Here is a 47,981-nt window from a genome sequence, read left to right on the forward strand (position 1 = left end):
ATTGCCCGGGCCTTCTTATGGTGACCTTCGTATTGGGGGCTGACCTCCCCTGCTTATCCACCCGTTATTGCGGGCGCGCCACGCACTCTACATGGCGCGGTATGCTCTTCTTCGCATCGCCACCGATCAGCCGCTTCACCTGACCATCCGGGCATTGGCCGTCGTCCACATAGGCAAGCTTCCCATAAGGGAGCTTGCCCGGCGCGGGATCCTGACTCAGATAGCTGATGGGGGCCGGCGCTAAATGGGCACACCCCGACACCAGGCCCACCAGCAACACCCCCCCTGACAACAGCGCGCTCTTCCATATGACAGCCATAGGCCACTCCCCTGTGTGCGGCGGAATCTGCACCAAGTTGTGCATCTCCTCATACCAACCCAGGCAGTGTAGTCACCCTTCATGGCTGCCCGATAGCCTCCCCGGGCGGTGCACCGACGGATCCAGACACAACAAAAAGCCCAAGTGACAGGGTCACTCGGGCTTTGTACTCCATTACGTCATAAAGGCAGACAAGCAGGATGCTACCTGTCACATCCTGTCAGGATCTGTGGCTGACACCGTTATGGCACCGAGGCGGACAGCCCATATACCCAGGCTGTCCGCACGCCGGCTGCCGCCAGACTCGCTATCCCTCCTCGCTATGCCCCCTGCGCTTGAGGGTGAGCGTTGGTCACCAGCAAAAATTACTCTGCTGCCCGCCGGCACGACACAAAATGGGGATAAGCGTCGGGAACCGAAGAATGGTTGCCATACAGAGTGTTGAACACGTAGTGATTGCTGCCACTGCTATAATCGCCCGTCCAGTGGACGGAGCTAGTCGGCCAACCGGCAGCTATCGACAAGTTACCGAACTCCGCAAAGAGTCCCTGATACTCAGCCAGGGTTGGCAGGCGAAAACCTTGCCCCAGGTAAGTGCAATAGTCGTTTCCGTTAGACCATTGCATCGTGACGTAGGTCTTTCCATTGTGTTTAACTGTTTGGTCATATGGGATCCCCGAGGCATCCGCCTCGCTTTGCAGCGGCGGACAAGTCCATTCGGCACCAAAACTGTCGACCAATATGCCTATAACACAGCCAGCACCATAAGCTGGCAGGGGGTAATACACGGTAAGCTGCGTAGTGGCACTGACCCCTGAACTATCCTGCATCGTCGCAGCAATGGTGGTGGCACCACCAGCAACCCCCGTGGCCAGGCCGCCGCCATTGATGGTGGCAATGGCGGTGTTGCCGCTGCTCCAGGCGACGCTGGCACTCGCATCAACAACGCTCCCATCGGACAGAGTGGCCATGGCGGTGAACTGCTTGGTTTCCCCTATCAGAAACGAGTCATCTGCCGGCGTCACGACCAGAGAGACCGTTGTCGGAGGCAGCTTCACACAGGTCACATACAGGTCGTTGTGGTCATCGTAAGTACCACCATCGTGGCCATTCTTCAGATCGATGGCGTGGTGGCTACCCGCATACTGCGCCATGGTGGCCGACCAGTAATACAGGTAAGTCGGCCAGCCCGCATGGGTTTCCAGGTCACCAAACTCGGTGTACAGACCCAGCAGCTCATCCCGTCCCGGCAGATAATAGCCATCCCCCAGGCCAGTACAGTAGGCGCTCGCCTGCGGCCACTCCAGCAGGGCATAGACAATGCCGTTCTCGGTGCGCGTGGCGGCATAAGGGATGCCATCGGCATCGGCCTGGGACTGGGTCAGCGGACAGGTCCAGGTCTTGCCCGTCCCATCGGTCAGGGTATCCATGGAACAACCACCCGCGACCACCTCCAGCTCAGCCGTGTCGCTAAGCCCGGAGCCATCTTGCGTCATCGCCGTGATGGTGCTGTTGCCCACCGCCACCCCGGTCGCCAGGCCAGTGTTGCTGCCGATGGAGGCGATGGCGAGGTCGCCACTGCTCCAGCTGACCGAGCTGGTCATATTCTGGCTGCTGCCATCGGACAGGGTTGCCGTGGCGTCGAACTGCTGGCTCTGCCCCACCGCGACAGTGGCGCTCTCCGGGGTCACGGTCAGCTCTGTCATGACGGCACCGGTCACGGTCAGGGCCGCGCTGCCGGACTGACCGCTGGCGCTATCGGTGGCCGTGATATTGGCCCCCCCCACGCTCACCCCGGTCGCCAGCCCGCCGATGACGGTGGCTACCCCGGTGGCGTCGCTGCCCCAGCTGGCGGAACTGGTGATGTCCTGAGTGCTGTTGTCGGACAGCTGGGCGGTCGCGGTGAGCTGCATGCTGAGCCCAACCGGCACAGTGGCCGGATCCGGTGTAACAATCACCCCCATCACGGCGGCGTCGCCCACCGCCAGTGAGGCGCTGTCACTCAGAAACTGGCCATTGATGCTGCCCGCCGCGCTGATGTAGGCCGAGCCCTGCGCCACCCCGGTTGCCACCCCGGTGCTGCCATCGACGGTGGCGACGCCGCTGTCGTCGCTGCTCCAGCTGATATTGTCGTTGCCGGTCAGCTCCTGGCTGGAGCCATCCGACATCCAGGCGCGCACAGTGAACGGCTTGCTCAGGCCCGTCGACACCGTCTCGATGCCCGGGCTCACCTCCAGGCTGGTCACCTTGGCGCCGCTCACCGTCAGGGACGCGCTGTTGCTGACGGACACGCCATTGACGACGGCGGTGGCACTGATGTCTGTGGTGCCCACCCCCGTCCCGGTGGCATGGCTTCCATCGAGGGTGGCAACAAGGGGGTCGCTCACCCAACTGGCGCTGTCGGACATCGGCAAACTGGTGCCGTCCGACATCAGGGCCGTGGCTTCATAGCGCTGGCTAGTGCCAATAGATACCGAGCCCCTGGCCGGGGTCACCTGCAAGGCGGTGACTGTGGCGTCTGTCACTGTCAGTTGCGCGCTGCCGCTGAAGATCTGGCCGTTGACGCTGGTGCTGGCGCTGAGGGTGGCGCTACCGGCCCGGGCCCCCGTGGCCAGGCCGGCGGCACTGATGGTAGCCATGCCGGGATCGCTGCTGCTCCAGCTGGCATCCAGCACAGGCTGGCTGCTGCCATCGGACAGCATGGCGGTCGCGCTGTACTGCTGGGGCAAACCTATCGGCGCCCTCAGGCTGGGGGGGGTCAGCTGCAGTGCTGTCACTGTGGCGTCGCTCACCTTCAACTGCGCCGATCCAGCGATGGGCTGACCATTGAAGGTGCCAGCGGCCGTGATGGTCGTGGTGCCGGCACTCACCCCCTTCGCCTGCCCCCAGAGATCCTGCTCATTGCTGACGGTGGCGATGGCGCTGTCACCACTGCTCCAGCTCACTATGTCCGTCACCACCTGACTGGTGCCATCAGAGAGCACTGCGGTGGCGATCAGGGGCAGTGCCAGGCCGACCGCCGTCGTGCTCGCTGCCGGGGTCACCTGCAAGGCAGTGACTGTGGCGTCGCTCACCGTGAGCTGCGCTGCGCTACTGACGCTCTTGCCCTGGAAGAGGCCGCTCGCACTCAGGCTGGCCACGCCCGACCCTATCCCGGTCGCCAACCCTTGCGCGACTGTGGCGGTGCCCGCATCATCGCTGGCCCAGCTCACCTCAGGGGTCACATCCAGGGTGGTACCGTCGGAGAGCTGCAGGGTGGCGGTAAAGCGCTTGCTCAAGCCCGCCGCCACCAGGGTGGCAGGGGGCGCCACCTGCAACCCTATGGCCTGGGCATTGCTGACCTCCAGCTGCGCCCTCGCCTCGACAGGAGTGCCATTGGCCCCCACTCCTGACGCCGTGATGGTGACCTTGCCCGGCGCCACTCCGGTCGCCAGCCCTGTGCTCGTGATGGTCGCGATGGCGCTGTCGCTGCTGCGCCACTGAAGATCGCCGAGCGCCGTCACATCCTGCACCTTGCCATCGCTCATCAGCGCCTGCGCCACATATTGCAGCCCCAGCGCCACAGGTATGCGTCCCTGGGGCGGGGTTACCTGCAGCGAGACCATGGACGTCGCGCCGCTCCCGGACTCCGGCTGTGATGACGAGTCCTCATCTCCCCCGCCACAGGCGGTCAGCAACAAGGCCGCCATGGACGCGCATATCCACATGAATAGTTGTTTCATCGTATGTCCTAATAAGCTGTTCAACTTGTATACCTTGCCCCCCTGCCCTGTCGTTTTGCGGCTGGGCAAGCGCCCTATTGCGACCCAGCAGAGGCCAGCCAGAATCACCGGGATCAGGTCATCACAAGGGCACATGAAAACGAGAGAACCGGATTCACCGGGCTATCGAGCAGGGCGAGCTGTGGCTGCCAACGCGGGCATGGGGTCAGACAGAGACCATCAGAGGGCGCGCCATCGCCAGGATTCCTCTGGCCGGATCCGGGCAGCCACCGGGGTTATGGGTATTCCACATTCAAGACGGCCTGGGCGCTGAACACCCCGGGTTGTGGCAGGGCGCCTGTACCCACAGGGGCCGCATAGAAGAGCACTGTCCCCTCCCCATTGAGCAGAGGCACCGACAGTTTTCCGGTATTGGGCACTATCCAGTCACCGCTGTCGGCCACGTCACTCTGGGTCGAGAGAGCCACCCCCAGCCCCGCCTTGCCGGTCTCTATCAGCGCGGGGTTTTCCGCAGAGGCCGCCGCGTTGACACTCAGCGTCACTCCTGTGCCCATGTCCACACAGCTGATGGGCATAGAAACCGTCTGGATCAAACCAGGTTGAGAGGGGGGCGCCCCCAGTCTGATGCTGCTGGACGGGAAGGTGCCGAAGTCCACGATTTCGGCCGCATTGTTGTTGATGACGCAACCCGGCTGGATCAGGGTAGCGCGCACCTCAATAGTCACATCCGCCGCCCCGGCGAAGAAGACGGCGCCGCACAGGGCAAGACCGATGCTCGCGGCTATCTTGCTGTTCATCACGCTCGCCTCATTGATAGGATAAAGTGACACCCACTAGGGCCGTCGCCGTACCGGCCGTCATCTCTCCGGTCCGGATATAGCGAAAGCCGAGGGGGAAGTTGAATGTGCCACCCTGAGGACCACTCTGCCCCAGCCAGACTTGATTGATGCCGTGGTTGCTGGCGTCATCGGGCCCCAGCGAATAGGACTTGCCGCTCCCTGGATTGACCACTTGAACCCCCAACCCACGGGCGGTACTGTCGGCAGTCAGCTCTACGATGCTGGTTCTGTTGCTCGGGTTGGTCTGATCCGAGAGTGTGAAGTGGATCTCGACATTGGGATCGCACTGCAAGCTGATCATGGTGGGGATAGTGCTGGTGGTGCTGCCAACGGCAGAGAAATCACGGGAACTCAGCTCGCCGAAGTCGATGTAGGTATGCGCCGGAGAGGTCACGTCGCACCCCCGGGCGGCGACATTGACAGTAAAGGCCCGCTGCCCGACGCGATCCTGATATGTCCTCCCTTCATCATCTCGGCAATCAACACCCAAAAACGCCTCCATTTGCGGAATCACATAACTGCCTGCTGGCAGCTCACCGGGCATGGCATACAAGACATAACGAAATCTTGCATCAATGGCATCTGTGCCAGGTGCCCTCGTGGCGTTGGGAGTCGGATACCAGGGCGTCACCGCCCAGGCAAGGGGGACGGCATCACTGTCTGGGGCTGAGGTATCCCTGGTCGGGACTATGACCCCGAAATAGGGATTACCCGTTGACATGAGGGTATGTACTTTTCCATTAAATTCGACGGTATGGGCCGTGGCCGCGGTATAGCTGAAAAAACTCCCCTCTCTGTCTTTGACCGTGGGAGCACTTGGGTGGCAGACATTGGCGGCTGTCAATCCTGCATTCGCCACCAGATAAGCCTCGGAATTATTCTCTGGTGCCGTTATGGTTATTTGACCACTGGGCGGCCCCAGATATGTCTTGGCCGAGACGGCGGATACATGAAATACACTCGCCATCATGCTTCCCCATATTCCAGAAACCATGGCCACACGTATCAACCCGGTGACAGCACTCTTGCCACCCATATAGGCCCACTGGTCACCTGAAAAATAATGACACACCCTCATTACTCACACCTTTCATTTAAATAACAGGAATATTTATCAAGCATTCAGGAGAAATACTGACGATGCGTCTATTTATTCTGATGACACGCTATGGCTAACCGGGTGATGGGCGCCTGCTTCGCCGGTTCCGGCAGCAAATAATCAGCCTCGCAGCGCCGATCCTGCCCGGCACCCCATCGGATATCCAGGGATCCCGTGGGAGCCAGGCCAGCCAGGTACACCACCCCCTCCTCACTCACAATGCCCGATACACCCTCCTGCTCGCTGACAACACGCGCGCCAAAGGGGACGGGGTTGTCATCGAAAGTCAGCGCAAACAGCGCTCTGATCCCTTTCCTGGTCTCAAGCGTTGCACGCACTAGGGCACCATCGGTCGGCACCACCATGGCGACGGCTTCATCCACCTCCACGTCGTCCTGCAACGAATTCACATCCAGCGCGACGCGGTTCAGGCGATAGCTGGAGGCATAAGGGATGACGGCATAGCCATCGGTATCGGTGACAGTGCCTATGGTGTTCTCAATCTCGACCCCCTCGGCACCCGGTGCCGCCACCAGAATATTGGTGTTGCCAAGTGGCTGGCTGAAGGTCACGCCGCCCGCATGCACCACAACACCGCCAGTTCCGCCATAGGTCACCTGCTGCTTGTCCTCGCTGTAGTTATATCCGAGCTCAATATCGCCTCTGGCGCCTTGATACTGGATCTGTGCATTGCCACTGGATCCCACGTCCTGGTTGGTATATCCCTGCTGAACGCTGTAATTCAGGTTCTTATTTTCCAAAGCGGTCCCGCTCAGGCCAATCCGGTTCGTCGTCCGTCCATCCGCATCGTAGCTGACACCATAATCAGCGTAGGCAGAGGCGTAATCATCCGAGGTTGCCAGCCATCGCCCGACGGGGAGGGAAATATTCAGCGAGATGACCTTGTCTTCCTCAGGTTCAAAGGCGCTCTGGTTATAGCTGTATGCGAGTGAGTAAGTGATGTCTTTCCACACACCGGAATAACCGAGTTGCAGATATCTGTCCTCTTCATCGGTTTCCCAATAATTTTGCACTCGCGCACTCAAATAGACCGACTCGGCATCCCCTATCTGCTGGGATATGCTGCCCTCCAACCTGCCGCGCTTGGCATAATTGAGGTCATAGCGGCTGACTGGCTCATCATCATGGCCAGAATCGTCCGACTCATTATTACCGTCATCCAGATCACCAGACATGGATTTATAGGTGCTATCGGCGAAGGTGTAATATCCCTGCGTAGAATAATGGGCCCCCAGTAGCTGCACATCAGTGCCAAGGTCCACCAGTGATTTGGCATAAAGCAGGCTGAAGGATTGTCCTTGTGTCTCGCTTTCATCCGGCAGTACCGTATTTGCATAGGATAACTCGGCCGAGATGGCACCGAAGTCCCCCATGTTTTTGCCAATCCCCACCGCAAAGGAGTAATAATCCGACGATAATTGTGTTCCGCCAAAGAGCGTCACCGTTTCCTGAACCCCCATGGCGAGGGATCCCTGAATAAACTCAGGCTCTTCCTGCATATCGCTGCCAGAACGATATTTCCCTACCGTCACGTCATATTTCACCCGACCCTCACGGAGCAAGGTTGGAATGGATGCAAAAGGCACAACATAATGGCTGATGCTGCCATCATTCTCCTTCACTTCCACATCAAGGTCGCCGTTGGCCGAGGTCGCAAACAGATCCTCAATCAGAAATGGGCCCGGAGGAACATGGGTCTGGTAAATCACATAGCCATTCTGCTTGATGGTGACGCTGGCATTGCTCTTCGCAATGCCATGTACCGTGGGTGCATATCCCTGCAAGCTGCTGGGGTACATCTGTTCATCTGATGCCAGCTGCACGCCACGAAAACCCACGCTGTCAAATATGTCGGACAGGGTGCTGCTATCACCGATGACGAGTTCACTCTTCAATGGGATGATGGCCCGCGTAATATGATTGCTCACACTCTGCAATTCGCTCGATTCATCACCCTTGTTCCAGGTCGAGTAATTTCTAAACCGCCACGCCCCCATATTGATACCGGTGTTGAGTGCAACAAAGCTGTCATCACCTATATCTTCCTTGCCGACGCTGTTGCTGCCACTGAACATGTAGTTCAGCATCAGCGCGTTGATACCTTCATCCCACAGCTCTTCCGAGACTTCACCCAGCACGCGCCGACTCATGGCAGCCTGCGGAATACTCACATCGAGCCGCAAACGCTCAAAGTAGAAGACATAATCGGCACCGGGGATCAGCTCCCGAATATCGACAGGCCCGGCCATCTCCTCCCCCACGGCGGGCTGCCCCTCTGACAGCGCTTGCGCATCGACGCCGAAGGCAACCAGATCATCGACGGAGAGCACTGGCCGCAAACCATCGCCATCCTTTTTGGATGTGCTGACGGCGAACACCACATCTCTGGTATCCACAAACTGATCGTTCAGAAATATATCGACCCGGTAGGTTCCCGGTAGCTGTTCGTTTTGTTCAAATGCAGCCAGATCCGCCACCGAGGACGGATCACCTGACAAGAATGCAGGATTAAACTGGACATCGGCCTGAGCATCAGAGAGCAGGCCCCATCCCGCCAATAATACGGCCAGTGACTTCGAATACGACATGGCTTGCATCCATTACGATTTAGGGCAAATGGACGGCTTGGTTTGAGAACCGTAATCATTGATTGATTGAAATGTCACATCCCCCGTCAAGTTGTCGACGTCGACACGCTCAGTCGCCAATGGTGGGACCATCATGTTGGCGACTCTTGTCTTTCCTACCTGCAGATTGACCATGGTGACAAAATAGGGCGACGGGTTGCGAACCGTCAGCATGCTGCCCTCCAGATTGCAACGCAGCATGGCGGGCGCCTCTATCGGTGGCACGGCCAGCCCTTGAGGTCGATAAAACAACTTGATGACACTCTGGGTGGCAATTTGCAGGGTATTACTATTCTGAGCCGCCTCTGAAACAGCAGGGATGGCCTTGGCATTGAGATAATAAACACTTTCACGATCGGCGGGCAGCGGATTTGCCCCCACATAAATAATTCTTAAGGTGTTCTCTTTTTTCGGCATCAATTTAAACAATGGTGGCGTGACCACAAAGTCATTGCTTTTTTTCCCCTCACTATCCGTGAACCAGGACTGAATCAAAAAAAGCGCCTTCTCATCGGTGTTGGTCACGGCCAACGACACCTGTTTATTGCCTTGAGGATATATAACGCGAGTGGCACCCAGCACCACACCACCCGCATGAATGGCAGTGCTGATGAAATAGAGGGCAGCCCCTATAAAAAGTGAATGCATGCTTTTGTGCGCTATCATAAATACCTCTCAAGGATAGGCGACTAAAAAATATACTGGAACGCTGACCGGTGACTCACTGGACATGGGCACCAAAAATTTGAATTTGGAGTGGAACCGGAATACGGGACCATTTACGAAACGCAAGAGTGTTGGATCATGGGCAACCTGAATGACCACCCGACCATCGGACCAATTCCAGGCCCCCTCTTCAACCTCATTCGATCTCCCGACATCATCTGTGCCCTCATCCTCGACACCGCTAAAACGGACACTCACATTCTGACTGACCGCAGAGGTGCATTCGCTCAGCCGAATATCAAACAACTTGGCATCGGTCCACTCTGTGGACGTGATTCGCCCCTCTTGCCACGATATCAGCTGCGCTGTTTCGGGTGCGCCAATGGCACAGGTTGAATAAACGACGCGCCCCTCAAGGTTCACATCGCCGGCAGTTCGTACTCGCTTGCCCCCCTCTGCCGCGACACCCAATGGCGTCATGGCGACCAGAATGGACAGCGACATCCCTTGCAATGCTCTTAGCACCGACGGCCCCTTCGAAACGATCGATAACAAGGCGATGACCCAATAGATTGCAGAGCCCTACTCACCAAAAAGGTGCCTCGACTCCTGCACCCGGCTCCCCTGCTGCCGGCTCTCTCGACCCCAGACCGTCAACCGACTATGGGCATTCATCAATCAAGAAGGCTACCGGTGATACCAGTACCTCATTGCCTTCTCGGAAGACGGAAGTACCGCGGGTAAACAAAAAGAGGAGTGTCATTGCGTGACAGCAAGTGCCTGTACGACTGCCCCCCCGATACCGAGACACCCTGCAATCTAACGTTGGGACATAACGGAATGGGTGGCTCCGACAAGGAGCCACCCAGCCAATTCCCTTACTCGTAATGCACGTTGAAATTGGCCACGCTGCTGACGGGGCCCGGTGTGACCACAGTGCTGGTGGAGATATAGTCGACCGACAATGGTATGACTGTGGTGCCATCTACGAGGGTCACCTTGCTGGAGGGTACACCGGTATTGATCTCCAGCACCTCGCTGTCCGGCCCCATCAGCACCAAACCCACCCCTTGTGCAGCACCAGAACCCGCCGAGTTGGCCAGCACAGAGGTCTTGCCAGGGGCTGTGGTGCCCGTGAATGACACTGCGGCCGTGGCCTGTACACTCGTATCGCAGTCAACCAGTTTGATTTCGAAATTTTCCGGTTGATTTGCAGGCGCATCCGCCGCGCCGTTAAAGGCGGCAGTGCGTACCTGATCCAGATAAACAGTTTGATCCAGGGAGTCGGAGCTCACCGCGCAGGCCGCATTGACAACCTCACCGTTGAAATAAACGGTACCACCGGTCACGATTGTCGCCGGTTCGGCAGCGAATGCATTCAGGCTCATACCAGAGGAGAGCACAACGGCCATGGCCAACAGGGACTTTTTCATAAAAACCTCAAATGAATGTGTAAATTAATAAGCGCCAAAGTCTATCTCTCAGAAAAATACATCCTGAGCATTGATATACATCTGGCAAGTACCTAGCAGTAAATAAACGTCTATGTCACTGACAAAAGTCACCCTGAAAATATATCTCCCTGATATATCTTGTTTTATTAAACTGTAATCATTATTTTGCTCCATGGCGCCATTAATCAGCGCCACGGCAGTAGGTTATCAATACCAGCAAGAAGCCTCCCTCTCGGGGGGAGAATGAACATATAATGGAGAGTAGAGACATCATCACGGCATCCACATATTGGATGCTGTCATATATGGATCATGCTAGTGGCGTTAGAATGACAGGCTCTATATCAGGCAGTTCGTCCTTGCACAATCTAGGATACCAGCGCAGGGAGTTATTCACGTTTTGATATGAACAATAAACTGCCCCCTCATCTGCCAGTGCCAGCAAGTAGAGCCTCGCTGAATAGATGGTCTCATTGCACGCATCTGCAATTTTCCGCGTCTTGGGCCAGTCATCATAAGGCGGGATATTTCCTTCCACCGCAGGGCATAACGCCAGCAACGCACCATAAATCTTCTGTTTTTTGACGTCACTCTTTTTCACAATATGCTCGATTACCAGGTTCTTGATGGCTGATGTTCTGGGTATCAAATACAGACTCACCTAATCAGCTATATAACTTCAATTGTCAGGGGCAGCATCGACTCGCCTCGACAAATGCATAAAACAGTGCCGAACGTGTCACCCCATTTTTTTCCGCCATCACCCGCCTTATCTGCCTGCGTTGTGACTCCGTCAAGGCTGGTGCGCTTTGAGCCTGATGCTCAGGGCTCACGAGCTGCTTTATCGACTCGCCTGCCTCCATATTTACCGTCAGCACCAACTGCAGGACCTCATCGACCACAGCCTCGTGCAGAGGATTTATCACCCCGGCAAACCGCACAAGATGGCTCAAGCCAGGGCAAGCCGACACTTTCGATGTATGGTGTGTCTCAGGATCGAAGTGAATGAAGAGATAACCTGGAAATAACGGCTCCCAAACGGACCTTATTTGACCAGGGCGATCCAGCCTTGGCTGATGCATGCGAATCTGGGGTATCAGCACCTCAATATTCAGATGTGCCAGAAATGCTTTAACCCTGAGTGCATTATGTTTCCCTGTCTTGTGACAGGCCAGATACCATCGTTCCACAGTGATTCATTCCCATACCCATTATCGATGGATGCGCACCGAAAACCGGCAATAAGGGGGTAAGCTCCGCCAAAATCGCACCCAGGAGCACAATTTAAAAGACATGGATTCGGTGACAATATGAGAGTTCCAATTTATGCCCTCACCTCGATTGAAATAATTCCAATCGAGACTCACAAACAGCATTAAACTCTGACATCCACATAATATCCATCAAATAGATGAATTAAAAGACAAGAACACAGATCAAAAAACCACAACGGCATTAAAAACAGCATTAAAATCTAAATGCGGCATCGGTGGCGACAGATAATCCGCTCATGGGAACGATCCCTCGATACATTCGATCGAGATCAGCCGATAAAAAAACGTTTGCGATCATAAAAAAACTTTTTTTTATAAATAATAACTGAACTCTGACTTAATGAAATTTAAATTAAGATATTCAAAAGCTGGCTCATGGATATAATGATTGGTTTATTGTTGATTTACATTTAAATAACACTTTTCCAATAAAATATATCGCTCCAGAATGAGGGGACATTTGAGGCCTTAATTCGACAGACTCAATAACCTGCACCACCGCCCATTTTCCTTTCTCCATCGCTTGCAGCTGTTCTTGTCATCCATATCAGGGGCCGGCTGGCGAGTTTCTTCCTTGCATGACGCCATACAGCGGCTCGTACTAAAAACGGCTTCAGGCGACATCCACTGGGGGAGCGGTGAGGCGAGATTGGGCGATCAAACGAGGCTTGGGCGTGAGAGATCAGGACCCTCATCGCTCTGCATATATACGTCGGTTGCACCTGGGTGATGGGCGCCGACAAGAAAAAGGCCCTTTGCGGGTCTGTTTGAGCAGCAGACTAGGCGGCCTATGCGGGGAGCGGCGGACACAGCAAAGCCCGGGCAACCTCTGCCGGGTCAATGAGTGAAGCGGCGCCTGTACTAGCGCCATCCGACAAGACAAGAAGGCCGGATCCCGCGCCCGGTTGCGTGCAAACGGCCACCCGAAAATGGCCGGGCCCAGCCCCGCAGGGCGTCGCTGTCCGCCTCCACTCTTCACCTTCACTCTTCGCCTCCACTCTCCACCTTAACTGCCCGCCTTCATTACCTTTATTGATTGTCCATCCCCTGCTCATTGCCCGTAATAGCGTTCCAGCAGCGCGTCGGCGTCGGCCACGGAGATCAGCATCTGGGGCCAGCGCTCGCCCTTCTCCCTGATAGTCAGCAGGCTCTCCTTTTGGGGGCGAAGCTGGCTGCCAAGCCGCCGGTTCAGGGCCTCGTAGTGGGCGATGACAGCCTGCCGTCTGAAAAGGCCCGGGGCCAGATCCGGCCGGTAGCCCCGAAACAGCTGCTGCAACCCCTGATAGACCGCCAGGTGATAGACAGAGTGGTGGTCTTCTTCCTCGAAGTAGCGGCTGGTGATGTGCAGGTTGTGACCGGGGTGCGCCGCCACGCTTAGGGCAAACTGCCGCAACTGATCCCGGTGAAACTCGGATCGACCAGATCCCGGCGTGAAGGGGTTGTTGGCCACAGCCACAAACAGCGAGGCGGGGTGCTTGAGCGGGGCAAGCAAGGCCCGCTCGATGCGCTGGTAGTTGGCCGGATAATCGAACCACAGGCTGGCATCGATAGCGATCTAGCCCTGGAACTGGCCGCTGTCTCTGGCCACCGCATCCAGCGTCAGCAGGCCCCCGAGGGAGTGGCCCACCAGCAAGGCCGGCGAGGCGGTGCCATAGTCCCGTTCGATGAGCGCAGCATCTCCCTGCAGGAGGCCGCCGAGCACACGGGTTACAGCCATGTCGCGAACTTCATCACGGCGTTTCGCAAGCTGTTTGGCTATTCGCCCAGACAGGTCTCCCGGCACGGGCGGGCACACACTGAGTAGCCACCGCAGCCAACCGGCACCAAGGTCTGTACATCCACCCGCCCCTTGCCGCTCGCGCTGCCTCACCCTCTTGTTCATGCGCAATACATCTTTGCTCTGGAATAGTAGAGGCCGACACAGTTGGGGGGGCGCTTGAAATCAGCGCTCGTCATCCACACATTCAGTGCATACAATGCGTTAACGAAGCGGAATCTGCCGCCTCACCCCGGAAATCAAGAGGACACCAAGATGGATACCCGTTCTATCTACACTGGCACCCAGAGTGCCGCGCGTGACACCAACAAGGTGCTGCGCAACACCTATATGCTGCTCTCCCTCACTCTTGGCTTCTCTGCCGTGGTGGCCGGGGTTGCCACCGTCATGAACATGCCGCCCCTGCACTGGGCCATCTTCCTGGTCGGTGTCTATGGTCTGATGTTCCTGACCGAGAAGAACCGTGACAACGGCATGGGGCTGGTGTTCACCTTCGCCCTGACCGGCCTGATGGGCTACAGCCTGGGTCCCATCATCAACATGTACATGAACAATGGCGGCGGCGAGATAGTGATGACGGCCCTTGGCGGCACGGCGCTCACCTTCTTCGGTCTGTCGGCCTATGCCCTGACCACCAAGCGTGACCTCTCCTTCATCGGCGGCATGCTGTTCGTCGGTTTCTGGGTACTGCTGGTGGCCATGGTCGCCAACATCTTCCTGCAGATGAGCGCCCTGAGCCTGGCCCTGTCTGCCATGTTCATGCTGTTCTCCTCTGGCGCCATACTGCTGACCACCCAGCAGATAGTGCGCGGCGGCGAGACCAACTACATCTCCGCCACCGTGACTCTGTATGTCTCCATCTACAACATCTTCCTGAGTCTGCTGAGCCTGCTTGGCGGCAACCGAAACTGATGAAAAACCCCGCTTCGGCGGGGTTTTTATTGGCACCTGTTTCTGTCAGGATAAGTTGCAAATCAAGGATATGAAGCAAAGTGGCCCTGATCCAAATCAGGGCCACTTCGTTACCGACGAGTTATGCTGTCGCTTTCGTTTCGCTCAAGGGTTGCGTCTATCCCATGCCCATGGATTTCTCAGGTTTATTGCGCCGTCTGCTGACCGACAGCCACATCGTTTCCACTTCGCTCAAGGGTGAACCTGGCATGCCCATGAACTTCTCCAGCCTTTTATTGCGCCGCCGGTTGACCGACAGCCATATCCATTTCATTTCGCTCAAGGGTGGTGCCTAGCATGCCCATGGATTTCTCCAGTTTGTTGCGCCGTCTGCTGACCGACAGCCACATCTACTTCGCTCTCAAGGTGCTGCTGGCCATCCTGGGGCTGCTCGCCTTCGCCCTGGTCACAGGGGACATCCAGCTCACCGTGCTGCTCTCCCTCGGGGTAGTGGCAGGGGCCATCGCAGAGACAGATGACAGCCTGTGGGGCCGGGTCAAGAACCTCGCCATGACGCTGGTCTGTTTCCTGTTTGCCTCCCTGTGCGTGCAGTACCTCTTCCCCACCCCCTGGCTGTTTGCCCTTGGGCTGGCGGGTTCCACCTTCATCTTCGTGATGGTGGGGGCGCTGGGGCAGCGCTACGCCACCATCAGCTTCGGCTCCCTGCTTATCGCCATCTACACCATGCTGGGGGCCGCCAAGGCGCCGGATCTCTTCTACCAGCCGCTGGCGCTCGGTGCCGGCGCCCTCTGGTACGGCCTGGTGTCGCTGGTCTGGCTCTGGCTGCTGCCCTACAAGACACTGCACGAGCAGCTCGCCCAGAGCTATTTCGCCCTCGGCCGCTACCTGCTGGAAAAATCCCGCTTCTTCCCGGCGGACGAGCACGGCGCCCAGGCCATTCGCCACAACCTGGCCCAGCTCAACATCAACCTGGTCAATGCCCTCAACCTGACCAAGACGGCGCTCAACGCCCGCCTCAGTACCCGCCATCAGGCGGCGCCCGAGCTCGCCGGCCTGCTGCGGCTCTACCTGCTGGCACTGGAGATCCAGGAGCGGGCCACCTCCAGCCACTACCCCTACAGCAAGCTGGAGGCCGAGCTCAAGCAGGGCATAGTGCTGGACGGCTTCCAGGAGGTGTTCCTGCAGCTCTCAGAGGCGTGCCAGCGGCTCGGTTACGCCATCCTGGTGCACAAGCCCTATGCCCATCACAAGCGCATCCACTGGACCCTGGAGGCCCTTGGCGACCAGCTGGAGTTCACCCATCTCAAGCAGCACTATCCCAAGACTCTGCTGACGCCGATGAAGTTCCTGCGCCGCAATCTCTCCAGCATCAACGAGCTGCTGGCCAGCGCCGAGGAGCTGCAAAACCCCGCCTCCCCTCCCACCAGCCTGCCGCCCCTGGCGAGGCCTGCCTCCTTGCCGCTGCTGACCCTGCTAAAACAGCACCTGACCCCGAACTCCATGGTGTTTCGCCACGCCCTGCGGCTGTCGCTGGGCCTGGTGGTGGGTTACGGCATCTTGCAGGCCTTCAGCCTGGACAAGGGCTACTGGATACTGCTGACAGTGCTGTTCGTCTGTCAGCCGAGCTACAGCGCCACACGGCGCCGTCTGGTGCAGCGGATGCTCGGTACCTTCGCCGGCATATTGATAGGCGTACCCGTGCTCTGGCTCTTCCCCGAGCTGCACCTGCAACTGGGGATCATGGGGCTGGCCGCCTTCCTGTTCTTCACCCAGGTGCGCAGCAACTACAGCGCCGCCGTCTGCTTCATCACCCTCTATGTGCTGATGGCGTTCAACCTGCTGGACGGCATCGGCTTCGCCATCCTGGGACCACGCCTGCTCGATACCCTGCTCGGCTGTTTGCTCTCCTATGCGCTGGTGGCCTGGCTCTGGCCGGACTGGCAATACAAGAGGCTGCCGACCCTGATTGCCAACTCCCTCTCCGCCAACGCACGCTACCTGTCGGCTGTGCTCGCCAGCCTGCACCGCCAGCGCGACGAGTCCCTCGACTACCGGGTGGCCCGCAAGTGTGCCCACCTGGCCGACAGCGAGCTGGCCATGGCCTGGCAGAGCATGCTGGTGGAGCCGAGCAAGCGCCGCCGCTTCCTCGATCTCTGCTTCACCCTCACCTGGCGCAACCACGCCCTGCTCTCCTACATCTCGGCCCTCGGGGCCCATCGCGACAAACTCGAGCCCATCCCCGAGCTCGACGAGATCAGCCGACACATCAGCCATACCCTGGAGCGGGCCGCCGGCCATCTGGCGGGGGAGATGCCGGCCCAGCTCGAAGGATCATGTCCGGCCATAGCCCCGGACAGCAGCGAGGAGCAGCTGATGCTGACCCAGCAGCTCAATCTCATCAGCCAGCTGGCGGATGAACTGCTGATGCTGGCCAACGACGGCCAACTGCTCACCCGGCAAGGCAACGCCTGAGGGGTGAAGGAAGACAGCAGTCCAGATAGCGCTCACCAGGCGGGGCGACGGCCCCGCCTGGTGAATTCTGTGCCTTGGCGCGCCTTGGCCGGTTGCTCGCCGAAGATCAAGGCGCTACCATGCCCGCCCAATCCCGACAGCCCGAGGAGCCTCCATGTCCGAGCACCCGTCCGAACACCATCAGCTGCATTTCAACGGCCAACTCATCGAGACCGATGCCAAGGGCTATCTGCGCCACAGCGAAGAGTGGAGCGAGGCGCTGGCGCTGGTATTGGCCGAGCAGGAGGGCATAGTGCTGGAGGAGCCGCACTGGGAAGTGGTGCGCTTCGTGCGGGCCTTCTATCTGGAGTTCAACACCTCCCCCGCCATCCGCGCCCTGGTCAAGGCGATGGAGAAGCAGTACGGCCCCGAGAAGGGCAACAGCCGCTATCTCTACAAGCTGTTCCCCGAGGGGCCTGCCAAGCAGGCCACCAAGATTGCCGGCCTGCCCAAGCCGGTGAAGTGCATCTAAAAACCCGCCCGGCCTCTCGCCACGAGAGACCCTGAACGGGCGCCAAAAAAATACCGCGCCCATCTGTGAAATGAGGCGCGGTATTTTTCTGTTCGGCGTTCGTCAAACTCGCATCAGGGGTTGTAGGCCACCACTGAGCCGCTCAGCCCCGTCATCTGGCTTATCCGGCTCTGCATGCCCTGCAGCTTGGCCTTGGAGACATCCGGCCCGATAAAGACCCTGTTGATCTGCCCCTGCACCGGGGTTCTCGGCGAGGTCTGGGCCGAGTAGCCGGCCGCCCTCAGCTTGCCCACCAGGGCATTGACGCTGTCAGCATTCTTGAAGGCACCGAGCTGCAGGATCCAGCTGCCCTGGGCCGGGGCTGCCGCCGCGGGTGCCGGGGTCGCCGCCTGGGTCGTCATCTTGCTCGCGATGAGATCGTCCATGGACTTGATCTGACCCACCTGCGGCTTGCTCTCCACCGGCTTCTTCACCTCGACCGGCTTGGGGGGCACCGGCTTGGGCTTGGGTTGCTCCACCGGTTTCTTGGCCACCACCTCGGGCTTGGGCACGGGTTTGGGCTCAGGCTTGGCCGCAACCTGGGTCGCTGGCTGTGCCTGGGCGGCAGTAGTGGCCTGATTGGCGGCCAGGGTCACCGTATCCCCAATCTCTTCTACCTGCCACTGGGTGGCGGCAGAGGCCTGCTGCTGGCTCGCCAGGTGATCGGCCGGCAGGGTGCTGGCGGCAGAAACCTGCAAGGCGGGCTTGGCTGGCTCAAGCTCAGGGCGCAGCGGGATCTTGGCAAACGCCTCTTCCTTCTGCTCCAGCTTGTTGCCGTCCATCAGGTCCGGCAGAAAGATGACAACCAGGGCGACCAAGATGACGGTCCCCACTAATCTGTTTTGAAACTTCGAAGCCAAGTTAATTTCCACCCATGTTACTTAAACTCAACTGCAATCTTGCGGAGATCCACGATGCGAAGAGCAGGTCTGGCCGCTCAGGCGCTCGCCGCCAGCACGTCGGCGACAGTGTAAAACGAACCAAAGACGATGACCATATCATCAGGACTCGATGCGGCCAGGGCAGCAAGATAAGCCGCGCTCACGCCGTCAAAGGTCGCCGCCGGTCCCTGCCCGTCCCCGAGGGCCACGGCAAGCTGCTCTGCAGTCGCGGCGCGCGGGCCTGTGAGGCTTGCCAGGAACCACTGGTCGATGAGGCCATCGAGTTCGGCCAGCGACCCCGCCATGTCCTTGTCTTTCAGCATGCCGACCACGGCGCGGCGCTTGCCCTTGCCGGGGATCTGGCGTAGCTGGCTCGCCAGATAAGCCGCCGAATGGGGGTTGTGGGCCACATCGACGATGACGAGCGGCTCGTCTTGCAGACGCTGCATCCGCCCCGCCAGCCGGGCATTGGCCAGCCCTTCACGGATCGCGGACTCCGCCAATGGCAAACCGAGGGATTCCAGCGCCGCCAGCACGGTCACCGCGTTCATCAGCGGCAGGGCCGGTTTGGGCAGCCCCAGCCAGTGGTTCAGGCCGTGGTAATCCCAACCGGAATCCTGCTCATCGCCGTGGAAGTCGCGGCCGACCTGACGCAGACAGGCACCGAGGCGCTGCGCCTCTGAGGCTATGGTCGCTGGGGGATTGGGCTCGCCGCTGATGGCAGGTTTGCCTGCGCGGTAGACGCCGGCTTTTTCCACCGCCACCGCTTCTCGGGTATCCCCGAGCCAGTCGCAGTGATCCAGCGCAATGGAGGTAATCATGGCCACATCGGACTCCACCACATTGGTGGCGTCGAGCCGGCCGCCCAGCCCCACTTCCAGCAGCAGCACATCGGGGGCGGCGCGGCAGAAGAGCCACAGGCCCGCCAAGGTGGCGAACTCGAAGAAGGTGAGCGCTATCTCGCCGCGAGCGGCTTCCACCTCGGCAAAGGCGGCGCAGTGCTCGCTGTCAGAGAGCTCGGCCCCGTCGATACGCACCCGCTCGGTAAAGCGCAGCAGGTGCGGCGAGGAGTAGACCCCTACCTTGTAACCGGCGGCCATCAGTATGCTGGCGGCCATGGCACAGGAGGAGCCCTTGCCGTTGGTGCCCGCCACAGTGATCACCTTGAACGGCAACCGGGTGAGACCCATGCGCCGGGCGACGGCGCCGACCCGCTCCAGCCCCATGTCGATATTGACCGGGTGGATCTGTTCCAAATAAGAAAGCCAGTCGACCAGCGACCGGCTTTGAGATTGTTGCATGTGCGAACTCATGTTCAGTCTTCGATGACCTGAGTGTTCATCAGCTTGGCCAGCAGGCCGGCCAGACGGTTGCGCATTTCGCGCCTGTCGATGATGAGATCGATGGCGCCCTTCTCCAGCAGGAACTCGGAGCGCTGGAAGCCTTCCGGCAGCTTCTCGCGCACTGTCTGCTCGATGACGCGGGGACCGGCGAAGCCGATCAGCGCCTTGGGCTCGCCCACGTTGATGTCACCCAGCATGGCCAGACTGGCGGAGACGCCCCCCATGGTGGGGTCGGTCAGCACAGAGATGAAGGGCAGGCCCGCCTTGGTGAGGCGATCGAGCGCCGCACTGGTCTTGGCCATCTGCATCAGGGAGAAGAGCGCTTCCTGCATCCGCGCCCCACCAGAGGTGGAGAAGCAGACCAGGCCGCGGCCTTCCTTGATGCACTCCTCGACGGCGCGCACGAAGCGGGCACCGACCACGGAGGACATGGAGCCACCGATGAAGGAGAACTCGAATGAACAGGCGACGACCGGCACCCCCTTGAGGGTCCCCTTCATCACCACCAGCGCATCTTTTTCTCCCGTCTCTTTCTGAGCGGCAGACAAACGATCCTTGTAGCGCTTGGAATCCTTGAATTTCAAGATGTCCTGCGGCTCCAGCTCGGCACCGACTTCGGTGCGGCCCTGCTCGTCGAGGAAGCTCTCGAGGCGGGCGCGGGCGCTGATCCGCATATGATGATCACACTTGGGGCACACTTCGAGATTGCGCTCCAGTTCTGCCCGGTAGAGCACCTGTTCGCAAGCGGTACACTTGGTCCACACCCCTTCCGGAATGTTGTGACGACGCGGTGTAGTGATCTTGCTCTTGGGAAGGATCTTCTCAAGCCAGCTCATGGAATTCCTTAATGCTTTTGTGCCTGACAAAACGCATCGGGCCTTGATTGTTCAATGACTTACGGCTCGATGGCAATAAATGACGGATCATTAAACCACAAATTTTCGGGCCCAGTTACTAAAAACTGGTCGTACCCGGTGCCGAGTCCGGCAGCCACAGCGGGCCAAGCGGCAACTGCGGCAGGCCAAACTCGGCCGGGTAATCCACGTCCACCAGATAGAGCCCCCCCGCCTTGGCGGTCGGCCCCGCCAGATTGCGATCCTTTGCCGCCAGCACCTCGGCTATCCACTCCACCGGTTTGAGGCCCTGCCCCACCAGCAGCAGGGAGCCGGTGATGTTGCGCACCATGTGGTGTAGGAAGGCGTTGGCCTTGATGTCGAGCACTATGTAGGGGCCGGAGCGGCTGACGCACAGGTGGGTCACATTGCGCCAGGGGGTGTTGGACTGGCAGGCGATGGCGCGGAAGGTGCTGAAGTCGTGTTCCCCGAGCAGGCTCTGGCCCGCCTGGTGCATCAGGTCGGCGTCTATGGTCTCGTGGTAGTGGCTGACGCCGCTGCCGAGAATGGCCGGGCGGAAGTTATGGTTGTAGATCACATAACGGTAGCGACGGGCGGTGGCGCTGAAGCGGGCGTGGAAGCTCTCGTCCACCTCCTTGACCCAGCGCACGGCGATGTCAGGGGGCAGGTTGGAGTTGAGCCCCAGGGTCCAGGCGCCCTCGGCGCGGTTGGCCTCGGTATCGAAGTGGATCACCTGACCTGTGGCGTGCACCCCGGCATCGGTACGGCCGGCGCACTGGATGGAGACGGGGTGGTTGGCGATGCGGCTGAGGGCTTTTTCCAGTTCGGCCTGCACGCTGATCACTTCGCGCTGACGCTGCCAGCCGAAATACCGGCTGCCGTCGTATTCAATACCTAGGGCAATTCGCATGGATGAATCTTGTCTTGTGGGGAAAGGATGAAAGAAACGGGCCGGATTATACGCCCTTGGGCCCAAAAGTCCCAGTTCGGGCCGGCATCCCGTGCCGGTGGCCTGGATGAAAGAGGGCAGCCCGCGGGCTGCCCTCTGTGTTCATCAGCGGCAAAGGGGGATCACCCCAGGCGCCTGAGCAGCTTCTCGGCTTCGCTGCGCTGGTGCTCGCTGCCCTGGGCCGCCGCCTCTTGCAGCAGCTCGCGGGCGCTCTCCTTGTCGTCGATCTCGAGGTAGGCCCGGGCCAGATCCAGCTTGGCCCCCACGCCGCCGTCATCGGCATCCACATCGAACCCGGTAGACTCCGGCAACACCTCGGGGAAGCCATCCAGCCCCACGTCCAGGGAGAAGCCCTGGTAGGGCTCCTGCTCGGTGCTGCTGGCGTTGGCCTCGGCCAGGAGTTTGTCTATCTCCACGTAGTCATTCGCCTGTGCCTGTTCACGGGGTGTCAGAGCGCCCTGATGGGACTCCACCTCGGTGAAGGCATCCTCGAAGTCGGCCAGGGCCAGCTCGTTGGGATCCCAGGCCGGCGGTTGGGCAGCGCCCTTGGCCTGCGTCGGTTCGAGTCCGAGCTCGGCCAGCATGTCATCGATATCATCCTTGCCATAGGCGTCGTCGCCCCGGGCGTCGGTGGCAGGCTCGTGGAAGTCGGTCTCGAGATCGCTGAGATCAAAGTTGGCGAGCGCCCCATCGCGCTGGCTTCTGCCCTGCGCCTGCGCCTGGCTGAGATCGGCCTCGAGATCGGCATCCAGCTCGGCGAACAGGGCTGCTTGCAGCTCCTCCTCGCTCATGATCTCGTCGCTGGCCCGGGCCTTGGCCTCGGACTCGCCGGAGAGATCCAGCTCAGGGGCCTGGGGCAGACCGAAGTCCCCCTCGTGGGCCAGATCGAGCTCGGGCACCAGATCCGGATCCCGGTTGGCCGTCGTCACCGCAGGCTCCACATCGAAGGCGGACAGGGCCATCTCATCATCGCTGAAGATGACGTCAGTCGGGGCCTTGGCCCCCTCCTGGCTGCCATTGCCACCCGGCTCATTGAGATCCGGCATGGGGTGCATGGGCTCGTCATCGGCGATGCCGACCGTCATCAGCTGGTCAAACTCGCTGCTCTCCTCCCCCATTACCATGGAGGTGGACTCCGACAGGCTCTTCTCCTGCTCTTCCAGCTCGCGGCGGGCGCGGGCCCGCAGCCAGAGCGTCACCAGCGCCAGCACCAGCAGTACGGGCAGCAAAATGATCATGGCGAGGTTCAGCGGCGAGGCGAGCAGCTCCATCACCCAGTTCTGCTTGGGTTCGGGGGCCACCACGGGCGGCACCGGCTTGGCCTTGAGCTCCGCCACCTCTTTTTGCAGCGCGGTCTGATCCTGCAACTGGGCCTTGAGGGTCTCCACCTCTTCGGTCAGGGACTGCAGGCGCAGCTTGAGCCTGTGGTTCATCTCGGTGACCTGACCGAGCTGGGCGTTGGCATCTTCCAGCGCCAGCGCCATCTCGGTGGAGGGTTTGCCCACCACGGTCGCGGCACTGACCGGCAAGGGGGCCGGGGCAGCGGTTGGCGCGGCAGTACTTGCCGCCGGGGCCGGCTCGACCGCCTTGGCGATCGCCGTCACCTCGGTGGCCGCCTGTGGCGCGCTCACCTTGGGGGCGGCCGTCGGAAGGGGGGCCGCCTTGGCCACGGCCTTGACCGACGCGCTGGCCGCCGGCTTGGTCACCACCGGATGGGGCTGCTTCTCGGCCAGGTATTTGGGGCTCAGCCCCTTCCAGCTGGCGTTGTCGCTGTTGAAGCGGCGACGGGCCTCGGCGTCCGTGATGCGGCCCGCCTCGGCGGCGCTGGGCAGCAGAATGCGGGATCCCACCAGGATGTGGTTGATGTTGCCGTCGGCAAAACTACGGGGATTCTTGTCGTAGATCGCCACCATGGTCTGGTAGACGGTCACCCGGCTGGAGGGGCGATGCTTGCTCGCCAGACTCCAGAGGGTATCGGTAGAACGGACAGGGCCATAGCTGCCAGCCGCCGCGCTGGGCGCCTGACGCACCATGGGCTGAGCCCTGGGAGCCGGCTGGGCCGGTGCCACGGGCTGGGCCTGAGGTTGAACGACAGGAGGCGCGGCACCCTCCGGGCCCTTGAGCTCGACAAAGAAAGGCTCTCGCCCCGCCTCATCGGCCTGAGCCGTGCCCAGAAGACCCAATGCGAGTAGCGTTGCCAGCGTTATGCGGGAATGTCCCATATTCGTTCCTTCGTATGATGGCCCTATCACATTGAAAAATCTGGATAGTTACCCCAAAACAATCGGCTCAATATAAATCAGCCGCCGGTCTCAAGCCAGCGATCCGACATATTTCCCGTCCGGCGCCTATCAGGTGCGAGCCCGATCCAGGCCAGACATGAGTCCCAGATCTGAACCCGAGTGTAGAAAAAAACCTAGCTCACTGATATCACGCGACATTCTTAAAACCGGAGAGTGCGCCCCCGGTCACATCCCTAGCCTCTCAGTCACCTCCTAGGGCGGGGTTCCCTCCCCGCAACAGGGCCTCAGAGGTAATCGCGCACCAGCAGTTCGGCGATCTGCACGCTGTTGGTCGCCGCGCCCTTACGAACGTTATCGGCCACGATCCACATATTGATACCGCTCGGATGAGAAATATCCTGGCGTACCCGGCCGACCAGCACCTCGTCCTTGCCGGTGCCGTCGCGCACCGGGGTCGGGTAGTCTGCATCGTCTTCGAACAGGGTGACACCCGGGGCATTGCGCAGCAGCTCCTTGACCTGCTCGGCGTCCAGCGGCTGGTGCAGCTCGACGTGAACCGCCTCGGCGTGACCGTAGAAGACGGGCACCCGCACGCAGGTGGGGTTCACGGCTATGCTGGCATCCCCCAGGATCTTCTGGGTCTCCCACACCATCTTCATCTCTTCACGGGTGTAACCGTTGTCGGTGAAGCTGTCGATCTGCGGGATCAGGTTGAAGGCGATCTGCTGCGGGTAGAGGGTCGGCTCCACCGGACGGCCGTTGAGCAGATGGGCGGTCTGACCGGCCAGCTCGCTCACCCCTTCCTTGCCGGAGCCGGAGACGGACTGGTAGGTCGCCACGTTGATGCGGGCTATGCCCACCTCGTCCTGCAGGGGCTTGAGGGCCACCAGCATCTGTATGGTGGAGCAGTTGGGGTTGGCGATGATGTTGCGATTGCGAAAATCCGCCAGGGCATCCGGGTTCACTTCCGGAATGACCAGGGGGATGTCTTCGTCGTAACGGAAGCAGGAGGTGTTGTCGATGACGATGCAGCCCTGCTCGGCCGCGATGGGCGCCCACTTGGCAGAGACCTCGGCCCCGGCGGAGAAGAGGGCGATCTGCACCTGGCTCCAGTCAAACTCCTCGACATCCTTGATCTCGATATTCTTGCCGCCAAAGCGCACCGTATCACCGGCGCTGCGGCTGGAGGCCAGGGGATAGAGGGTGGCGACCGGGAAGGCACGCTCCTCCAGGATCTCGATCATGGCCTGACCCACGGCGCCGCTCGCGCCCAGTACAGCTACGTTGAATTGTTGACTCACTGATGTTCTCTCCTGTGATATTGCCCGCCGATGAGGCCGACCGGGTCGGCATCAGGGGTGGCAAGCGTGATCTGTCTGATGGTCGGCCGGCAGGGTGCCGGGCCGAAACGGATGGCCCCGATCTGGTGATCGGAGCCCCGCATGAATTCCGGTTTATTTTTGCGAGATGGCAAAGCCCAGCCGGGCCAGCCTGTCGCAGGCGAAGGGGCCGCTGACCTGCAAGGAGGAGAGCTCGCGCCGCTCCGGATAGTCCTTGCGCTGCCCATCGAAGCTGCCAGGCACCCCAATCCGGTTGCGAAAGCGGGCATCGTCCCGGCGCACGTCATAGATGAGATGGACCAGCTGCTTGATCAACCCCTGATCGGCGGGCTGACCCGGCGTCAGCTCACGCACCTCGGGGGCGGGCAGCAGGGATTGCAGATCCTGGCGCGGCATACGCCCCAGCTGCTGGCAGAGCGCCTGATAGAGCATCCAGGTGCCGCGGGCCTTGCCCTCCAGGCTGTAGCCCGCGATGTGCGGGGTGGCAAGCTCGGTATGGGGCACCAGGGCCTTGAGCGGCTCAGGCTCCCCTTCCCACACATCCATCACCAGCCGCAATGGCTCGTCACCCAACTGGCGGGCGAGCAGCGCCTGGTTGTCCCACACCTCGCCCCGGGAGGCATTGATAAGGAACTGGCCCTTGGGCAGCGCGGTTATCTCCTGCGCCCCCAGCAGGTGGAAGGTCGGCTCCGGCCCCTCCCGGGTCAGGGGCACATGGAAGCTGACGATGTCGGCCGAGAGTGCCGTGGGGTAGTCAACGAAGCCGGCGGCGCCCTCCTGGCGGGCCCGCGGCGGATCGCAGCGCAGCACCCGCATACCGAGCGCCTCTGCCTTGCCCGCCACGCACTCCCCTGTGTTGCCAGCGCCGATGACGGCGAGGCTCATCTGATCGAGGCTGAGCTCATGGCGCTCCGCCAGCACCAGCAGGGCTGAGAGCACATAGTCGCCGACCGAATACTTGTTGCAGCCGGGGGCGCTGAAGAAGGGGATGCCCCGCTCGGCCAGGAGGGCGGTGTCGATGTGATCCGTGCCTATGGTGGCGGTACCGACGAAACCAAGCCGCGGGCAGTCGGCGAGCAGCCCGGCATCGACCCGGGTCACCGAGCGCACCAGCAGCACGTCGGCATCCCGCAGATCCGCCGCCCCTATCTGCCGCCCAGGCAGGGGGATGACCTCGCCAAATTCGGCAAACAGCTCGCAGGCATGGGGCATATTTTCATCAACGACGATCTTCATCGGCTCTCTTCTCATCCACAACCAGCCACAGGCGCGCCATTCTAGCCCAAGCGGGCCGATTTTTCAGAGACTTGTTCTCGGGCTGCCATAGATGAAGGAAGCACGCTTTCTTGGGGCCACAGGTTGCCAGGGCGTCGAAGGGGCTTCCCGGGCATCCACAGCACTCATATGTAACAACATGTTGCCCTCGCGCCCCCTGGCTTGACCAGGGGGGCCGGGCTGGCACAATGACGCCTCTTTATCATCCGCCCCTGTCATGCGCACCTGTTACGAGCCCTCTCATGCCGACTCATGCCTCTTCGTTGCCACGCCGCCAGGTGCTTGGTTTCAACGCCATACTGCTGCTGCCGCTGTTGCTGCTCGTCTGCCTCCCCTGGCAACCCTTCATGACGAGTGCCCTGCAATCGGACTGGCTCTGGTGGCCCTATGCCCTCACCCGCATGGTGGACCTGCCCGGCCTTGCCATCACCATCGCAGCCCTCTTGCTGCTGACCCGACACAAGCTGACGCTCGGCCACACCGCCCTGCTGGCCCTCGCGGGCGCTCTCTTTGCCGCGCTGGCGAGCGACTGGATCATTAAAAGCCTCATCAAGCAGCTGACCGAGGAGCCAAGGCCCTACCTGCTCTGGCTGGAGAGCCAGGAGCTTATCCCCGCCATCCGCCAGTTCTATGCCGGCAGCAGTACGCTTCGCAGTGAACAGGTCCACGCCGCGACCCAGTTGCTGGCGCTGCCAGCCTGGCTAGGCCACCACTGGCAGACGGAAGTGAACTACGCCTTCCCCTCCGGCCACAGCATAGCCGCCATGAGCCTGGCCCAGTTCTTTGGGCTGATCTGGCTGGCCCGGGCCCCCACCGGGGTCTGGCTGCTGCCGCTCTGGGCCATCGGCATCGGCCTGTCGCGCACCCTGATCGGCATGCACTGGCCCCTGGACGTGCTGGCGAGCGCCCTGCTTGGCAGCCTCACCGCCCTCGTCGCCGCCCGCTGGTGGCTGCACCACTACTGATTCTCCCAGATAAAAAAACGGGCACCAAGGTGCCCGTTTTTTTATCGCAGGTGCTGCTTTCAGCCCTCAGCCCTGGCTCTGCTCTCAGCCCTGGCTCTGCCAGCCCTGGGGGTACTTGTAGCCGACGAAGCGCTTGGCGGCATAGGCCTTGAACTCGGGGGAGTTGTAGGCGGCCGCCACATCCTTGGCGAACGGCTTGTCCGCATCGGCCCCTTTGACCACCACCCAGTTGATGAAGTCATAGCTGCGCTCGAGGAAGAGCCCGGTGCTGAACGGGATCCCGCTCGAGGCGGCGAAGTTGCCGTTGATGACGGAGAAGTCCACGTCTTCACGGGAGCGGGGCAGTTGCGCCGCCTCCAGCAGCACCAGCTTGATGTCGTGGGGATTGCTCACCACATCGAACTCGCTCGCCTTGAGGGGGTTGATCCCCTCTTTCAGGGTGAGCCAGCCCAAGTCCTGCAGCATCAGCAGGGCCCTCGCCTGGTTGGTGGGGTCGTTGGGAATGGCGACTGTGCTCCCCTCTTTCAGGGCCTTGAGATCCCCCAGCTTGCCGGCATAGAGCCCCATGGGGCCGGTCGGCACCTGGGTTATGGGGGCCAGGGAGAGGCCCCTGTCTTTGGAGAAGCTCTCCAGATAGGGTTTGTGCTGGAAGCAGTTCACATCCAGCGAGCCGTCCGCCAGGGCGATGTTGGGGGTCACGTAGTCGGTGAACTCCACCAGTTTGACCTTGTAGCCCTTGGCCTCCAGCTGCGGCTTGATGGAGTCGGTCACCATGTCGGCAAAGTCCCCGACAGTGGTGCCAATCACTATCTCTTTCTTCGCCTCATCGATGGCAAAGGCTGACAGCGGCAGGCTGCTGGCGAGCAGCGCGAGGGCGGAGAGGGTGAAGAAGGAACGACGCTGCATAGAAACTCCCTGTCAAAATGGTCATCAAAGTGGTGGGGCTGCGCTGTCATCATCAAGGCCGACACCACAACCATCTAGCCATCCAAACGGCTAATAGACGACACCATAACAGAGCTTTTCCCCTTCGCCAAGCAACAAAACCGGGCAAGCTTGGCCAGGTGGCGGTGAAGTCCCTCCGGCCCCGAGCTGAAAATCTTTGATAACGCACGCAGTTATCGCGTTTTCCCCCTCCCCGCTTGAGGCACAACTGGCCTATTGTGGTGGTGTGATGTTGGAGTTGCAGTATGAGGCGGGATAATTCTAGATTTTTATAAAAATGAAATGACAGGAGGTCATTTGAAAGATAAGGAAAAAATCGCGGTATTTATTGATGCCGATAATGCTCCAGCGAGCAAGATTGAGAATGTATTGTCTGAACTAGCTCGCTATGGCGTCGTCAATATTCGCAAAGCATATGGCAATTGGAAAAACCCGACGCTCAAAGGGTGGGAGGAAATACTGCATGAATTTGCCATTCAGCCAGTACAGCAATTTGATCTGACCAAGGGAAAAAATGCCACAGATATGGCCTTGGTTATTGATGTGATGGACGTGCTCTATACCAAGGATGTCGACGTCATATGCCTCGTCTCTTCAGATTGCGATTTTACCCCTCTTGTCACTCGCTGTCTGGCTGATGGTAAATTTGTGATTGGATTTGGTGAGCGCAAGGCATCAATGCCATTCGTCAATAGTTGCTCTCGTTTCCTCTATTTGGATGCAGAGCTACAAAATATAAAAGAAGAACTGCCAGTAGCAAAGCAAACAAAAAATTTGAAAAGTGACGATCGCCTTATAAATTTATTGCGTCAAGCCGTGGATGCAGTAGAAGAAGGTGGAGGATGGGCAATGCTGGGGGCGATAGGAAACCATATATCAAATCACGCCTCATTTGATCAACGAAACTATGGTTTCAAAAAACTCAGTGACCTTTTTCTAGCTATTGACCTATTCGAAATGAAGAAGACTGACAATTCAGTATTATGGGTCAGAGACAAGAAACGGGCGACTCAGCTAAGCAAGCCAAAATAGGAGCAACCATGCTGACCACTTCCACCACCGGCCTGTTGGTCGTCGATATCCAGGGCAAGCTGGCCCGTCTGGTCGAGGGGAGCGAGTCGCTCATCGCCAACACGGCCCGACTGGTGCAGGGAGCCAAGGCGCTGGGGTTGCCGGTTGTCTGGCTGGAGCAGAACCCGGACAAGCTCGGGGCCACAGTGCCCGAGTTGCAGCCGCAGCAGACGGGTTCCCTTGTGCTGCCGAAGTTCAGCTTCGGCGCCCTGAGGGAGACGACGGTCGCCGCCGCCCTGGCCAGAACCGGGGTCAGTCACTGGCTGGTATGCGGCATCGAGGCCCATATCTGCGTCTACCAGAGCGTGCAGGGGCTGCTGGCAAGCGGCGCCCGGGTCTCTTTGGTGGTGGATGCAACGTCATCCCGCACCGCCGCCAACCGGGATCTCGCCATCAGCCAGCTGGCGGCCCGGGGCGCAGCCCTCACCTCGGTGGAGATGTGCCTCTTTGATCTGATGGGAGATTGCCGCCATCCGGCGTTTCGCCAGATCCTGGCGCTCGTCAAATAGGCCTAGGCAGACCCCTCATCCAGCTTTTCCTGCAGATAGCGATAGCCCCCGGCGCCGTCCGGCAAGAAACTCAGGCGGTGGCTGAGGCCGGGGGGCGCATCCTCGGGGTGGTGGGAGACGAACAGCAACTGGGTGCCTTCCCCTATGAGGCGCACCACCATCTCCCGCACCAGGTGGCGGTTCAAGGGATCCAGCCCCTGCAGGGGCTCATCCAAAATGAGCAGCGGCGGATGCTTGACCAGGGCTCGGGCAATCAGCACCAGACGCTGCTGACCAAAGGAGAGGGCGTGGAAGGGCAGCGCCCCCTGATCCTTTAGCCCCAGCAGGGCCAGCCACTGGTTGGCGAGCGCCAGCTGGCGATCCCCCGGGCGGGTATAGAGGCCGATGGAGTCATAAAAGCCGGAGAGGATCACCGTCTGCACCGAACAATGGACGCGATAGTCCAGGTGCAGGGCCGGGCTGACCAGGCCGATGTGGCGCTTGATCTCCCAGATGCTCTCGCCACTGCCCCGACGCACCCCGAACAGGCGCAGATCATTGCTGTACCCCTGCGGATGATCCCCTGTGATAAGGGTGAGCAGTGTCGACTTGCCGGCGCCGTTGGGCCCCACCAGTTGCCAGTGCTCCCCCTCGGAAATGGTCCAGTCGAGCCCGTCTATGATGACTTGCTCCCCGTAGGCGACGCGCAAGGCGCGCATCTGTACCCGGGGGCCGGCGGGCAGGGGCGTGGGCGCCTGGAGCGGCGGGGGCAGCTGCGGACTCTGCCCCTCGGCCCGTGCCAGCTGGGCCACCTCCTGACTGCCGAGCACGGCGTCACGCTCCCCCGCCAGCAGCAGGCGGCGCTCCCCGAGCAGGCCGAGGTGACTGGCGAAGGGGGGGATCTCGTCGAAGCGGTTGACGATCACCACCAGACGTTGCCCCTGCGCCACCAATTGCGCCAGCAGCGACATCAGATCCCTACGCGAGCCCTGATCCAGGCCATCGAAGGGCTCGTCCAGCACCAGCAGCTCGGGTTGCCCCAGCAGGGCGCGGGCCAGCAGCAGCTTGCGCCCCTCCCCGCTCGAGAGATGGCGATAGGGGCGATCCCACAGGAACTCGATGCCGAAGCGAGCCAGCAGCGAGCGGGCTTGCGCCTCCTCTCCCCCCTCCTCCAGCATCAGAGTCGACACCCGATAGCCCGCCTCCTCCTCTTCCCCCAGCATGTCGGTGTTGCGCCGCTGCCAGTCCAGCTCCCCGAGCCGCTGTTGCGACTCAAACGAGAGGCGCTCGGCCCTCACCCGGCCAGTCACCCCCCCTGCACGGACGGCCAGCTCGCCGCACAGGGCAGAAGCCAGCGCCGTCTTGCCGCTACCGTTGCTGCCGACGAAGGCCCAGCACGCCTGAGGCGCCAGGGTGAGGTCGGGGATGAAGAGAGTCTGGTCGCCGTGAAGAGCCAAGCTGGCTGATTGCCACTGCAAAAGAGTCATGGATCCGTCCTGAGTGCTGTTTTGCCCTTACCTTAACAGGGATAGCGACCAGCGGCAGCCTTGGCAGGTGGTGAGGGGCGCTTGACAGCAGGCCCTTCTATCGACAAAAAGATCATTAGCATTGAATGCGAATGACTCTCAATGAAACACGTAATCTGCCCCATTGATACCCCCATATGGGCTCGAATGAGATTTCTTTGAGCCCCCTCTCAACTCCGAAATGAGAGCCTTTTGAATCGTCTTTTCTCATGTATAGATGCCCGTCGCACCTCGGACGGTGCGCCCTTAAGATGGAGTTTATCAATGAGAAAAACATCGTTAGCATTGGCAATCACGGCCCTGCTCTCGGCCCTGCCTGTCGTCTCGGCTCAGGCTGCCGAGAGTTGTACCCCCCTCACCGGCAGAGAAGTCGACATGGATACCGGCCGCACCAGCGCACAGCGCTGCCTGCCCGGCATCAACCCCTTGCAGGACCAGCAGTGGCACCTGCTCAACAGTGGCCAGCATGCCTTCAGTGCCCGTGGCGGCGTGGCGGGCAATGACCTCAACCTCTGGTGGGCCCACCGCACAGAGGTGCTCGGCCAGGGGATCAATGTGGCTGTCGTGGACGACGGTCTGGCCATAGCCCACCCGGATCTCGCCGACAACGTCCGCCCCGGTTCACGTAACGTGGTGACCGGCAGCGACGATCCGACGCCGACCGATCCGGACAGTGCCCACGGCACCTCTGTCTCCGGCATCATAGCCGCGGTCGACAACGCCATCGGAACCCGGGGCGTGGCCCCCCGTGCCCAGCTGCAAGGCTTCAACCTGCTCGACGACAATAGCCAGCAGTTGCAGCAAGACTGGCTCTATGCCCTCGGCAACAGCCAGGCCAGCCGCGACAACCGCGTCTTCAACCAGAGCTACGGCATGAGCCTGGTCGACCCCCAGGGAGCCGGCGGGCTCAACCAGGTGCAACTGGATCGCCTGTTCGAGCAGATGACCCTGAAGGCGCAAGGGGCCGCTTACATCAAGGCCGCGGGCAACGGCTTCAGCCGCATTGCCGCCGGCAACTATGTTCTCAACCGCACCGGCGGCGAGCTCAGACTGCCGTTTGAAAACAGCAACATAGATCCTTCAAACAGCAACTTCTGGAACCTGGTGGTCAGTGCCAGCAACGCGGACGGCGTGCGCTCCTCCTACTCCAGCGTCGGTAGCAACGTCTTCCTGACGGCCCCGGGCGGCGAGTATGGCACCGCCTCACCGGCCATGGTCACCACGGATCTGCCCGGCTGCGACCTGGGCTACAACCGTACCGATCGTCAGAGCGCCAACCGGCTGCACGGCAACCCGGCGCTGGATGCCGGCTGTGACTACAACGGCACCATGAACGGCACCTCTTCGGCCACCCCGAACACCGCTGGCGCCATGGCGCTGCTGATGTCAGCCTATCCGGACCTGTCGGTGCGGGATCTGCGGGATCTGCTGGCACGCAACGCCACCCGCATCGATGCCAACCAGGCAGCGGTCACGCTGAGCTACACGGCCGCCAATGGTCAGCAACGCCGGGTGACAGGGCTGGAAGGCTGGGAGCGCAACGCCGCCGGGATCTGGTTCAACCCGACCTACGGCTTTGGCCTCATCGATGTGAACAAGGCCCTGGCGAGCGCCGCCACCCACAACCCCTTGCCGGCGCTGGTACAGCTGCCGTGGCAGAAGGTCACTGTGCAAGGTAACGCCCAGGGCGCCATCCCGGATCTGGGCAGCAGTCCGACCACCTCCAGCACCCGGGTCGAGCAGGCGTTGACGGTGGAAGCGGTGCAGGTGCAGGTCAGTCTGGATCACCAACGACTGCCCGATCTGCTGATCGAGCTCATCTCGCCCTCCGGCACCCGCAGCGTGCTGCTCAACCCCAACAACAGCCTGGTGGGTCAATCCCTCGACCGGCAGCAACTGGGTTATGTGCGCACCAAGGGGCTGCGTGACATGCGCATGCTCTCCCACAAGTTCTACGGTGAATCGGCCCAGGGCCAGTGGCAACTGGCGGTGACCGACGTCGCCAGCGGCACTCGTCAGGTCTCGCTGCTCAATCGCAGCACCAATGCCCGCACGACCCTGACCGAGCGCAACAACAGCCAGCCGGGTCAACTGCTCAACTGGTCCCTGCGGGTGATCGGCCATGAAGCAGCTTCCCTCTAATCGCACAGGAGTCACAACATGAAACACAGCTTACTCAGCTTTGCCCTGGCAAGCCTGCTGGCCTCGGTTTCCGCTCAGGCCACGGCCGAAGAGTCGGTGGTTATCGAGGGCAAGCAGTACAGCACCATAGAGGTGAACGGCCAGACCTACCTCACGCCGGACAACGGCAGCAAGAAGCGCGTCGCCCGCAGCCTGGATGGCAAGGCGGCACAACCTGGCCTGCGCAGCGGTGACGTCTTGCTGCAAGGGGTCGCCAGCCCTGAGCTCACCGTCAGCGGTACCCTGCTGATCGAAGCCGACGAGCCTCAGGCCAGGGCACTGGCCAAGCGCCACGGTCTGAGCTTCAAGCAGAGCAGTGGCGGCATCGCCCTGCTGGAGGCCAAACCCGGCACCGATCTGAACGCCATCAGCGCCCGGCTCCAGCAGGAAGGCGTGAAGGTGCAGATCGAACTGGCCGGCGCCGAGCAGCAGCCCAAGTGAAGCACGCCTCGCACTGAAGGCGTCATCTCATCGAGGGGGCCATGGGCCCCCTCGTCTTTAGCCACTACACCGCCGCAACCCCATCCTCCAATGCCCACCCGGCGATAACACTCCCATATAGAGCGAGAGAGATTAGGTCCAATTCATCTTGCATGAACGCATAATCAACACAGCACCATATTGGTAATAAAAAACGGCACCGAAAAGGTGCCGTCATGGATTATGGTAGGGAGCTGCCTGTGCTGGCTCAGCCAGCCTTATTCTGCTCGGCCAGATAGAGCCAGGTGTCGACCACGGTATCCGGATTCAGCGACACAGAATCTATGCCCTGCTCGACCAGCCAGGCGGCGAAGTCCGGGTGATCGGACGGGCCCTGGCCGCAGATGCCGACGTACTTGCCCGCCTTGCGGGCCGCGGCGATGGCCATCGCCAGCAGCGCCTTGACCGCCTCGTTGCGCTCATCGAACAGGTGGGCGATGAGGCCCGAATCCCGGTCCAGCCCGAGGGTCAACTGGGTCATGTCATTGGAGCCGATGGAGAAGCCATCGAAGTGCTCGAGGAACTTGTCCGCCAGCAGGGCGTTGGAGGGCAGCTCGCACATCATGATGACTTTCAGCCCCCGCTCGCCGCGGCGCAGGCCGTTCTCCGCCAGGATCTCCACCACCTGCTCCGCCTCGCCCACGGTGCGCACGAAGGGGATCATCACCTCGACGTTGGTCAGGCCCATGACGTCGCGCACCCGCTTCATCGCCTCGCATTCGAGGGCGAAGCAGGGGCGGAAGCTGTCGGCGATGTAGCGCGACGCGCCCCGGAAGCCGATCATGGGGTTCTCTTCGTGGGGCTCGTAGCCACGGCCCCCCACCAGGTTGGCGTATTCGTTGGACTTGAAGTCCGACATCCGCACTATGACCCGCTCCGGCCAGAAGGCGGCGGCCAGGGTGGCGATCCCTTCACTCAGCTTGGCCACGTAGTATTCACGGGGGCTGTCGTAACCGGCGATCATCTTGGCTATGGTCGCCTGCAGCTCCGGGCTCTGCTTGTCGAATTCCAGCAGCGCCTTGGGGTGCACCCCTATCATGCGGTTGATGATGAACTCGAGGCGCGCCAGACCCACACCGGCATTGGGCAACTGGGCAAAATCAAAGGCCCTGTCCGGGTTGCCGACGTTCATCATGATCTTGATGGGCAGGCGCGGCATGTTGCCCACCTCGGTCACCGCCACGTCGAAGTCGAGCTCGCCGTCATAGATGAAGCCGGTGTCCCCTTCCGCGCAGGAGACGGTGATGAGCTGACCCGCCTCGATGCGGTCGGTGGCATCGCCACAGCCGACCACGGCCGGGATGCCCAGCTCACGGGCTATGATGGCGGCGTGGCAGGTGCGGCCACCCCGGTTGGTGACGATGGCGGAGGCCCGCTTCATGATGGGCTCCCAGTCCGGATCCGTCATGTCGGTGACCAGCACGTCGCCTGGCTGCACCTCGTCCATCTGGCTGATGGAGGAGATGACCCGCGCCGGGCCAGAGCCAATCTTGTGGCCGATGGCACGCCCCTCGATCAGCACCTTGCCGGATTGCTTGAGTGCAAAACGCTCGAGCGTATTCGCCTCCTGGCGACTGCGCACGGTTTCCGGACGGGCCTGGACTATGTAGAGCTGACCGTCCTGACCATCCTTGGCCCACTCGATGTCCATGGGGCGGCCGTAGTGCTGTTCTATGATGAGGGCCTGCCTCGCCAGCGCCATCACTTCCTCATCCGTGATGCAGAAGCGGTTGCGCTCGGCCTCACTGGTGTCGACGATCTTCACCTGACGGCCGTGACCGGCGTCTTCGGAGTAGGTCATCTTGATGAGCTTGGAGCCCAGCGTCTTGCGCACCACGGCGGGGCGACCCGATTTCAGGGTCGGCTTGTGGACATAGAACTCGTCCGGGTTGACGGCCCCCTGCACCACCATTTCACCCAGGCCTTGGGCGCCTGTGATGAAGACCACGTCGTTGAAACCGGATTCGGTGTCCAGGGTGAACATGACGCCGGAGGCGGCCAAGTCCGAGCGCACCATGCGCTGCACCCCGGCGGAGAGGGCCACACCCTTGTGGTCATAGCCCTGATGCACCCGGTAGGAGATGGCGCGATCGTTGAACAGCGACGCAAACACATGCTTGATGGCGGTCATGACAGAGTCTATGCCGCGCACGTTGAGGAAGGTCTCCTGCTGACCGGCGAAGGAGGCATCCGGCATGTCTTCGGCCGTGGCGGAGGAGCGCACCGCAAAGGAAGCCTCGAGGCCAGCGCTCAGCTTGTCATAGGCCTCGCGCACCGCCTGCTCCAGCGCAGGCTGGAAGGGGGCGTCCACCACCCAGTCACGGATCTGCTGACCAGCCCGGTTGAGGGCGGCGATGTCGTCTACATCCAGGCTGTCGAGCAGGTCGTGGATCTTGCCGTTGAGGCCGCTTAACTCCAGAAACTCGTTAAACGCAAAGGCGGTGGTCGCAAAGCCGCCCGGCACGGACACGCCGGCACCGGAGAGGTTGCTGATCATCTCGCCAAGGGATGCATTCTTGCCGCCGACGCGCTCTACGTCCTGCATACCGAGCTGTTCGTACCAGAGTACGTACTGTTGCATTTGCATGTCTCCAGGTTGGTGGGCCAGGGTGTCAACGCACCAGCTGTGCCAAGTCGTGTGTTTTTGTTAGTGTCTGTTGCCAACGACCATGAAAACGTTTTCTACTTATTGTCAAAAAAATCCCCGAGCAAGAGTTGGGGATGGCCGTTTGACACAGGCATTCTACAATACCGACACAAAAAGGTAACGACTCAGGTTTGCAAGCGAGTTCACAACTTGGGAATGGCAGACCTGTTGACAAAAGAGATATGGTTTCGAGAGATACTGATTGCTCGCAACCCCCCAGGAGCACACCACAGGAGTCCGCTGTGCACACCGTATTCTATGTATCCGACGGCACCGCCATCACCGCCGAGGTGTTCGGTCATGCCGTGTTGAGCCAGTTTCCGCTGGTCTTCGAACAGGTCACCATCCCCTTCGTGGAGACCCAGGAAAAGGCGCGCCAGGTGCGGGCCCGCATCGATGAACAATTTCGCCAGACCGGGGTGCGCCCCATACTGTTTCACACCATAGTCGACCCCCAGGTGAGGGAAGAGGTGCTCAAGGCCCAAGCCAGCAGCCACGATTTTCTTAACACCTTCGTGAGCCCCCTCGAGCAGGAGCTCGGGATCAAGGCCGAGCCCAGGCTCCACCGCACCCACGGCATGGAGAACCGCAAGCTCTATGACGATCGCATCGAGGCGGTCAACTTCGCCCTCAGCAATGACGACGGCATCACCACCAAGGAGTATGACGAGGCCGACATCATCCTCATCGGGGTCTCCCGCTGCGGCAAGACGCCGACCAGCCTCTATCTGGCGCTGCAATTTGGCATTCGTGCCGCCAACTACCCCTTTATCGAGCAGGACATGGGCTCGCTGGAGCTGCCCGCCCCGCTCAAGGCCAACCGCCACAAGCTGTTCGGTCTCACCATAGCCCCCCAACGGCTGCACGAGATCCGCAACCAGCGCCGCGCCAACAGTCGCTACTCCTCTCTTGAGCAGTGCGAGCAGGAGCTGGCAAGCGTGGAGCGGCTGTTCCGCCAGGAGGCGATCCGCTTCCTCGACACCAGCTCCCACTCGGTGGAGGAGATCAGCGCCAAGATCCTGGAGGCAACCGGCCTTCGCCGCCAACTCTGCTAGCCCGCATGAAAATAGCCATATCAAGCACTATCAGATTGGCGAGTGGCAAGATAATAAGACAGCAAGACAGGGAGAAATGACGCCGGCGGATCCGTCGGCGTCATGAGGATCAGGGGCGAGGACGGGAGCCGGGCTTGTTGAGCTCCCGGTTGTTCATCAAGATGCCATGAAAACGCAGCAAACCGTGGCGTTTGCGTACCCGCTCGCTCAACCAGCAGGCGGGTAGCAGGCCAAGCCCGGCGGCGAGTATCAGCACCATGGTGACGTTGTTCACCAGATAATCCGCCCCCTGCCATCCCCAGACCATCAAGCAGGCCGCTGCCATGGTCAACAACATAGGGGAGAGCCAGATCCCCAACCAGAGCGTGGCGAGCAGCAAGCCACCGACAATACCTTCGATCATATGAGTCCTTCCTTGAAAAGGGCTACTAGCCCATTAAACCACCGCCAGGTCAATAGCACCAAAACCAACTGACCACAAAACCAGCAATCACTTCCAAAATCCCTTCCCAGATCATGAAAAACCTGAACATTGGCCACAAAGCAAACCAATGATGAGGAAAACAGGTGCACGAGCGGTCGATTATCACTATTCTGCTCGGGTTGGTAGCCGCCATAAAAAACAGTGCGCGGCAAACCGTAACGATATTAATACGGATTTCGTCACGTTTTCGGCACAAGATGCCGCGCCGGGCACAGGAAGTGCCATGGCAGACGAGGCGCGAGACGAGTGAATTCAGCGACGTAAGGAAGGAAGAATGGATCTTCAACAAGACGGCGAAGAGCTCAAGCGCGGCCTGAAAAACCGCCACATCCAGCTCATCGCACTGGGCGGTGCCATAGGTACCGGCCTGTTCCTCGGCATTGCCGACACCATCAAGATGGCAGGCCCCTCGGTACTGCTTGGTTACGCCATCGGAGGCTTCATCGCCTTCCTCATCATGCGCCAGCTCGGCGAGATGGTGGTGGAAGAGCCGGTGGCCGGCTCGTTCAGTCACTTCGCCTACAAGTACTGGGGTGACTTCGCCGGTTTCGCCTCCGGCTGGAACTACTGGGTGCTCTATGTGCTGGTGAGCATGGCGGAGCTGACGGCAGTCGGCATCTACGTACAGTACTGGTGGCCCGAGATCCCGACCTGGATGTCGGCGGCCTTCTTCTTCGTGCTGATCAACGCCATCAACCTCTCCAACGTCAAGGCGTTTGGCGAGATGGAGTTCTGGTTCGCCATCATCAAGGTCGTGGCCATCCTCGGCATGATAGGCTTCGGTGGTTACCTGCTGTTCTCCGGCACCGGCGGCCCCGATGCCTCCGTCAGCAACCTCTGGGCCCAGGGTGGCTTCTTCCCCAACGGGGTGGGCGGCCTGGTGATGGCCATGGCCTTCATCATGTTCTCCTTCGGTGGTCTGGAGCTGGTCGGCATCACGGCGGCAGAGGCGGACAATCCCGAGAAGAGCATTCCCAAGGCCACCAATCAGGTGATCTACCGCATCCTCATCTTCTATATCGGCGCTCTGACCGTGCTGCTCTCCCTCTACCCCTGGGGCAAGGTGGTCGAAGGCGGCAGTCCCTTCGTGATGATCTTCCATGCTCTCGACAGCAACCTGGTGGCCAACGTGCTCAACCTGGTGGTGCTGACTGCGGCGCTCTCCGTCTACAACAGCTGTGTCTACTGCAACAGCCGCATGCTGTTTGGCCTGGCCAAGCAAGGCAACGGTCCCAAGGCCCTGCTCAAGACTAACAAGAGCGGTGTTCCCCTGACCGCCATCACCATCTCTGCAGCAGCCACCTTGCTGTGCGTGCTGATCAACTACCTGATCCCGGGCAAGGCTTTCGGTCTCTTGATGTCGCTGGTGGTCTCCGCCCTGGTCATCAACTGGGCCATGATCAGCCTCGCCCACCTCAAGTTCCGCAAGGTCAAGGCTGCCGAAGGGGTGACTACCAAGTTCAAGGCGCTCTGGAGCCCCTTTGGCAACTACCTCTGCCTCGCCTTCATGGCCGCCATCCTGGTGATCATGTACATGAACGACGGCACCCGCATCTCGGTCGAGCTGATCCCGGCCTGGGTACTGGTGCTGGGTCTGGGCTATCTGTTCAAGCAGAAGCGCCAGGAACGGGTCGCCGCCAATCTGGGCTAAGCCTCCCTGCTCCTCTTGCAAAAATGCCGGTCAGTGACCGGCATTTTTAATGAAAAAACCCAATAAGTTCAAACCATTAACTTTAATGTTGATTTAATCCCCCCACATATCCCCCCACTTTTTTTCTAATGGTTAAATTCTGGTTTCAAATCGAGGTGCTACTGTTGCCTCACGTGGAGGTGTCGTGAAAGGCAGCTTTAGAGTACATTTGTACCAATACCTCAAGATCACCAGTGTCGAAACAATTCTGATAAATACGCCGAGTTAAGTCAGGTCTCATGTAGAGATCATTCCACCATATGATGCTAAGCATACGCGCACATTTATTTCGTAATGCGAAGGTCGCAGGTTCGACTCCTGTTTCCGGCACCATATGTAGCAAGGCTCGCAGCGATGCGAGCCTTATTCATTTTGAGGCGGGCTAACACTGGGCTAACGTCAGCCCCAGCGTACAAGTGGCATCGGCCCTCCCATCAACCGCTCCGCATGCTGCTGCACCAAATAGGTACGAGCCAGTTTTGGATCTCGGCAACATAATCAGGCGTCATAATTCTGTCTTGGCACAATCACCAAGCAGTGCTTCTCATTGTCGGGTTTATGCATCCACCGCAACAGCAGATGTGTGTCAGCGTTGATCGTGAACGGAGAAAAGCTGAAGGGATTGCCGAAATACGGGGTGAGGTCGAAATGGCTGTGACAAAGTGGGAACAGTCTTTCTTTGGGCGACAACTGACTGGATCATTTAATTGGCATCTGCGCTTGGATGGCCTTGAACTGGTATTGACAGTAGAAGGCCGCACTGACCGTGTACACCCCGAAGAAGAGACTACTTATCGCATCCAGCCAGGCATGTTTTAGGCAGATTGAATAAACGGTGTGGCAGACCGGCTGGGCCCAAAGGCAAATGCGATTAAGCAATCCCACATCGCATGGGAAGACGCTCATCTTCTCAGCGCCATCATCGATGTGGTCGCTGAAGTTCGTGAACATCATTAAGATCGTTAAAAAGCATCCCTGCTTCGAAGCCAAGTACCAGAACAACCCAGACCCGATCAACCAGGATCTGGCCTTCGAGAAGATCATGAAAGAGGTCATGCTGGCACGCCGCAGAGACGAACTGGAGCCCTATAAACTGTTCGCCAACGCCCCCGCCTTCCAGGCGTTATGTGATGCAGCGCGCACAGAGGATAGAGGGGTTGTGATAGTCATGTTTTGTTGAGATGAAATGACTTTTGGCCGTTTTGCGGCATGTCATGATGAATTGGAAAAAGGGAAATCAAAGTGCAAATTAACCAATGGATTTCGGTGTTTTTAGCACGTCGTGGGTTAAAACATCCTGATGAGCGCCCACTTTTCGCATACAAAACTTCGACGGAAGAATTCGAGTCATTAAGGCGCCTCTTACAAAATTATGCAGATCAGTTCCATTTATCCCAGTGCTACCCTGCGGCTTGGTTACTCTTCGCGGCTGAGTGGTGGAAACGTGATTACGCTGGTGGTGCTTGGCGCTGGGGACCGCTATGCGAGGCAGCAGGACTACAAAATTTATCCCACGATAAAATCCGTAATCTGGTCATTAACGGACATCAACAATGGAGCCTGCAAACTTCGATAAAAACCGAGGGTAAACGTTTTATTGGCCTAGTCGCCATGAGTGGTGGCCTGCCAATGCGTTTGGTGGAAGCAGCTCAAGGTGGACTAGCCAGACTGCTTCGAATGGTCACCGAACAAGCTTTGCACTACAACCTTCAGGATGATCAACTACGTCAAGCGGTTGAAGCACAAGCTGCACTTCTGCCCGCTTGTTATCAACAGTCGCCTGTCTATGAGCTGCTGGATAACCTCATCAAAGCTGTGCTGCATATCCGAGCTACGTATGCACTTCATGATGCCTCCGACCCCATAGCCACGTTGCAGACTGAGTGCCCAAACTGGGAGGATATATTTCCCATAACACTGGATAGTCAAGCTGCAGCCAGCCTGATCAAGGGACTGGTCAGAAGCGTAGTCAGTATCACCCCTCAGTCGAAGCAGACACCATTTCAGATCCTAAAAGGGCTGCGCTTTAGTACCGATGGTTCCCCGCCCCAGTATGAACTCTCTTTTATCATGCAAGCTCAAGCCAATCGTGAGCATGTTGCCAGTGCGCTTGGCTTTCCTTGCGAGCAGCTGCCACCCCATTTTCAACTGCTCTTGCGAGTAGGGGAGCAGGAGTACATTGCAGGTGAAGCCTTACTCCGAGGCGACAAATATCAGCTGATAGCCAAACCCCTACCATTGATTCAAGCCTTACATGACTCAGCTCAGCTGATTGTCAGTCGTTGGGGGGCCACACTACATATTGCTAACCTGCCTGGGGGGGAAGAATTAAGTCATGATGAGCCTTTGATCTTTGAGAACACGCCGCCATTTGCTCGCCTAGTTGCACAGGGTGATGCTCGGCTCAAAGGAGCCTCTGCACTGGTTGCCATTCCTCCCAAAACAATTGTCTTTTCCGAGGAAGGTGAAGCACAAGAGCTCAGCAATAATCTATCGAATGGCATGAAATTGATGGAACTGCCTTCCGGTGACACTCGGCTCGTTTATCAACGTCAGACATTCAGGGTACACATTTCTACCAGTGTTCCTGCATTGCCTGATAGCCATTGGATGGGTAATACCATCGAGGCAAACTCCTCGCCAGGATTACTGTTCTGTGGCATTCCACGTCTACGGGTCGTTCAGGAGAGTGGTTATGTTTATGATGTTCCGTCCCATGAACTTTTTGCCAGCGCACAGAATATCGAGCTGCGGCTTGAGCAAGGGAAGGTATCTGGATTATGTCGATTGATCTGGCGAAAAGATCAGCAGCGATTGCTCAGCTCCCGTGCCGTGATTCTTCCGCAGGATGCTGGGATTACCTACAAACCAGGCACAGGTCCCCACGAGGGAATCATTCGACTTGTAAATTGGCCTAATCTGCCAATCCGCATTGAAAGCGATGAGATAGAATTAAAGGCAAAACATGATGGTTCAGACTTAATTTTGGACTTGAAATGCAGCTCTGCTCGCCCAGTCAACTCAGTGCTGCTCAGTTTGCAGTGGCCAGGTGGAGAACAAAAACTCACACTGTCTTTTCCTGCTTATGGCGTCACTCTATTGCGTAATAACACGCCACTTGAAAACAAACAGGTATTAACCATTGAAGAGCTGGTCGGATGCAGAGCCATATTGATGTCAGCCCAAGGAGCAGCACACTGGCTGTTGCGGCTGTCGACCATCGGGCTCAATAATCGAAGTCGCCTCTCACAGGAAATCAAATATATCGGTGTGCGAGAAATTCGTTTGTTTGAATTAATCCCAAAGATTCAGCAAATGCTTTCCTGCCATCCGAGGCTTGATCACACCGTCTTGCTTGAACTTATTCACGGCCATCAGACGCATGCCAGTTTGGAGGTCGGGAGATACTCGACACGCATTTGCCTAGAAAATCAGATAGCATTCTTGAGCGATAATACTCGCGAGATCATTCTCGAACAAACCCAAGCAGAAGACCTTTTACAGGCATTGCCGTTAGCTGAACCAGCGCGTGATTCTGTCAATCTGCCATTGAGTCTTTCTGAGCAAGTATTCACCGGTAATTGGCGAGTCGATCTACCAACAGATGCTGTTGGGCCATGGCTGGTTTATACAAACAGCTTCACTCAACTACATTGCAGACCAACAATAGCAGTACCAACAACCATCAGCCCACCGGATGATTTCTCTCCTCTGCGTAAAGCTCTGTGTGAGGCCGACAGTCCGACACGGATGAGTATGCTCAGAATCGCCCTCCAGTTGATGGCAGCAGATCCAGAGAATGAGGATTGGATAACACTAGAACAGCTACTGGATAAATTGCATCACCTGCCTTTGGCCAGTCTGGATATTTGCCAGGCTCTGATCCGTGAACCTCTGGCGCTAACAATGGCTACTCTGCTTCTGGACAATTTCTCCAGTCGGATGGCCGAGCGACTACCCTCTGAACTCCCTTTTGAGTGGCTACTGATAGCCCCTGAACACTAGGCCAGTACCTTCACAAAAATTCGCCAGCAACTCCCCGCTGATAATCCCCGCCGACTCGAGGCAATCCGCAACGACATCCATAGCAAGAGCCAGTACTTAGCTCACTGGCAACCGGCATTGAGCTTGATTTTTGAACAAGGTTTCCACCAGTATTTCGGACTCAATAGTCAGGATGCCAGCTTCTTCCTCAACAACCCGTTGATGCTTACAGAATGTTGGCTTGCCAATCTGTTCGATGGCGAGAACTCGGCTATGCAGCAAATGTTCCGGCGGAACCCACCAGAAACTCAACGAGACCTTGATCTCTGTAATGCAGAGCGCGAAGAACTCCGTAGATCCGCGTATGGAAATATGTTGATCGATCGAAGCAAATTGCCAGTGACAGATTTCAAGCTTGGTGTGGTTATGCGGCCTTTTATGGCGGCCTTCGATGTATATGCGGGAAAAGGCCTGCTGTGGCAGTCCGAGCCGGCGCGCTTGTTTAGTCTGAGAACGACTCGCCAACTCGATACCGTCTGGTTTGATGCAGCCTATCAAACCGGCTTAGCCATGGCACAAACATACTCTATTGGGAAATGAATCTGATGCTTTATCAAAAAAACTATTTTTCCGCCCTGATGACCAATCTGAATCTGCGCAGTGAGCGAGCTGCCCAAGGCCTGCTCGGTCTGGATAATGCTCATCTACGTCAATTCCTGCATGAGAAGTTGACGGCGACGCCTGGAACACCGGGTGCTTGGTTAGCAGACCCAGTTTTCGAACCCACTTTTGGTTGGAAAGAAAGCGGTGAAACCATGGGCTCTCTGGCGGGTGGAGAGTTACTTCATCAACGTCTGGCCAAGGCCATGGCTGTACCGCCCCAAGAGTTGGCCAAAGAATATCATTTTCCCGCTAACCGTCATCCTTTCACCCATCAGCTAGCTGCATGGCAAGTATTGAACTCACCAGAACCGCAATCCCTGGTTGTCACCAGCGGTACAGGCTCCGGCAAAACCGAATGTTTCCTTGTTCCGGTACTCAATCAATTAGCAAAAGAAATTGATATGAAAGAAGATCCGGATGGCGTCCGCGCACTGCTCATCTACCCGCTGAATGCGTTGATTAATTCACAGCAGAACCGCCTGGATGCCTGGACTGACGGCTTTGATGGGCAAATTAGGCACTGTCTCTACACGGGAGCTCTAGATAATGAACGGAAAGCATCTGATCAGAAGTACAAGGGCCAGGTGATCGATCGCAAGAGCTTGCGAGCGCGTCCTCCGCAACTTCTTGTAACGAATGCCACTATGTTGGAATACATGCTCATCCGCAAAGAAGATGAGCCCATTCTTCAAAAATCAGCAGGTAAACTGCGCTGGATCATTCTTGACGAAGCACACACGCATATCGGCTCACAAGCTGCAGAGATGGCGCTGCTACTTCGCCGTGTAATGCTGGCTTTTCAGGTTAAACCGCAGGATGTGCGTTTCGTTGCTACTTCGGCCACATTCGGCTCGGATGCCAAAACCATCGAAAACCTGCGCAATTTCCTTGCTGATATCGGCGGTGTAGCACCAGAGCAGGTACATGTTGTTCAAGGCCATCGGGACATTCCAGCTTTACACAAAGTCAAACCACATTTGGAACAAGACAATCCCGACGTAATTGCTGCAATTGAGAGTGAGCATGAACAATCAGCGCTACGCTACCAACGCCTTGAAGCCAGTCCAACAGCCCTTCGGATCCGTTCTTTGTTCATTACGGATGGACAATTAAAACCACAAAGTCTACAGGAGTTAGTACGAACCTCGGGTTTGTCTAAAAAACAACTGCTTACCTGGCTCGACCTGATGTCAGGGACAAAAAATGCCGAAGGGCTATCGTTCTTACCGTTACGAGCACACCTTTTTCACAATGTGATACCAGCAATTCGCGCCTGTGTTGACCGTAACTGCGCACATAAAGCCAACACACCACTGGCACATCCGCAATGGCCATTCGGCATGGTGTATCTGGAAGATAGAACCCATTGCAGCTGTGGAGCACCTCTTATGCCACTGGTCTCCTGCGAGGAGTGTAATGAGAGCTTTCTGCAAACTTCTACTACCAGTCAAGGCAAGCTGATCGACCCGTCACAACAACAAATCGATGAGTTTTCTTTGGATGAGGAACCATCGGATACCGATGACGAGACTAAAAATAAAGACAGTGAATTATTAAGTCATTCCTTGATTACCAACCGCGTTGTTGACAATTCCTATCCAGAGTATCTGGACCTCAGTAGCCAGAAACTTAAGCTGGATGGCCCCAAGGATGACTATATCGAGTTGCAAGTTTTCATAAGCAGCAAGAATGAGTGTCCCTGCTGTGGTGCGTCTATCCAGGGGCGCAGTCTGCTACGCCCAGCTCGTATCGGTACCCCCTTTACCTTAAGCACAGTGATCGGCACCTTGCTGGAGTTTTGCCCGCAAGATCCAGTGCCTTCTGGCAAGCCTTTCCAGGGCCGCAAACTAATTTCATTTACCGACAGCCGCCAAGGAACCGCACGTATTGCAGTCAAATTGCAGCAGGATTCTGAACGTAACCGCATCCGGGGACTGGTGTATCACTGTAGTGGTCTAATCATCCCGGACACCGTTTTAGGTGGTACAGTCGCCACCATGACTTGAGGTGTTCAATGACAAGATTACGTCGCTCATTTACTGCTGAATTCAAACTCGAAGCCGCATCCCTGGTGCTCGACCAGGGATACTCTGTCCCCGAAGCCAGCCGTTCACTGGATGTCGGTGAAACCATACTTCGCCGATGGGTTCAGCAGCTTCAATCTGAACGAACCGGCACCACCCCTATCGGCAAAGCGCTGACCCCGGAGCAGCAGAAAATCCAGGAGCTGGAAGCCCGCATCAACCGGCTCGAGCGCGAAAAGGACATTCTAAAAAAGGCTACGGCTCTCTTGATGACGGACGAGTTCACTCGTACGCGCTGATAGACCGATTAAGAGAGCAAGCCCCCATCACTCTGCTCTGCTGCGCTTTCGATGTTCCAACATCCTGTTTTTACGACTATCTGGCCCGCAAGCGGACGATTAACCGTGAGCGGATGCAGCAACGCAGCGAGTTGCGCCGTTTGTTCAAAGAAAGCCGGAACTCAGCGGGCAGCCGCGCCTTGATGTCGATGATGCGAGAGCTGGGGCATCAGATTGGCCGATTCAAAGTGCGCAGTCTGATGAAAGAAGCCGGTCTGGTATCCAAGCAACCGGGCGCTCATCGCTATCAGGTCGCCCGGTCTGAGCGACCGGATATTCCCAATCTGCTGGCCCGTGAATTTGATGTCCAGCAACCCAATCAGGTGTGGTGTGGCGATATCACCTATGTCTGGGCCGCGGGTCGTTGGTATTACCTGGCCGCAGTGCTCGACCTGCATACCCGGCGGGTCGTGGGCTGGGCGATGTCTGACAAGCCTGATGCAGAGCTGGCCATCAAAGCACTGGAGATGGCCTATCAGCAGCGGGGTTGCCCATCCGGTGTGCTGTTTCACTCCGACCAGGGCAGCCAATATGGCAGTCGGGCATTTCGGCAACGACTGTGGCGCTATCGCATGACCCAGAGCATGAGTCGGCGTGGCAACTGCTGGGATAACGCGCCGATGGAGCGGCTGTTCAGGAGCCTGAAGTCAGAGTGGCTCCCGACAACGGGATATATGAACCTGCGGGAGGCGAAGCGGGATATCAGCTATTACCTGATGGATTACTACAACTGGCGGCGTCCACATCAACACAATGACGGGATCGCGCCAGCAAAAGCCGAGGATCGGCCTAACCAAGTGTCCGGTTTTAGTTGACCACTACA

General features: G+C 58.8%; 39 protein-coding genes. 16 read left to right on the forward strand and 23 right to left on the reverse strand.

Going from position 1 to position 47,981, the window contains the following annotated elements; all coding sequences use genetic code 11:
- Window positions 1-64: 64 nt before the first annotated feature.
- The 12 genes from AB5Y91_RS02795 to AB5Y91_RS02850 all read right to left on the reverse strand — a co-directional run bounded on the left by AB5Y91_RS02795 (window position 65) and on the right by AB5Y91_RS02850 (window position 13,738).
- Entirely contained in the window at window positions 65-319 is a 255-nt protein-coding gene (locus tag AB5Y91_RS02795) for a DUF6719 family protein (protein ID WP_368169021.1), read from the reverse strand.
- Between the two features lie 365 nt (window positions 320-684).
- Window positions 685-4,041, reverse strand: a complete 3,357-nt coding sequence (locus tag AB5Y91_RS02800; protein ID WP_368169022.1) for an Ig-like domain-containing protein — start codon at window positions 4,039-4,041, stop codon at window positions 685-687.
- 275 nt (window positions 4,042-4,316) lie between these two features.
- Complete coding sequence (locus AB5Y91_RS02805) at window positions 4,317-4,838, reverse strand: fimbrial protein (protein WP_106886499.1); 522 nt, start codon at window positions 4,836-4,838, stop codon at window positions 4,317-4,319.
- A 10-nt stretch (window positions 4,839-4,848) separates the two neighbouring features.
- Window positions 4,849-5,958: a fimbrial protein gene (locus tag AB5Y91_RS02810; RefSeq protein ID WP_368169023.1), complete on the reverse strand. Its 1,110-nt coding sequence runs from the start codon at window positions 5,956-5,958 to the stop codon at window positions 4,849-4,851.
- A gap of 68 nt (window positions 5,959-6,026) precedes the next feature.
- Window positions 6,027-8,588, reverse strand: coding sequence for a fimbrial biogenesis usher protein (locus AB5Y91_RS02815; RefSeq protein ID WP_368169024.1), 2,562 nt, complete (start codon window positions 8,586-8,588; stop codon window positions 6,027-6,029).
- Window positions 8,589-8,600: 12 nt separating this feature from the next.
- Entirely contained in the window at window positions 8,601-9,293 is a 693-nt protein-coding gene (locus AB5Y91_RS02820) for a molecular chaperone (protein WP_204356796.1), read from the reverse strand.
- A 9-nt stretch (window positions 9,294-9,302) separates the two neighbouring features.
- Window positions 9,303-9,797 (reverse strand): fimbrial protein, encoded by a 495-nt coding sequence (locus tag AB5Y91_RS02825; RefSeq protein WP_111911534.1) that lies wholly within the window; start codon window positions 9,795-9,797, stop codon window positions 9,303-9,305.
- A gap of 374 nt (window positions 9,798-10,171) precedes the next feature.
- Window positions 10,172-10,726, reverse strand: coding sequence for a fimbrial protein (locus AB5Y91_RS02830; RefSeq protein WP_111911536.1), 555 nt, complete (start codon window positions 10,724-10,726; stop codon window positions 10,172-10,174).
- Window positions 10,727-11,057: 331 nt separating this feature from the next.
- Window positions 11,058-11,348, reverse strand: coding sequence for a FaeA/PapI family transcriptional regulator (locus AB5Y91_RS02835; protein ID WP_368169025.1), 291 nt, complete (start codon window positions 11,346-11,348; stop codon window positions 11,058-11,060).
- An 85-nt stretch (window positions 11,349-11,433) separates the two neighbouring features.
- Window positions 11,434-11,937 carry a transcription termination/antitermination NusG family protein gene (locus tag AB5Y91_RS02840; protein WP_368169026.1) on the reverse strand — a complete coding sequence of 168 codons (504 nt, stop codon included), beginning with the start codon at window positions 11,935-11,937 and terminating at the stop codon, window positions 11,434-11,436.
- Between the two features lie 1,135 nt (window positions 11,938-13,072).
- Window positions 13,073-13,513 (reverse strand): hypothetical protein, encoded by a 441-nt coding sequence (locus AB5Y91_RS02845; protein ID WP_368169027.1) that lies wholly within the window; start codon window positions 13,511-13,513, stop codon window positions 13,073-13,075.
- Window positions 13,514-13,576: 63 nt separating this feature from the next.
- Entirely contained in the window at window positions 13,577-13,738 is a 162-nt protein-coding gene (locus tag AB5Y91_RS02850; RefSeq protein WP_368169028.1) for a hypothetical protein, read from the reverse strand.
- 315 nt (window positions 13,739-14,053) lie between these two features.
- Here AB5Y91_RS02850 and AB5Y91_RS02855 point away from each other — a divergent pair, with 315 nt between their 5' ends.
- From AB5Y91_RS02855 to AB5Y91_RS02870, 4 genes are all read left to right on the forward strand, one after another.
- Window positions 14,054-14,710: a Bax inhibitor-1/YccA family protein gene (locus AB5Y91_RS02855; protein ID WP_163157116.1), complete on the forward strand. Its 657-nt coding sequence runs from the start codon at window positions 14,054-14,056 to the stop codon at window positions 14,708-14,710.
- 80 nt (window positions 14,711-14,790) lie between these two features.
- Window positions 14,791-15,045 (forward strand): hypothetical protein, encoded by a 255-nt coding sequence (locus tag AB5Y91_RS02860; RefSeq protein WP_368169029.1) that lies wholly within the window; start codon window positions 14,791-14,793, stop codon window positions 15,043-15,045.
- A gap of 1 nt (window position 15,046) precedes the next feature.
- Entirely contained in the window at window positions 15,047-17,182 is a 2,136-nt protein-coding gene (yccS, locus tag AB5Y91_RS02865) for a YccS family putative transporter (RefSeq protein WP_368169030.1), read from the forward strand.
- 154 nt (window positions 17,183-17,336) lie between these two features.
- On the forward strand, window positions 17,337-17,693 hold the full coding sequence (locus AB5Y91_RS02870; protein WP_043132186.1) for a TusE/DsrC/DsvC family sulfur relay protein: 357 nt from the start codon (window positions 17,337-17,339) through the stop codon (window positions 17,691-17,693).
- A 113-nt stretch (window positions 17,694-17,806) separates the two neighbouring features.
- On the opposite strand, the gene dedD is transcribed toward AB5Y91_RS02870, so the two are convergent.
- From dedD to AB5Y91_RS02905, 7 genes are all read right to left on the reverse strand, one after another.
- On the reverse strand, window positions 17,807-18,592 hold the full coding sequence (gene dedD / locus AB5Y91_RS02875) for a cell division protein DedD (protein WP_111911544.1): 786 nt from the start codon (window positions 18,590-18,592) through the stop codon (window positions 17,807-17,809).
- A 77-nt stretch (window positions 18,593-18,669) separates the two neighbouring features.
- The gene (folC, locus tag AB5Y91_RS02880) at window positions 18,670-19,926 is read right to left on the reverse strand and encodes a bifunctional tetrahydrofolate synthase/dihydrofolate synthase (protein ID WP_368169031.1); all 1,257 of its coding nucleotides are present in this window, start codon (window positions 19,924-19,926) and stop codon (window positions 18,670-18,672) included.
- Between the two features lie 2 nt (window positions 19,927-19,928).
- Window positions 19,929-20,792 (reverse strand): acetyl-CoA carboxylase, carboxyltransferase subunit beta, encoded by an 864-nt coding sequence (gene accD, locus AB5Y91_RS02885; RefSeq protein ID WP_025327347.1) that lies wholly within the window; start codon window positions 20,790-20,792, stop codon window positions 19,929-19,931.
- A gap of 118 nt (window positions 20,793-20,910) precedes the next feature.
- A complete protein-coding gene (gene truA / locus AB5Y91_RS02890; RefSeq protein WP_163148640.1) occupies window positions 20,911-21,720 on the reverse strand; it encodes a tRNA pseudouridine(38-40) synthase TruA in 810 nt (269 codons plus the stop codon).
- Between the two features lie 161 nt (window positions 21,721-21,881).
- On the reverse strand, window positions 21,882-23,981 hold the full coding sequence (locus tag AB5Y91_RS02895; RefSeq protein WP_368169032.1) for a FimV/HubP family polar landmark protein: 2,100 nt from the start codon (window positions 23,979-23,981) through the stop codon (window positions 21,882-21,884).
- Window positions 23,982-24,286: 305 nt separating this feature from the next.
- Window positions 24,287-25,303 (reverse strand): aspartate-semialdehyde dehydrogenase, encoded by a 1,017-nt coding sequence (locus tag AB5Y91_RS02900; protein WP_111911552.1) that lies wholly within the window; start codon window positions 25,301-25,303, stop codon window positions 24,287-24,289.
- A 153-nt stretch (window positions 25,304-25,456) separates the two neighbouring features.
- Window positions 25,457-26,578: a 4-phosphoerythronate dehydrogenase gene (locus AB5Y91_RS02905; RefSeq protein ID WP_368169033.1), complete on the reverse strand. Its 1,122-nt coding sequence runs from the start codon at window positions 26,576-26,578 to the stop codon at window positions 25,457-25,459.
- Window positions 26,579-26,859: 281 nt separating this feature from the next.
- Between AB5Y91_RS02905 and AB5Y91_RS02910 the strand changes: the two genes are divergently transcribed.
- Window positions 26,860-27,582: a phosphatase PAP2 family protein gene (locus AB5Y91_RS02910; RefSeq protein WP_163137230.1), complete on the forward strand. Its 723-nt coding sequence runs from the start codon at window positions 26,860-26,862 to the stop codon at window positions 27,580-27,582.
- Between the two features lie 84 nt (window positions 27,583-27,666).
- On the opposite strand, the gene AB5Y91_RS02915 is transcribed toward AB5Y91_RS02910, so the two are convergent.
- Window positions 27,667-28,488 carry a MetQ/NlpA family ABC transporter substrate-binding protein gene (locus AB5Y91_RS02915; RefSeq protein WP_106886485.1) on the reverse strand — a complete coding sequence of 274 codons (822 nt, stop codon included), beginning with the start codon at window positions 28,486-28,488 and terminating at the stop codon, window positions 27,667-27,669.
- A 336-nt stretch (window positions 28,489-28,824) separates the two neighbouring features.
- On the opposite strand from AB5Y91_RS02915, the gene AB5Y91_RS02920 reads away from it, so the two are divergent.
- Window positions 28,825-29,559, forward strand: a complete 735-nt coding sequence (locus tag AB5Y91_RS02920; RefSeq protein ID WP_368169034.1) for an NYN domain-containing protein — start codon at window positions 28,825-28,827, stop codon at window positions 29,557-29,559.
- Between the two features lie 8 nt (window positions 29,560-29,567).
- A complete protein-coding gene (locus AB5Y91_RS02925) occupies window positions 29,568-30,107 on the forward strand; it encodes an isochorismatase family protein (protein WP_368169035.1) in 540 nt (179 codons plus the stop codon).
- Window positions 30,108-30,109: 2 nt separating this feature from the next.
- Here AB5Y91_RS02925 and modF read toward each other — a convergent pair whose 3' ends face one another.
- Window positions 30,110-31,573: a molybdate ABC transporter ATP-binding protein ModF gene (gene modF / locus AB5Y91_RS02930; protein ID WP_368169036.1), complete on the reverse strand. Its 1,464-nt coding sequence runs from the start codon at window positions 31,571-31,573 to the stop codon at window positions 30,110-30,112.
- Window positions 31,574-31,876: 303 nt separating this feature from the next.
- Between modF and AB5Y91_RS02935 the strand changes: the two genes are divergently transcribed.
- The gene (locus tag AB5Y91_RS02935; protein WP_368169037.1) at window positions 31,877-33,754 is read left to right on the forward strand and encodes a S8 family serine peptidase; all 1,878 of its coding nucleotides are present in this window, start codon (window positions 31,877-31,879) and stop codon (window positions 33,752-33,754) included.
- Between the two features lie 18 nt (window positions 33,755-33,772).
- Window positions 33,773-34,234 (forward strand): hypothetical protein, encoded by a 462-nt coding sequence (locus AB5Y91_RS02940; RefSeq protein WP_368169038.1) that lies wholly within the window; start codon window positions 33,773-33,775, stop codon window positions 34,232-34,234.
- 247 nt (window positions 34,235-34,481) lie between these two features.
- On the opposite strand, the gene ppsA is transcribed toward AB5Y91_RS02940, so the two are convergent.
- Window positions 34,482-36,854, reverse strand: coding sequence for a phosphoenolpyruvate synthase (gene ppsA / locus AB5Y91_RS02945; protein ID WP_368169039.1), 2,373 nt, complete (start codon window positions 36,852-36,854; stop codon window positions 34,482-34,484).
- Window positions 36,855-37,162: 308 nt separating this feature from the next.
- Between ppsA and AB5Y91_RS02950 the strand changes: the two genes are divergently transcribed.
- Window positions 37,163-37,975, forward strand: coding sequence for a pyruvate, water dikinase regulatory protein (locus AB5Y91_RS02950; protein ID WP_042649732.1), 813 nt, complete (start codon window positions 37,163-37,165; stop codon window positions 37,973-37,975).
- Window positions 37,976-38,084: 109 nt separating this feature from the next.
- Here the strand turns inward: AB5Y91_RS02950 and AB5Y91_RS02955 are convergent, their stop codons facing one another.
- Window positions 38,085-38,378, reverse strand: coding sequence for a hypothetical protein (locus AB5Y91_RS02955; protein WP_253264968.1), 294 nt, complete (start codon window positions 38,376-38,378; stop codon window positions 38,085-38,087).
- Window positions 38,379-38,733: 355 nt separating this feature from the next.
- On the opposite strand from AB5Y91_RS02955, the gene AB5Y91_RS02960 reads away from it, so the two are divergent.
- The 6 genes from AB5Y91_RS02960 (at window position 38,734) to AB5Y91_RS02985 (ending at window position 47,973) form a co-directional block, all read left to right on the forward strand.
- Window positions 38,734-40,110, forward strand: a complete 1,377-nt coding sequence (locus tag AB5Y91_RS02960; RefSeq protein ID WP_111911572.1) for an amino acid permease — start codon at window positions 38,734-38,736, stop codon at window positions 40,108-40,110.
- A gap of 874 nt (window positions 40,111-40,984) precedes the next feature.
- Complete coding sequence (locus tag AB5Y91_RS02965; RefSeq protein WP_216822139.1) at window positions 40,985-41,329, forward strand: hypothetical protein; 345 nt, start codon at window positions 40,985-40,987, stop codon at window positions 41,327-41,329.
- A gap of 62 nt (window positions 41,330-41,391) precedes the next feature.
- Window positions 41,392-44,154: an STY4851/ECs_5259 family protein gene (locus tag AB5Y91_RS02970; RefSeq protein ID WP_368169040.1), complete on the forward strand. Its 2,763-nt coding sequence runs from the start codon at window positions 41,392-41,394 to the stop codon at window positions 44,152-44,154.
- A gap of 123 nt (window positions 44,155-44,277) precedes the next feature.
- A complete protein-coding gene (locus AB5Y91_RS02975; RefSeq protein ID WP_368169041.1) occupies window positions 44,278-44,733 on the forward strand; it encodes a hypothetical protein in 456 nt (151 codons plus the stop codon).
- Complete coding sequence (locus tag AB5Y91_RS02980) at window positions 44,730-46,802, forward strand: DEAD/DEAH box helicase (protein ID WP_368169042.1); 2,073 nt, start codon at window positions 44,730-44,732, stop codon at window positions 46,800-46,802. The genes AB5Y91_RS02975 and AB5Y91_RS02980 overlap by 4 nt, the downstream gene beginning before the upstream one ends.
- Window positions 46,803-46,810: 8 nt before the next feature.
- Window positions 46,811-47,973 (forward strand): IS3 family transposase gene (locus AB5Y91_RS02985; protein ID WP_158196725.1). Its coding sequence is split into 2 segments (ribosomal slippage): window positions 46,811-47,066 and window positions 47,066-47,973, totalling 1,164 coding nucleotides; the frame shifts between segments, so codons are not numbered across the junction.
- The last annotated feature ends 8 nt before the right edge of the window (window positions 47,974-47,981 follow it).

Source organism: Aeromonas sp. R4-3, from assembly GCF_040908275.1.
GTDB classification, from domain to species: Bacteria; Pseudomonadota; Gammaproteobacteria; order Enterobacterales; family Aeromonadaceae; genus Aeromonas; species Aeromonas rivipollensis.

Coding starts and splice junctions, on each gene's coding strand:
- yccS (WP_368169030.1), top strand. CDS start 15,047: ATGCCCATGGATTTCTCCAGTTTGTTGCGCCGTCTGCTGACCGACAGC.
- accD (WP_025327347.1), bottom strand. CDS start 20,792: ATGAGCTGGCTTGAGAAGATCCTTCCCAAGAGCAAGATCACTACACCG.
- AB5Y91_RS02980 (WP_368169042.1), top strand. CDS start 44,730: ATGAATCTGATGCTTTATCAAAAAAACTATTTTTCCGCCCTGATGACC.
- AB5Y91_RS02910 (WP_163137230.1), top strand. CDS start 26,860: ATGCCGACTCATGCCTCTTCGTTGCCACGCCGCCAGGTGCTTGGTTTC.
- AB5Y91_RS02870 (WP_043132186.1), top strand. CDS start 17,337: ATGTCCGAGCACCCGTCCGAACACCATCAGCTGCATTTCAACGGCCAA.
- AB5Y91_RS02935 (WP_368169037.1), top strand. CDS start 31,877: ATGAGAAAAACATCGTTAGCATTGGCAATCACGGCCCTGCTCTCGGCC.
- AB5Y91_RS02925 (WP_368169035.1), top strand. CDS start 29,568: ATGCTGACCACTTCCACCACCGGCCTGTTGGTCGTCGATATCCAGGGC.
- AB5Y91_RS02820 (WP_204356796.1), bottom strand. CDS start 9,293: ATGATAGCGCACAAAAGCATGCATTCACTTTTTATAGGGGCTGCCCTC.
- AB5Y91_RS02855 (WP_163157116.1), top strand. CDS start 14,054: ATGGATACCCGTTCTATCTACACTGGCACCCAGAGTGCCGCGCGTGAC.
- AB5Y91_RS02905 (WP_368169033.1), bottom strand. CDS start 26,578: ATGAAGATCGTCGTTGATGAAAATATGCCCCATGCCTGCGAGCTGTTT.
- modF (WP_368169036.1), bottom strand. CDS start 31,573: ATGACTCTTTTGCAGTGGCAATCAGCCAGCTTGGCTCTTCACGGCGAC.
- AB5Y91_RS02955 (WP_253264968.1), bottom strand. CDS start 38,378: ATGATCGAAGGTATTGTCGGTGGCTTGCTGCTCGCCACGCTCTGGTTG.
- AB5Y91_RS02895 (WP_368169032.1), bottom strand. CDS start 23,981: ATGGGACATTCCCGCATAACGCTGGCAACGCTACTCGCATTGGGTCTT.
- AB5Y91_RS02850 (WP_368169028.1), bottom strand. CDS start 13,738: ATGGCTGTAACCCGTGTGCTCGGCGGCCTCCTGCAGGGAGATGCTGCG.
- AB5Y91_RS02795 (WP_368169021.1), bottom strand. CDS start 319: ATGGCTGTCATATGGAAGAGCGCGCTGTTGTCAGGGGGGGTGTTGCTG.
- AB5Y91_RS02960 (WP_111911572.1), top strand. CDS start 38,734: ATGGATCTTCAACAAGACGGCGAAGAGCTCAAGCGCGGCCTGAAAAAC.
- ppsA (WP_368169039.1), bottom strand. CDS start 36,854: ATGCAACAGTACGTACTCTGGTACGAACAGCTCGGTATGCAGGACGTA.
- folC (WP_368169031.1), bottom strand. CDS start 19,926: ATGAGTTCGCACATGCAACAATCTCAAAGCCGGTCGCTGGTCGACTGG.
- AB5Y91_RS02815 (WP_368169024.1), bottom strand. CDS start 8,588: ATGTCGTATTCGAAGTCACTGGCCGTATTATTGGCGGGATGGGGCCTG.
- truA (WP_163148640.1), bottom strand. CDS start 21,720: ATGCGAATTGCCCTAGGTATTGAATACGACGGCAGCCGGTATTTCGGC.
- AB5Y91_RS02915 (WP_106886485.1), bottom strand. CDS start 28,488: ATGCAGCGTCGTTCCTTCTTCACCCTCTCCGCCCTCGCGCTGCTCGCC.
- AB5Y91_RS02800 (WP_368169022.1), bottom strand. CDS start 4,041: ATGAAACAACTATTCATGTGGATATGCGCGTCCATGGCGGCCTTGTTG.
- AB5Y91_RS02810 (WP_368169023.1), bottom strand. CDS start 5,958: ATGAGGGTGTGTCATTATTTTTCAGGTGACCAGTGGGCCTATATGGGT.
- AB5Y91_RS02830 (WP_111911536.1), bottom strand. CDS start 10,726: ATGAAAAAGTCCCTGTTGGCCATGGCCGTTGTGCTCTCCTCTGGTATG.
- AB5Y91_RS02805 (WP_106886499.1), bottom strand. CDS start 4,838: ATGAACAGCAAGATAGCCGCGAGCATCGGTCTTGCCCTGTGCGGCGCC.
- AB5Y91_RS02940 (WP_368169038.1), top strand. CDS start 33,773: ATGAAACACAGCTTACTCAGCTTTGCCCTGGCAAGCCTGCTGGCCTCG.
- AB5Y91_RS02825 (WP_111911534.1), bottom strand. CDS start 9,797: ATGTCGCTGTCCATTCTGGTCGCCATGACGCCATTGGGTGTCGCGGCA.